Consider the following 42,043-nt stretch of genomic DNA (forward strand, 5'->3'; position numbering starts at 1 on the left):
TCGCATGGCTTTCAACTTCTTGCCACAAGGCTAGGTGGTCCGCCAATGCCTTATTGATGTGACAAACCCGACACTTCAACTGACCGCGGGGGCTGTGGTAGCAGAGGTTGTCCAATCTTGCCTGGTTGAGGTCGCTGAGGTGGACGGTGAAGGCGTGGACGACTCGGCGGTGCAGAACACAGGAGCCGACCGGTGGGGCAGCGGGCACCTCATCCGCTTGGTGAGGGAGAAGTTCGGGATCCGCTGTCTGGCAAGAAGACACTTTTATCTTAACGGGTCCGTGGGGGCTGTCAAGGGCTGTCACCCGAATGGTAACGGGCGCCGTGGTATGGATTTCGATGTGCATTTCGCAGAAAAAGGGGCAATAGGGTTTACGGTCTGCACGCCTCGACGGGTGCAATCACCCCCCTTCGCTAACGGGGGCCTCTTGCTTGGTTACCGGTACCCGCGCGCGGTGAGGTGGTCCAACTATGCCGGACACAATTGGGACGTGGTTTGAAGTTGGCCTTCTTATAGCAGCGGGGGGATAAAATTACTTTAAGCATTCCCCAGCCTTTTGCAGACGTAGCCGCAAGACACTGCTTACCAAAAGGACCGTTTCGCTGAACAGCGGGCCCTACTTTTGCAGCTCCCTCCTCCCGTACCATGACCATCCTCTTGAGCTGCCTGTTGATTGCCAATCTGCTGTGTTTCGTACTGTTCGCCGTAGATAAACGAAAAGCCCAGCGGGGCCAGCGGCGCATCGCTGAACAAACGCTGCACCTGGCCACGCTGCCCGGCGCGGCGCCCGGCGCCTGGGCGGCGATGTGGCTGCTGCGCCACAAAACCCGCAAAGCGGCGTTCTGGGGCGTGACCCTGGGATTGACGCTGCTGCAAGGGGCGGTACTCTACGTCGCGTGGCACTATGTGCAAGCGCAGGTTTAGTGCTCCTTTGCTTTTCGGACCGTTTTCTTGAACTCTGGGCCTGGGTCGCTTCGCACAACCGCTAGGACAGCCCCGTCGCAGTCTATCGGCGGCGCTGCAGGCGGGGCACCAGCGAACCGCTGGCGAAGCTCATATCCCTCAGCAGCGACGGGTATTTTCGCCAGCGCAAGCAGCGCCCTATTGCTTTAGTGCGGTTTCGATGGCGGCCGCGGCGGCCGCGGCGTTGCTCGGGCGCGGAGCGTTGCCGGTCACGATGCGGCCGTCGCGGCCGATGAGGAAGTACGTGGGGTAGCGGAACACCTGGTAGTCAACCCCGGTTTTCTGCTCCTGGTCGCGCAGGTGCACGCTGCCGGGGCCAGTGAGGCGCTCGGCGGCCAGCACCTGCTGCCATTTTTCGGCTTTGTCGCCCATCGCCACGTACACAAACACCACCTCGCGGCCCGCAAATTGCTTCCGCAGCTCCCTGCTGGCCGGCATCTCCTCCATGCACGGCCGGCACCAGGTGCCCCAAAAATCGAGGTACACCACTTGGCCCCGCAGGTCTTGCAGGGCCACGGCCTTGCCCTCGTGGTCGCGCAGGGTGAAGGCCGGTGCCAGCCGGCCGGGGCTGATGAGCAGTTGCTTCTGGAGCAGCACGCGCAGGTCGCGGGCCATGACGGAGTCGCGGTTTTGGGTGCGGAAGGTGGGGTAGGCGGCCAGCACACCGGGCAGGTTGTCGCCCACCGCAAAGCTGAGCAGCTGGAACACGGCCCGGTCGCGCGCGGCCGTGGGGCCAAAGTCGGCGGTGGCGCGCGCGTAGAGGCGGCCGGCCTCGGCCGGGTCGGTGCTGAGGGCACCGGTGGGCACCAAGCGGCTACCGTAGCCGTTCAAAAAGCGCATCACGTTCGTGTTGCCGGCCAGGCCCCGGTCCGCCGACAGGTACTGGTCGAATTTTTTCAGCGGCAACTGGGACAGGAAACCGTAGTAGTCGGCAGGCAGCGCGGCGGCCTGCTTGGCCACGTAGCGGCGGTAGCCCGGGTATTCGAGCAGCGTGATGGCCCACTGCAGGTCGATGTCGAGGGCCGCGTTGCGCTGGAAGTCGGCCGGCAGCGGGTGCGCTTTGGCGTAGGCCGCCAGAAACGCCTGCCGCTGGTGCCGAAACGCGTCGGCCACCCGGCGCAGGTCGCCGGCTGTGGTGGTGGGCGTGAGCTCGGGGCGGGGCGGAGTGCCCGCTGGGCCGTACTCGAACTTCCACAGTGACTGCGCCAGGTAGTTGTTGGCGTCGGCTCCGCGGCCGGTGTAGCGCAGGGTTTCGTCGAAGCGCGGGAAGTCGAGCGCGAGCTGCAGCCGGTCGCCGGGGCTCAGGTAGAGGCCGGTGCGCTGGCCGGCGTAGGAGAACTCGGCCGGGGTGCCGCCCTTCAGGTTTTCGAGCGCCACCGAAAAGGTGCCGTCCGGGCCGAGTTTGGCCTTTGTTGCCTTGGGGCCGTAGTGCCCGGCGTACTCCAGCCGCACCGAGTCGCCGGCCGGGGCGTGGTCGAGGTGCCCGCTGACAACCGCCGGAACCGGCGGGACGCTGGGCGTAAGCGGCGGGGCGAGCAGCAGGCGTAACGCCGCGCCAAAAGCAACAACGGGGAGAGAGAACAGCATGAGCAGAAGGGTCTCGGTAAAAGCAGCGACAAGAAACAACGGGTTTGGGTAGGGAGCCCCCGGCCGGCCGTTTGGTTGCGTCAAGGTTTCGGCTGCGGTGAAACGCCCCCCCGCCTGCTTGAGCAAATGGGATTACAAGCGGAGGGAGTGGGCGTCTAGTTAGCAGCTTCGAAAGCTAGACCGGCAAAGTTTCGCTTCCTGCGCCCATGGTGGGTCAATTCACTCGTCTGAAAAAAGCTTTCCGTAACCCTCCTTTTTTCAAACAGAGAGCGTTTACCTTCGGACCGTTTCATTGAACTGCTAGTTACCCGGCCTTATGGGCGCTTACTCATCAATGTTTTGGGGTGGTCCCGCTTGTCCATAACCACCCCCACCCATTTTGATTTCGGTGAGCAAGGCTTGCACGGGCCACACTAGTTCGTCTTGGTTGCACCAGTAGTTGCGGAAGGTGCCGTACTGTTCATAAGCCGAGAGGTTAAAACCTTCTTCAATGTCGTTGTACCAGATGATGCGCTTGCCCACCACGGCCACGACCCAGAACCCGCCTCCTTCGTCGCCATAGGGCGTTTGCTGCCACTTTTCGGGGAAGATTTGAATCATTTGCCAGAACCGCCACAGTTCCCCTTGCATCTTTTCTTCGGCCGCCAGAATGTGATCGTAGACGGCTTCGAGTGTTATGGCTTCCCACTGCATAAAAGTCATTTATAGTGTAGTTCAGCCGAAAGGTAAACGAACTCTAACCCTCCTTTTTTCAAACAGAGGCGTTTACCCTCGGACCGTTTTAGTGAACATAAGACGACTTCTAGGACAATGATATTCCCCACTCTACAGCAGCTTATACTTGTATCGCTTCCTGGTGACATTGGCTAGATTAGCCGGTCACTAGTCCGCTATCAGCTTGCCCTTCGCATCATATTCGATCATATCGTTTTCCCCGGCTCCAAACTGCCAGTAGGAACTAGAGTCATGCCGCTGCACCATAAATCGGTGATGCCATCGACTATACAAGATGGACACATACACCGGTTGGTGATTGGGGTACAGCGTGAATACGGTATCGTGGCTGCCCATCCGACTGTGTATCGTCACCGGTTTGTTGGGCGCCCAACACTGGGTCGTTTGATACTGCCGACGTTTCCACATCTTCTCATAGATGGGGGTACTATTCACCGTTAAGCTAACGAACTGGCTATCCACATAGGAGCCTCCTATGGAGATGTGAATAGGTACTTCGCCTGGTCGAGGGTGGGAACAAGAAAAACAGCTCAGGCCCATCAGGCCAAGGAGAGAAGCAGGAATAGCTACCTCAAAAAAGGACTTGGATGGTAGGCGCATGATAAGTAGCAGGAAACACAGGATAGTGACTAGCTAAGATTCAACAAAATACAGATAAGCTACTTAGATAGAGCCAAGGGGAATTCTTCCTTCTGTCCCTTTACATAATGCAAGTTCTCAGACCAACCCCGGAATAGTGGTGGTTTTTCGCCCCACGGCCCCTGATGGCTAAACGTGGTACTTTTACGAGGGCCAAGCTCCATTTTGGGTGTTTATGAAACGCATTCCTTGGCCATTTCGCAAACGTTGAATAGCAAGGTGGATATTTACTCAAACGAGCGGTTAACTTCAAAATCAGTTACTACATTTTTACGAAGCGGCGGGTCTCACGAACTTCGCCTACTTGTAGGCGGAGCATATAGACGCCGGCCGGGAGCGCCTCGGAGACGGGTAAGTTGAGAACCTGGGAGGGAGTAGCTTGGACTCCGTAGTGTTCTAGCACGGGCCGGCCCAAATTGTCGAGCAGAGTCAGTTGCCAGCTCCCCTGCGCCGTGCGAGGTAACTGTACGGTGAGGTTGCTAGCTAATGGGTTAGGATAAGCCTGCCAAGCCACAGCAGCAGTGGCAGGTGAGCTAGATAGGACCACGGCCCCACGCTTGAGCACGACGCCGCCGCCGCCAGCTACCCAAATACTAGTGCCATCGGGCGAAGCGGTAATGGAATTGAGGGTCTCAAAAGTGTTAGTGGGCTCGCTACGCCAGTTGGTACCGCCATCAGTAGTGACGAGAATGGTACCCAACTCGCCTGCAATAAGCCCAACCTGGGAGTTGAGAAAGCGCACATCATTGAGGTTGACGGTCGTATTGACGGACATCGGCGTCCAGGTTACACCAGCATCCTGGGTGCGCAGGGCAGTGCCCCTGTCGCCGACAATGACGCCGTGCTGTGCATCAGCGAACCAGACACCATTGAGCCGGGCCGAAGTGGTACTGTTAAGGGCTGTCCAATTGCTGAGGCTGCCGACATTTTTTCGGAGTGTACCACCATCGCCGACGATATAGCAATCTTCCCCAGTGGGGCAGTTACCATCGTGGAGGTTGGCCTGCGTGCCGCTGCGGGACTCAATCCAGAGGACGCCACCCGAGCGCGTAACGCGCAACGAACCCCCATCACCTACCATGATGCCGGTGGTCTCGTCGCGCATGTAGAAGTTATTGAACTTGCCGTATTCGTAGATCGTAAAGGTCTGGCCAAAATTCTCGCTCTGGTAGATGACGCTGGGCTCGCTGGCGGAAGGTGGCAGTTCCCAAATTAGGATGACGCGCCGCGGAATGGGGTTGGCAACGGCTTTGAGGCGGTTGCTGGTACCGGGAGTGTTGAAGTTGGGCAGTTCATCCCAGGTGGTACCCCCGTCGAGGGTCTTGAAAAGCGTGCCACGAGTACCGCAAGCCCAGCCTACACGGGCATCTATAAAATGTATTGATGACAATGAATTACCGCCTGGACCTTGGTTGGTCCATTGAGCCACTGCATTAAAAGAAAAAAGAAGAGACAGCGTTATAAAAAAGATTGGTTTCATTTTTTCTAGAAAACAAGAGCAAAAATTAACAGGAGATAAAACAATCGTTAAATAGCTGATTAATATCAACCTTTTTTGATATTAATTTCAATAAAATATATTATTTATTTTTTAACGGTTATACACATAAGTATATGTTTCATGGCCCGAAGAAGTAATTTCGTCTGTCTCAACTTTCAACTTACTACTACTCAATTCTAAAACGGGCATTATCACTGTTTTTTGAACTGAATTGGTGAAAAATTTAATTGTTAAAGTCTTGCCACTGTAAACATATGTTCCAGTTGCATATACCCGATTTCCATCGGATAGCTGGTATGTACCATCTTTATCATATTGCACGTAGCTGCCTCGCTGGACAGGAGGTGAGTGAGAGTATATCACTTTACCCTGGTTGTCATAACCGGTCACTGACTGTGACTCCATATTCCATTTTGCGGCAATCGTGACAGGTTGAGCCACCTGCGCGTCGCTATCTTTAGAGCAGCCAGCGAGTAGAGTCAAAAATGGTATTAATGCTAAATGAAGTAAGCGTTGTTTCATAAAAGGGTCAGTGATTGAAAGACGTATGACAAGCGTTCAATGCTAACATTGCATTACACAAGTATGGCACGATCATCAAATGTATATATTTAGCGTGTTGTTTGATAATGGGCTTCAAATTTTATTGTATATTGATATAATATGTATTCATAATTACATGTAATGCGCAATTATATTCCAACGACTTTTCGATTAGGGGTAAAGTAAGGCAGTCAGATCGACAGCTGTAAAGATCTGATAATGAGTTTAATAGTTCGAATGATAGTCGATGGTTGAGTGCAGCCGCTAATGATGTAATACAGCATTAGGGCAAACGTTACTTTAGCATCATGGCCCGAACGTACAAAGTCCTTATCTGTCAATGTGCCACTGGGCATGTGATGAACACCAACGCCAAAACGGTTTTCTTGCATCCGCCCGAGGAGGGAGAGGCTGTGATACCCTATCACTACTTTGATTCCTTAGCAGAAGCCGAGCAGTTTGCTTGGCAGCTGCAGAAAGCGGACCCAAGTCTCGAAATGACGCTCTATTCGGGCGATGAGTACCTGCAGATGATTCCCCCCCTGCGGGAGAAGCCACCCACGAAAGCCCCTCCAAAGCGCGGGTTCTGGCGTCTATTTTAACGGTACTGTCCTAAACGCGCGCTGCTCAGTTGAAGGAGGGTATTATACAACATTCTGCTGGGCAACCTGGAGTGCTTGAGTTAACGACGTGTAGCCTTCTACTCGGGCAAGCTTTCGGAGCAGCTCCGGGGGAAGGTTGTGCGGGCCGAGCAAGGTTCCGGCTATTTGGCCCGCTAGCGATGCGTTGGTATCGGTGTCGCCACCCGCTGCAATGATGGCTGCGAGCGTCTCTGTGAGCCCTAAATGCGGCACCTGCGCCGCGCAGAACAAGGCAAATGGCACCGAATCCACCACGTACCCGCTCGTCCCCAACCGGGCCACGTCGGCGATGGAAGTGTGCGCTGGCAAGGCTTGTATTACCAAGAGCCGGTCCCGTAGCCGCGTGTCCGGCAGTTGCGGCACGAGCAGGTCGAGCAAGGGTTCCGCGCCCGTCCATTGCCCGGAGAGGACCGCCCGAATGGCCAGCACCACGGCCAAGGCGCCCACGTACGCGTCCACCTGGCGGTGGGTGATGCGGCAGAAGTCGTGGAGCTCGGCGCGGGTATACTGCGGCCAGAAGGCAAACGGCGCGATGCGCATCGCGGCTCCGTTCCCTGCCGCGTACTCCCCTTCACGCCCCACTTGGCTCCAGTGCCCACCCGCCTGTAACTCCCGCAAGGCTTTTAAGGTGCTCGCCCCCAGCCCCGTCAACCGGCCTTGTGCGAAGGCGGCTACCAAGTGGGCGGCGAGTGTGGCCGGCGCTAGAAGCGGCCCTTGGCACAGGGCAGCCAGCGTCACGACGGTAAGCTGGGTGTCATCTGTAAGCTGCCAAACGGGTTCCCGTCTGGGCGGAGGCTGCAGGTAAAAGGTGGTCCTGTCTGGGCCTTTGGGCAGGTTTTCCGAACCACTGCCCCAGGCATCTCCAATGGCGCCGGCCAGGATACAGCCCGCCAATCGTTCCGGTGTGGTCATAAACAAAGGTTACGAGGAATCCACCCGCCTTTACTGGCGTAAGCAGTTACAAGGAGAGTTCAGCTAAACGGCCGGAATGGCAAAACGTGGGTAAGTTTAGCCGTCCCGATTCTAGCCATTCTATTCGCCAGCAGATGCCCATTTTTCACGTGCCAGAGCAATCAGGTGAGCCGCGGGACAAAGGCGGGTTCCTTTTTCAGGCCCTTGCCTGGGTGCTGTTGCGCGTGGTGCCGAAAGCCAGCCCCGATTATGAGAAGCGCCTTGCCCTGGTCGAATACTGGCTCGTGGAAGTAAACGAAGAAGGGGCTGCCCTGCGCGAAATCGGATTCACTGCCGCGCACCAGCCGGTTCTGTTCGCGCCCACCAACCGCAATTATGGCCTGTGGACGGATTCCGACCGCGTCTTTTCGCCCGAGGAGTTTACTTCCCGAAACGATTTCCCTTTTGATGCGACTTGGAATCGCTTGTATGGCCAGACAAGCGAGGGAGCGCGTTCACTTTAACGGTCCGAAGCTAAACGCGCTCTGTTCAGCTGAAGGAGCCACTAATCAGCCTTCTCTCCCAACGTTTTCGTTGATGTAAGCCGAGATGCGGTCGACATGAATCCATGTCGCTCTTGCGCGAAACACGACGCCCTGGGGCTGGGTGCTGAACGCCACTTGAAAGCCGGTGCCATCGTGAACGATGCTCAAATCGCCGATGCCGTTGCCGCTGGGAATAACGCACTGCTTGATGGAGACTTCGATGAGGTTCAGCGACAAACTCACGGTATTGCACTTCTGCTGCACCCATTTGAGCGGCGCATCTGCCGGGAAATCTTTCAAATCAAAGTGAAGCCGGCACTGGAGGGTGCCGCCACAAAGAATGGAAAGCTCCCCCAACCGCACTTGGGCCAACGAGGGTGCTTGGGTAGGGTAAATACTCGTGATGGTTTTGGGGTTGAGCACGTGCTCAATCCACGTAGAGTCGGTGTTTTCCATGCCTAAAGGCCACAAAGCCTAATCAAAAGTAGAGTTCCTATCGCTTGCAGTGCCAGTCTGCGAAAAGGGTGGCAAGATAGACGCTGCGTTCAGTTGAAAGAGCGTTTCTTTACAGCCTATGCTTCTTCCCTTATTTGGCTTCGTTTTCGGCGTGGTCGCCAGCTCGTTGCTCGGAGCCGCCGTGATTGCGCTACATCCGCGCTGGAAGCTGACCTTCGTAAATATCGCCTATTTTGTCGCTGGTGCCTTTGCCGGAGTCATCGGCTCGTCGCTGCTCTACACGCGGGTGTTTGCCGATGCCAACCACCAGTTGCAGTCCACGGCCGCGGTTCTGGGTTTTCTGGCAACGCTCGGCGCAGGGGCTTTACTAGGAGGTACGCTGGCTGTTTACACGGGCCAGCGCTTAGGCAGCCGGGCGGCTTAATCGCTTAATGGGTAGCAAACCAGCCAAACGGTCCGAATAGAATAACGAACGTTTGGGAAAGCTCCTACTTTTGATTTTCGCCTGCAACGCCCATGTTCAACGCCTTCCTGAATTTGTGCTTCGCCAACTACTACGGGTTTGACAAGGTCGCTCGGGAAGTCAGCGCGTCCACCGCCGAGTACCGCGGCCACTTGATGTGCACCCAACAGGTGCTGTTGCTGACCATTAGTTTGGTCTATGCCGTGGCTCGTGCCTTGCCACACGGGAGCGACTTACACTTCGGGGTAGTGATTGTGGCCTGCCTCGCGGCCGGGGTCGCCAACTATTTCGGGGTGCTGACGTCGGCGCGCTATCCTGCCTTTCGTGCACGGGTGGACGGCCAGCCGTTCGCGCTCAAGTTCGGGCTGGTGCTCTTCTCCTTTGCCACCACGGTGGCGGCCATTCCCGGCTTAATCTGGCTCATGGACCGGTATTATCACCCCGTTTAACTCTCGTTACGGGAGGCCGCCCAAGGACCCTGTCTTGAACATCCCGTTCGCTAGACGTTCAGCAAAACGGTGGCAAGGTAAACAGGGCAATTCAGAATAAGGAGCCTATCTTTCGACACTACTCTCCACCGACATGTCGCCTGTTCTTCTTCTCCTGCGTTTCCGGTGGCTATTGGTGCTGGTTACCTGTTGCGCTTACGCCGGGCCTTGCTCCGCCCAGTCGCCGCAGACCTACACGTTAACCAACCAACGGACCGTAAAAGACGGGAAACAAGAATCCAGCAGCCCTTTGACCGAGGCGTTCTTGACCGTCTTGGAAGAGCAGAAGGTGATTGCCACGCTCTTTCTGAAAAGCGGCCACGGTAAATCCTACCGCATTGACCAAACCCGGCCTGACCTGTCCGGCATGGGCATCACCATGTACATCTGCAACGCGGCAAAGGGCTCCGACAACGAGGTGGATGGGGACGTGATTATTGTCAATCCCGTCAATAAAACGATTGTATTCGCCGTGTTACGGGACAACCCAAAGGGACAGCAGATGAACAACTTTGTGGAGTACCACTACGAATCCGTGGCGTATCAAGACAAATAAGCAGTTCGCTTAGCATGTCTTTCCGCTTACAAGGAGAGTTCAAGAAAACGGTCCGAAGCTAAACGCGCGTTTGCTGTGTGGTTGGTTACTACGCACCTTTTAACTTCGGTCAAAAAGGGCCTCCCATACGGTTTTGGTGCCTCCCTCGTCGTCCACCAAGCAGGTGCGTCGCTTTAGAGTTGCCCGGTCGATGGGAACAAACCCGTATTGCTGTGCCGCTCTAAATACCGCCCTTGCCTCCTCCGTGGCGGGTTGTTCAACGAGGCTCTGTCGGTCCACAATGGAATCAAAGAGCAGAAAAAACTTGCCCACCAGCGACAGTAACAGACAGTGCTCCTCTTGTTGGCGCAAGCTGTAAACCATCGCCGAGTCGTAGTTCAGGTCGGTGGTGTCCGTGATGGTAAAGCGCAACGCCAGTTCTTCTATCAACGGCTTATAGGGCCGCTTATCGTACGTCTTTTGCAGGAAACCGTAGTGCGGAGCCGTGGCCGAACCGTGCGCAACGACAATAGCTTGGTTGATGGTGTCCAAGAGGATTGGTTGCTGCATGGAATCATGGAATGGGACCATGGACTTATTCGGGGTATAAATCCTTCAGGTATAGTAAAACGGTCCGAAGGTAAACGCGCCCCGTACGGGCAAACCAGCGGTCCCGCTGCTCCGACACGGTGCGGTTTAGTCCCGGATTAAGATTAACTCGACCGACCCGTCCGCTAACGAATTGTGCTCGTCTAAATGCAGGTGGCAGCCTAAGGGCGCGGCCTCTTGAGCCAGATTCAGTAAATGGCCCGCCAGAGAAATCAATCCGGCTTGATTGCCGTGGATGCAGACGGCCCCGCCTTTGAGGGTAACGTTGATTTCGAAGCCCCCTAGCCAGTGAACGCGAAGACCGGTTTCTGAGGAATACTCTGGTACGTCGAGGGTGATTTGCATAGCAGCGCGTGGGGAATGGGCGAGGATAGGAAAACGGTCCGAAGCTAAACGCGCTTTGTTCAGAATTACGAGCTATAAGATAGCCCACGCCTTTCTTGCTAGCCGGGTGCTGAAATATAAGAGTGTGCCCCAAAATATAGCGTTGGGAAGCACATACAGAAACACTTGCTCCTTTATGCTGAATGGTGCTCCTAGAAAGAAAAAAATGGCTTTCTCGAACGGCGTGAGCTGATGTCCCCAAGACCAAGCCATGCCAAAGAAGGCCGCGAGCATTACAAGAACAACATACAGCGCCGAGAAAAGCACAATGAAAAGCGCAAATTTCTTCATGGTTGATTCGTTATTAATGTTCTGCCTAGTTCAAGAAAACGGTCGTTTCTTAAATGTTATAGCTCCTCCGCATTGTACCGCTTGGCCCTTTGCCCAGCTGCACGGCCGTCCCTGGTACTTTGCCGGTTTTACCCCCCCATCTCGAAGCCTTTACTCTGCTCCGGTTTCTGCTGTCTGGTCGACGCTATCTGCGGTTTGATTTCATAGCCCTCACGTCTGGCTTTCATATCGTCATACTCATAGACTTGGCCACCCATCGCCCGAACGTTATCGAAGTAGGAGTCAGCAACATGAGCAAAGCTGGGCTGGTACTTCACATAAACGGTCTTCATTCCGTCTCCGCGAGATGGTTCGTCTTGCACGCCCAAATGGGACGCATAGGAGTGGATGCCTCTCCGTAAGGACTTTGCCACTTCGTCGGCCTTCTCCTCCGGGACTACTAAACAGGCGGTTAACTCTGCTGGCTTAGGCTTCCAACGATAAATATCAAAAGCCCGATCCATCAGGGCGAGTTCCTTGGTGGCCACCTTCTGTCGGGCCTGCTCTGCTTGCCGTATTTCGGCCTGTTTCACCTCGTGAGCATATGCGGCTGCACGTGCTTGCCTAGTTTGAAGCTGCTCCTCAACCTGTTCGGATATTTTCCGGCCATTGGGACGTATCTCGGCATAAGTGAACGCTGAACCGTGGGTAGGATGCCGCACTTGGTTGGGGTCGTTCGCAGTGGCATTTTTGAATTTAAACCCTTGTTCTTCAAGACCTTGTAAATATGTTTTGGGGTCTGTGTAATCCCCCTTAGTCAGATGCACTTCAAACGCCCGTTTGGTCTCCAGGCGGTCTTTTTCGCGCTGCTCAGTACCTAGCTTGAGTAAGCTGGCGGGCGCGGGCTTTCCCAAGGCTAGATGTATGGCCAGTTTGGTTTTTTCCAACTCGGCTTGCTTTAACTCGCCCTGGGCCTGCACCATCCCGTGGTAATGCTTCTCTTTTAGCTTCTCTGTGGTCCTCAACTGACTTTGGAGCGCACGGACCTGACTTTTGGCCGAAGCGTTCTCTAAGGCAAGATTTACCGCCTTCTCGGCCCGCTTGTTCGCCTCCTCCACCTGCGCACGCCCCTGCTCACTTACGCTGGCCGTAGTCTTAGCCTCCCACTCTACTGGTTTGAATAGGTCCGCCACACTTGGCCGCTTTACCGGCACGTCCTGGAACGAGCTGGCCGCCCCCATCTTTTCCCCCAGCTCGGTAGCCGTTTTATTCTGCTTGCTATACATGGCGTCCATGGGCTGGTGGACGGCCTGGCTACGCTCTACCCCCCTATCCAATCCGTGCGCGGCCATTGCCTCGTGGTAATCACTCTGATTTATTCGCAGGGCAACCGGATTGATGAGGTCGCGGGCCGAAAGCCGCCCGTCTGATGTGATGGGAACAATAACCACATGACAGTGCGGGGTCGTTTCGTCCTGTTGAAGCTGAAAGGCGATGACGTTTTCCTTGCCGTACTTCTTTTCTACATAAGCCCGGTTATCCTTGACCCACTGACTGTCCGACTGGTCAGCAGCACGGCCCTTCTCGTCGCGCTCAAAAAATTCCGGCGAGGCCGTTAGAATTAGCTCTACGCACCGAATGGAATTACTCCGTCGAATCTTTATTCCCGCCTCGGCAATGCGTTCGGTAGCCAGGTCCCAGTAGCTGCGCTCCTCGGTGTTGATGAACTCGATGTTCGGGTGCCGGGCCTCTTTGTCAACATTGGGTACATCGTACTTGCGGTAGTTATGCGTGGTCGCTTTATTGGCGTGTTTCTCGTCGGTCAATTTGGCGTGACGCAGAATACAAAAAGGCGGCATGAGCACAGGAGTTAGGCAGTGGGGGAAAGGAAGTTTGGCTAGCCCCGGAGGGCGCACGGCATAGGATTTACGGTGATGAGCGAAGCTCAACCGTAAATCCTATGCATCGTGTGTGATGCATATAAAACGAGCTAGCAGAACAAACCCGCCTCAACCCTCGCTTCACCACAAGCTACAACTCTTTCCCAAAGTACCCAACAAGTACCTCCTTCTATTGCCCCCTACCTGCTTAATCGCCTCGCCCCCGATAGCTCACACTACCAATGGTCGTTGGCTTGGACCCTCTCCTTTCTGGCTGCCTTTACCACTTAAAAAAGAGTAGCTAAAATTTACCCTTTTTAACAACCAGCTACCTGTCAGTATCAGCCTCACCCGTTCGTATTCTTGCTCGACCTCCAACTCTAATCCATCTCGACTGCAACTCACCTCAGACCTCTTCGACCTTACTGCCGGCAACTAGGCCAACTGCATAACATAGGCACAAATTTGGTCCTCTTTACTTTTCATACTTCCAGCATAGAATCAGACAGAGTACAATTTTTAAGCAGGTAATTTCCTACTGCTCTTCACTTCTCTACTACCTAATAGCAACCCAGTTTTAGGCTGTTCCAGGTAAGGTGTAGATCCGGTACATAAATCGTTCGGGTGAGGTGTAATCCGTGGTTTAAATCCCTGGTAATAATACACTGTGGAACGGCAATCCATACACCATCATTTTTATATATACCTATCTGATAGCCGTTTATAGCATGAGGTGTAAAAAATGCCGTGCTGAGGTGGAAAGGGTGCTAGGTTCTTCCACTTTAGGCTCCTAGAGCATCTCTCCACGTTCCAAGCCTTCCCACTGCCCTCTTTCCCCCACTGCCAACTTATTCGCACTACTTCCCTAAGTACACGCTCTTTTAGCCCCTCTCAGCCCTCTATCGCCTCTCTTAGCAGCCCAGTGCCATTCCAACTCCGATAGCTCCTCCTGTGTGCTCTTTTAGCCTTCCCTGACCCTCTGCTTCTCACTCTCCAATTGCTGTTGAATATAGCTGTTGCCTTTGGAGAGACTAACTAATAGGCTTCCTTGTAATCCGTTTCTTTTCGAAAAAATAATGTGCGAATTGACGCTCTAAACGAGGATTACGGATTTTAGGATTGCCGAAGACTTATAAAAGCTATTAGTTAGATATTTTTTGGCTCTATTGTTGATACAAAGCGCCCGTTTTATCAAAAAAAGAAGTGAGTCATATATCAGCTACTTCATGTTTCCATAAGTAGCTGATATATGACTCTTTATAGTATATAAGAGGTACTAGTGTTTCAATAATTAGCATAGGCTAATTGTATAAATATCGTAATTAACAGCAGAAAAAGGCAAAAATATATTTAAATAGTGCAATCCCATTTTGTGCTTTTTACGACTGCCCCTTTTTGTTGTCTTTGTTCTATTGCCCTCCTCAACCTTCCCTTTAAATGCTTTTTTACTACCTCATCAACAATCTTGTGAGTATTTTAAGTATTTAAACTGTATTTGCAGTGTTTATAAACCTTTGATTTATAAGTATTTATAGACACTTACTAATAGGTTTTATAAGCTAACTAATAGGTTTTATAAGCTAACTAATAGGTTTTATAAGCCAACTAATAGGTTTTATAAGCCTAACTAATAGGTTTTATAAGTCAACTACTAGTGTCATGCGATTAACCTATTAGTTAGGCGCTATAACAAACGAACGGATTCAATAAGCCAATGGTACCAGGCCTTACTCATCCTTGCCAATAGAAAATATATTTGCCTCTATTACTTTCTGATTTAAGCTGTATGTTTGGTCTCTATCATCACTATAGCTGCTATGGCTGCATCCGATCTTAACATCCCAATTGAAATTAGGCAGCATAACGCGCTGACAACGGCCCGGTACGAAATGACTGCCTGTGAGATGGATATCGTCTTTTCACTACTATCTAAACTCAGTAAGCAGGACAGAGCCGGCACCATCTACGAGATCCGGGTTCAGGAAATGCAGGAACTCACCGGCCGCACCTGGAATTATAAGCAGTTACTCGATTCTACTAAGGCGCTTAACAGCCGGATCTATCAAATTGACAATAGCATAGCGCTGTTGCAAGTCAGCTTACTGGCCTCGGCACTTTATCGCAAGGGAAAGGGCACCATTGAGTTGGAGATCTCCGAACGCATGCGTCCTTACTTGATTGACCTGAAAAGCAACTTCACCTCTTACCGTCTGCAGGCAGCCTTTAGCTTGACGAGCAAGTATGCTAAACGCATTTACCAACTGGCTTCGCAGTGGAAGGACATTGGGGAAACTAAAACCTACTCACTTGATGAGTTCAAGGCCATGCTCAAACTCAAGGACCCCGAGGGTAAGGAGACCGAACAGTACACCCAAATTTCTTCTTTGCAAAAGTATGTGCTCGACGTTGCTGTTAGTCAAATCAATGAACACACCGACCTGCGTATAAAGTACGAACTAATTAAAAAGGGCCGCTCCTATCAGCGCATCAAGTTTTTTGTTAACACCCAAGAACCCAACCAGCTACCCATTCTCTTTGAGTTGAAGGAAGATGATGCTAAGGCGCAACTAGCGCGCAAGCACCTCGAATCCCTGAACATTCAGGAACCTCAGCTGGTGCAGGACATTCTACAGTCAGTAAAGCTCGTGGATGCGCTGTTTGCCTTTATATACAAGCTTAAAACGGATAGGATCAAGCCGGATAAGAACCCGGGGGGACTATTTTTGAGAATGCATGGCCTACGCTGAGCATACTATTGCTTTAAGGTGGTCCAGGGATGTAGATCTTCTTTAGCAGCTAGTTTTCTATTTGCAGACGCCCGACGGTTCCTTAAATTGGCTGCACGGACGCCGCTCTGGTAAAGGCCTGCGCCATCTGTTAGCGCAACTGTATTTTCCAGTGGCTGAGCTTGGCCTCCAATAACCTGTAGCGCATAACCAGCTTAGCCAGCGGATGCCTATGTGCCATCAAGGCCAAAGTTATTTCCGGTTTTAACTCAGTAGTAAAGCGGCGACAAGGGTGTTTCCGGTAAATGGAATTGAGTAAAACAGCCGCCAGTAGCTGTCCAAACCGTAGATACAATTAGAAAGCCGGTTATAACAGATTTGCTATTAATATTGGGTTCGTTTATAAATATCCCCGTATTAGGTACAGCATTGATAAAGTCAGTCTTGCGCATTCATTAGCTGTCAAATTAAGTCGTATCGAAAAGATTAAACGAAACCGAAGTCAAATTATACTAAAATATTTAGTATAATTGCGTAGCTGGTTCAGCCAGTATCGCGCTATGACTACCATCGAATTAATCGACGTGGGTACGCCCATCACCACTCTCTGGCTGCCGGTTTATGCCTCGCTGGTTCCCTGCGGCTTCCCCTCCCCGGCCTCCGATGAGCTGGAGGAGCTTTTCGATCTTAACCGCCTGCTCTTTCGCCACCCTGAGGCTACTTACCTGATTCGCGTGTCGGGCGAGAGCATGCAGGGAGCCGGAATCCACGCCGGCGATCTGCTGGCCGTCGATAAGCACATCGAGGCCGACCACAACCACATCGTGGTGGCCGTAATAGAGGGTGAATGCACCGTCAAGCGTCTGGTACGCCGGGGCGCCAACTGGTGGTTGCAGGCCGAAAACCCCGCCTACCCCGACTACCCTATCACGGAACCCGAGAACCTACGCATCTGGGGCGTAGTCACTCATGTCGTCCACGAACTCATTCCCGGCAAACTCACTGCCTTGCTCCGTAGCGGCGACTAGTTTTCAAGCTGGTAACTCCAGTTCAGCCCCCCCAGAACGAAAGCTGACAGCCATCAGCTACTAGCTCGCCATCCATGTACGGCCTCGTCGACGGCAATAACTTCTACGTCTCCTGCGAACGGGTTTTCCAGCCCCGGCTCGAAGGCCGCCCCGTCGTGGTACTGTCAAACAACGATGGCAATGTCGTGAGTCGCTCCGCCGAAGCCAAGCAGCTCGGCATTCCCATGGGTGCCCCCTTTTTCGAAGTGCGGGACCTGCTACGTCGTCACCAGGGCCACGTGCTCAGCTCCAACTACCCGCTCTATGGCGACATGAGCCGCCGCGTCATGTCCCGCCTCGCTGACCAGGTGCCGGCCGTTGAGGTCTACAGCATCGACGAGGCCTTCCTTGATCTGCACGGCCTGACCACTTTCTGCGGTACACTAGACGCCCGCGCCCGGCGCATTCAGCAGGATGTGCTCCGCTGCACAGGCATTCCGACCTGCGTGGGCATAGCCCCCACCAAAACGCTGGCCAAGGCCGCCAACCGCCTGGCCAAGAAATACCCCGAGCTGCGGGGCATCCTGCGCCTCGATACCGAAACCCGCCGGGAGCGGGCTCTGCGTGCCCTGCCCGTGGAAGACGTCTGGGGTATCGGCCGCCAGTATGCGCTCAAGCTGCACGCCCAGGGGCTGGCCACGGCCTGGGACCTGAGCCAGGTGTCCGAAGCTTGGGCCCGCAAATACCTGGGCGGCGTCGTCGGCTGGCGACTGGTGCAGGAGTTGCGCGGCCAGCCCTGTCAGGACCTCAACCCATCCGAGGACGGCACCCTCGCCCGCCAGAGCATCAGTTGCTCGCGCTCCTTCGGCCAGCGCCTGACGGCCTTCGATGACCTGTGGGGCGCGGTGAGCACGTACCTGAGCCGGGCCGCCGAGAAGCTGCGCGCCCAGGGCGACCAGACCCATATGCTCACCATCTTCCTCAGCCAGGACCGCTACGATACCCGCGTGCCGCCCCCCTACACCCGCTCCACTACCCTGACCCTGCCCGGCGGCCCCACGGCCGATACGCTTCGGCTGCTGGCTTACGGCCGGCGGCTACTGGAGAAGCTCTACGAACCCGGCCGCCGCTACGTTAAAGCCGGCGTGGTGCTCGACGGCCTGGAACCGCCCGGCCGTGGCCAGCAGCTGAGCCTGTTCGCCCCCGCTGATTCTGTCCCCAGCCGGCTCGCCGCCACACCCGAATCCGCCGCCCGAGCCCGGCAGCTCATGCACAGCCTCGATGCCCTCAACCGCCAGTTCGGCCGCGGCACCGTGCGCCCCGCCGCCAGCGTAGCCCCGCCGGCTGCACCCGGCCAGCCCGCTGCGCCCTGGCTCGGCCGTGCTGAACACCGCAGCCCCGCCTACACCACCCGCCTCGAAGACCTGATGGTGGTGGGCTAGCGCTGGCCGCTAGTATGAGATCTACTCCGCCGCCCAGTCTTTCGGGGCTGGTTCTCCAGGTAGTTCTCTGCGGAAATCGATTGCCGGCCCACAGCGAACTAAGCAGCAAGTTACCAGCCAGCTGCTTGCTTTCCCGACTGCGACCAACTGCCTACCTTCACCGGGCGAATGCGAAAGCCCCGCTTTCGTAGCTGCTAAGTCGTATCTCTATGTTTGGCGTTCCAGTGCGTTTATCCTGCCTGCTTATTGTCTGGCTCGTCTTATGCTTGCCCAACCGCACGCAGGCCCAGACCCCAGCCTACCTATGGGCCCAGCCGTTTCTGCGCTCTACCAGCGGTCAGGCGGCCGGAGGGGTAGTCGGCGGGAAGGTAGCAGTCGACCCGGCGGGCAATACGTACTTGGTGGGGAGTTTCTCCGGAGTGGCCCGCTTTGGGGCTTTCTCGCTTACCAGTGCCGGGGCCACCGATGTCTTTGTGGCCAAGCTGGACGGCTCCGGCAACTACCTGTGGGTCAGCTCAGGCGGGGGAAGCAGTGAGGAGCAGGGCGTAAACATTACCCTTGACCCGGCCGGGAATGTGTACGTGGTCGGCAGCTTTCGCAGCCAGCCCGCCACGTTCGGCTCCGCCAGTATCAGCACGGGCAACGGCGACAAGGATATGTTCGTGGCCAAACTCACGGCCCAAGGCAACTGGGAGTGGGCGGTCCGGGCCGGCGGCACGGGTGATGAGATAGGCCAGGGCGTGGCCTGCGACGGTACGCACGTGTTTCTGGCCGGCTACTCCAACAGCGACCGTCCCGTGTTTGGCCCGACAACGCTGCTCAACGCCTCCCCGCCCTCTGGCTTCGTGGTGGCCGCGCAGCTCTCCGCCGCTACCGGCGCTTGGACCTGGGCCACGGGGAGCAGCGGCCCGGGTGGGGGTCAGGCCAGCGGGGGCCAGGCCACGGCCATCGCCTGCGACGGCAGTGGCGGGGCTTACGTAACCGGGAGCTATGGCATCCTGGCCACTTTCGGCAGCACGACGCTGCGGAGCGGCGACTTCAACGATATATTCGTGGCCCGCCTCAGCCCGGCCGGCAACTGGCAGTGGGCCGTGCGAGCCGACGGGACGGATGAAGACCGGGGGCTGGCTATTGCCGTCGATGGAGCCGGAAACCCGTATATCACGGGGTACTTTCTCAGCCCAGTGCTGACCCTAGGTTCCGTAACGCTGACCAATGCCAGCCGCAATGGCGACCTTTTTGTGGCCCGTCTCACGGCCACTGGTGCCTTTGACTGGGCCACCCGGGCCGGCGGCACCGGCGGGGATTCCGGCCAGGGGCTGGTCGTTGACCGGGCCGGTACGGCGTACGTGGCGGGTGTTTTCGGGCCCGGCCCCGCCGCTTTTGGGCCGGTAACGGTAACCCCGGTGGGCGGGCAGGATACCTTTGTGGCGGCCATCAGTGCCACCGGCACTTGGCAATGGGCTCTTGCCGGGGGCAGTCCATCAGACGAAACCTGCCCAGGCGTCGGGGTGGATGCGTTCGGCAATGTCTCCTTCGCCGGCACTTTCGCCAGCCCGGTCAGTCCGGCCCGGTTTGGTCCCTTCACCATCGCCGGCAACCCCGGGAGCACAACCGGCTTCGTGGCCCGCGTGGGCCTGCCCCAGACAGTGCGTATCACGGGCGATTCGCTCCTCTGTAACGCGGGACAGGTCCAGCTGCAGGCCGTTACCTCGGTTGCGCCCACGGCCTACCGCTGGAATACCGGCGCGACTACGGCCACCATTATCGTTTCTCAACCCGGGACCTACAGCGTGCAGGTTACCTTTCCCGGGGGCCAGACGAGTACAGCCACCTTCCACGTAGCATCGTTGAATCCTGCCGTGCAGATTCTCGGCGATACGCTGCTGTGTCCCGGTCAGCCCCTGCAACTGACTGCCACCGCCCCCGGGGCGCTGGACTACCGGTGGAATACGGGGGCCACGACCCCGACGCTTTCCGTTTCCCAGCCCGGTCTCTACACCGTCACGGCCCGGTTTAGCAGTGGCTGCAGTGCCACGGCCAGCCGTTTGGTTCGCTCACCAGGGCTGCAAATTACCGGCGGCGGGCCCTGGTGCCCGGCCAGTCCGCCCACGCTAACGGCCATAGCGCCGGGTGCTACGCGCCTGCGCTGGAATACCGGGGCCACCACTGCCACGCTGCTGGTGCCGGGCCCCGGCACCTATACGCTCACGGCTACCTACGCCAACGGCTGCCAGCTAACGGTCAGCGAGGCCGTCGCAGTGCCAACCACCGTCATTGTGGGCGATTCCGTACTCTGCACCGGAACCGGGGTTCGCCTGACGGCCAATCTGCCGGCCGCTACGGCTTACCGCTGGAACAACGGGGCCACCACGGCCAGTATCACCGTCACCCAGCCGGGACTCTACCGCGTAAGCGCCAGCTACGGCAACGGCTGCACCAGCGAGGCGCAATGGCTGGTTCGTGCGGCAGAGGCCGTGCCCGTCTTTTCGCTGGGCCAGGACACCACCCTCTGCGAGGGCGAGTCGCTGGTGCTCTACGCGCCAACGCTGCCCGGAACGGTCCGCCAGTGGTCGGACGGCTCTACCGGAGCCACACTTTCCGTGCAGTCCCCCGGCACCTATTCGCTCCAGCTTCGCTCTGCCTGCGGGCAGCGCACTGTTAGCCGCCAGATTACTTACCGCAGCTGCCTGTTCATTCCCAACGTCATTACCCCCAATGGCGACGCGCTCAATGAACAATTTGTTGCGAAAGGCTTGCCGACCGGGATATGGCAGCTGCGCATCTATTCCCGTTGGGGGGTACTGGTATTTGAGAGCGCCGATTATCAACACGACTGGGGGCAAAATGCTGTTGCGGGTACCTATTATTACGTTTTCCACCAGGCCGGTTCCCCTCTGAGCTACAAGGGGTGGCTCCAGGTAATCCGGTAGGAGCAGCATTACCCGCCGGCTATACTACCCGCGGCCAGCGTGGCCCCGCCGGGCACCGCAGCCCCGCCTACACCACCCGGTTGGAGGACTTGCTGGTGATGGTTAACTGCCGCTGCAAAAGAGAACCTGAAGCCTACTGCAGCTCCCAAACAAGCCCGTTACCTTTGGTCTATGCACGTCTCCCGTTACGCTCTCGTCGCTTTTCTGGCGTTTACCGCCGCCTGCTCGACTACCCAAGACCCCACCCCGGTCCAGCCTCCCGCAACCCCGCTCCCCGAGCACCTGACCCTCGGCAACCCCAGCGGGGCTACCACCGATAGCAGCCAGCCAACCAACTACCTGCTCAGCAAGTCCCAGTACGCGCTGTCCTATCACCGCGACCGGGGTATTCCCACCTGGGTCAGCTGGCACCTCGACGCCAGCTGGCGCGGCGCCGCTGCCCGCCAAGACGACTTCCGGGCCGACAACACGCTGCCCGCTGACTGGTACCAGGTCCAGTCCACCAGCTACTCGGGCTCCGGTTTTGACCGCGGCCACCAGTGCCCCTCGGCCGACCGCACCAGCACCGTGGCTGACAACTCGGCTACCTTCCTGATGACCAATATGGTCCCCCAGGCCCCGCGTAACAACCAGCAGACCTGGGCTAATCTCGAAAACTACACCCGCACCTTCCTCAGCGCCGACAACGAGGTCTACATCATCTGTGGCGCCTACGGCAAGGGTGGCACCGGCTCCAACGGCTTCCAGACTACCCTCGACCAGGGCCGCGTCACCGTACCCGCTCGCCTCTGGAAAGTCGTGGTCGTGCTGCCCACCGGCGACAACGACGCCACCCGCATTACCACCAACACCCGTGTCATTGCCATTGACACGCCCAACGAGAACACCATCAGCACTGACTGGGGCCAGTACCGCGTCAGCGTCGACGCCATCGAAGCTGCTACTGGCCTCGACCTGCTGTCTGCCGTGCCCATAGCGGTGCAGCAGGTGATAGAGACCGGCGTGGATAGCGGGCCAACGCAGTAGTTTAGCCACCTTCTTCCCTTCCCCTATGCCTACCTCCCCCCTGAGCCGGCTCTTACTGGCCGGCCTGACCCTTACCCTGCTGGCCCCCACCCTTTCGGGTTGCGAACTCTCGTCCTCAGTTCCCCGCGAAATGATGCCGCCGGTAACGCAAACCGGCGCAAACAAAGCCGGTGCCCTGGTCAACGGCGCTACCTGGCTGCCGCTGGCGGGGGTGCTGTTCGGGTCCCCGGCCTACCGGGTCCGCGTCAACCGCACGCCCCAAAGTGGCCGGGGCTTTGAGTTTTCGCTCTCGCTGACGCGCCAGGCCCCGGAAGGCAGCGAGAAGTATTACCCCAAGCCTGATTCCAACATCAGGTTCTTCCTGCCCTCGGTGCTGGCACCGGGCTCGTTTGCCTTAAACGAATCGGTTACGGCTCCCTTTCCGTCTGAGCAGGGCCGCCACGGGGTGCTGACCGACTACACCACCAGCCCCGTTTTTCATTACCCCACCGGCTCCGGCCCGGCCTCGGGCCAGCTGGTGATTACGCGCTTCGACACCGTGGCCCGGGTGGTAGCCGGCACCTTCGAGTTCACGGGCCAGCGCGGCGCGGAGCTTATCAAGGTAACCCAGGGCCGCTTTGATGTAATCTATTAAACCGGCTCTGGCTGGCTTTCCCCTTTTCACCACTTTTAACTTTTCCCTTTGCTGCTTGAATAGTGCGCGTAAGCGGCGGCGGTACTAGCCCCCTCCAGACTCGCCTGGTGTTAACCCAATAGCTACATTGCACAGTTTGAAAGTCAAAAGGCCACCCCTGCAGGGGTGGCCTTTTGACTTTCAAACTGTGCCTTTTTCTTCCTCCTTAAGCTCAGGCAAACAGGTCAACTTACTCGCTATTGCCGGCCTGCCGTCCCTGCCGAATGCGCTGACCATGCTGCTGCTGCTGCTCCCGCACCTGGTCCGGACGTGGTGGCACCGAATCCACCGTAGCAAAAAGCAAATCCAGCGCCTCTTGCAGGGCCTGCTTCTGTGAGTAGTTGTATTCCCCCTTGACGCGGCGGGCGTGTACGTAGTCACGCAGCCGGTCCAGATGCCCTGGGCTTAGAACAAATGTCTGCCGCACACCACTGGGGGATAATTCCTCATTAATAACACTGTATGTAGGATCAGCCTCCCGTTCAGAAGCGATTTTATTACCAGTATTACCGGTATTATCCTGTAATACAGTAGTACTAGTATTACGCTTGGTCTGCTGCTTTTCAGACGGCTTTTTGATAGTAGCGTCATCATCACTAAGGTCGAAAAAGTCACGTTCTGACGTGGGCTTGTCAACCTTGGCTTCGCTGGGCTTAGGTAGGTTCTTGAAGGTCTTGGCCATGAGAAGTCGGTGAATTAGCGGGTAAGAATTTCGGCTACCAATGCCTGATAGTCGGCGGCCCCGGCACTTTGCGGAGCATAAGAGAAAATGTCTTTGCCCAGGTGGGGTGCCTCCCCTAAAGCAATGCTCTCCCGGATAACGGTGTTAAGCACCAAGTCCGGGTATTGCGCCCGGAGTTGTTCGGCCGTATCTCGCCGCAGCACCTTACGCTTGTCGTGCCGGGTAAAGAATATGCCTCCTACTGCCATGCTCGGATTAAGCCGGCGCTGAACCCGGCTCACCAGCTCCAGGACTTTTTCTAGCCCGTCGGTGGCATACAGTTGTGCCTCCAAGGGAATGTAGAGTTGCTGGGCACAGGCATAGGCATTTATGGTGACCAGGCCGAGCGCTGGTGGGCAGTCGAGCAGGATAAAGTCGCAACGCTCACGCAAGGGTTCCAGCAGGTCTTTGAGCAGGAATTCCCGGTCCAGCTCATCTCCCTTCACCTTCTCAAAGCCGGATAAGGCCGGCGACCCGGCGACCAGCGCCAGATTCTTGTCCAGTGAATAGGCCTTGAGCGGGTACTCTCCCAGTAAGGCGCCATAAACGGTTTGCTCCGCATCGCTCAGGCCCAGGCCTTTTGTCAGGTTAGCCTGGGGGTCCAGATCCACCAGTAGCACCCGGTGGCCAGCCCGGGCTAAGCCAGCCCCAATGTTAGCGGTAGAAGTGGTTTTGCCAACCCCGCCCTTTTGGTTTGTAAACGCCAGAATCTTGCTCATGGAGCTAAAGTATGCATAAAAGTATTACCCGTGTTACTTATCGTGTCGATGTTACAAATATTACTAATGTTACCAGTATTACTGCTATGGAGTTGCTTGAGAACAGGGTTAAAGCAGGTTGAAATCGTTACTTTTGGTTGCTACCCGTGCAGCCTGCTTGGCCAGTTTCTCATGACCCCATCCACCCAAGATGCTTACCAAGCCCTCCGGGACTACCTGAACGGGCTCCTGAATCCATCGCTGGCTGACCAGGCGCTGGCCGACGTACCAGCAGCCCTGCGTTCCAGCCTGGAGGCCTTCATGACGGGTAAAACCGAATACCAGGACGAGACCGGTCGGCGCATGATTTACGCGGCCGACCTGGCGGCGTGGGCGGCGGACTTAATCTACGGTACGGGCCTGACCGCACCCTTGCCCCTGGCCACCGTGGACGTGGCCGCGCTGCGGGCCGCCACGCTCCGGCAGGCGGCATGAGCTGGGAGGAGATTGAGCGGCTGACCCAGCAGGTGCAGCAGCTACCGGCCGACCGGCAGCAGACCAGCCAGCAGTTAAGCCACGTCATGGTCTCGGCGCACTCGACCATGATTGAGGGATCCCGCGTGACGGTGCTCGAAGCATTTGACTTTCTGCTCGGGGCAGCCCCCACCCTGGGCCCAGGCAAGCCGCTGGCGGGCTACGACATGCTGGGCGACCACGCCCGGGCCCTGGACCTGGCGTTGCAGCGCGCAGATGCGCGGCAGCTTCCCGGTCCGGCTTTATTGCGCGAGCTGGCGGCGGCCGTGATGAAATCTACTGGCCGGCCCACCAACACGGCCCTGGGCACTGTAGACCCCACCCAAGGCGACCTGCGCCGGGGCAACGTGTTCATCGTTGGAGCCAGCTCCTTCCCCAGCGCCCAGAAGGTGCCCGCCCTGGTGGCCGCGCTCACCGGCGAGCTACGGGAGCGGATGCCAGCGGCCACAACGCTGCGCGAGCAGCTGGAACTGTCCTTTGAGGCCCACCAGCGCTTAGTCAGCATTCATCCCTTCAACGATGGCAACGGGCGCACGTCACGGTTACTCATGAACTACGTGCAGCGCTACCATGACCAACCGCTGACCATCGTGTTCCGCGAGGACCGGCAGGCATACTTTGCGGCGTTGGAAGAAAGCCGCACCGCGGAGGACATCACGCTTTTCTTTGATTTCATGCGGAGCCAACACGGCAAGTCATTGATCTATCAACTATCGGCAACTTCACCTCCAACACCACAACAGAGCTAATATCATACTACTCGTATTACCTGTATTATCTGTATTATCTGTATTATCTGTGTTACCTATATTACTGATATTACTGGATTTTCTATAATTTACATACTTTTCTTAATCTCATTCCTTTACTTACTCTACATACTTTCATTACTCTCCATATCTTCTATTTTCGCTATTGTTTTTCAGTCACACAGTACTTTTATACTTAATAGTTAAGTATCTATCGAGCGAATAGAGCAACTCACTCAGAAGTACATCAGCTAGTAGCCCCGTAATTTCACCGTTGCTAGTGGATAGAAATACTTGCAGCAGAGGCCATACTATCAGTATTACACGTATTATCAATATTACTAGTGTTACCGGTGTTACTTACTATTAGACTGCATAGGGTACATTCTTTCACGGCTGGAGTCTACTGTACTGCCCTATAGGCACTAGTCGGTGCTATGCTCCCATCGGTAATTGGTGTTCTTACCCTTGCCCTGCCTCTGGCGGAGTCAGCCCCGAATTCCGCTATCTTACGGCTTCCTTACCCCTGAGCTGCTTCTACCTTGACGTACCCCGACTTCGCGGCCCGCTGGCGCCACTCCGGCGGCGCCGAGCGCGCCAACTACGGCCTGTTCCTGCAAGACCTCTGCGACCTGCTGGGCGTACCCCGGCCCGACCCCACCACCGACCAGCCTGCCCATGACCAGTACGTGCTGGAGCGCGCCGTCACTTTCAACGACGGGGCCAAGAAGAGCACCGGTCGCATCGACCTGTACAAGCGCGGCTGCTTTATCCTGGAAACCAAACAGGGTACCGACTCGGCCGACGCCCTACAGAAGGCCCAGCAGGCCGACCGCGCCGAACTGGGCCTGGCCGCCGAGAAGCGCCGCAAGGGCCACGCCCTACGCGGTTCCGTGAAGTGGGAGCAGATGATGCAGGCCGCCCGCCAGCAGGCCCTGGGCTACGTGCGCGCCCTGCCGCCCGACGAGCCCCGGCCCCTGTTTGTGCTGGTGGTGGACGTAGGCTACTGCATCGACGTGTACTCGAACTTCGCCGGCGTCGGCGACTCGTTTGTGCCCTTCCCCGACCAGTCCCGGTTCCGGCTGCCGCTTTCTGCCTTAGCCGACGAGGCCACCCGGCAGATGCTGCGCCAAGTATGGCAGGAGCCCCGGGAACTAGACCCCAGTCGCCGCGCCGCCCGCGTCACGCGGGAGCTGGCCGGCTACCTGGCCGGCGTGTCGGCCCAATTGGAGCGGGCCGGGCACGCGCCAGAGGTGGTGGCCCAGTTCCTGATGCGCTGCCTGTTCACGATGTTCTCCGAGGTGCGATTCGTTCATCCTAAATGGAGCCACAAGCCCAGGGACGGATGGCAACGAGTAATGCCATTTTAATGGTATTACTCGCTGACAACTGATTAATCGTGAGGGTGTAAGTCCCTCTCCCTAAATGCAAGGGTAACAGCATCACCCCTACGGTAGCGACTAGCCATCAATCCGTAAAGCGGGGCGAAAAGGCGGTAATGGAAACCCTGATTCCAAATCCCGTCGAGCAGGAGTCTATGGATAGCGAAAGCGAAGGTACGCGTGAACTGTCGTCAACATTGAGTAGCCAACGCAGGGTATTAGGCTATGCCAAAAGGCACGGATTAGGGGCTGGCGGTTTCAGTACGACCAGTATGCATTCCCGATAAACCCGGCAGACAGTACCATCCTACGGACTCGACCAACGATTAATCGGAACGAAGTAACCCCTTGGTGGCTCTCCGTCTACCGCCGGAGCAGGTGCTAACCGCATGCAGTCAAGGGGCAAGATTGCCTAAGAAGCAAATGCCCGACGTAATGGTCGGGATAAGCTGACGTAGGCACGATAGATTGAACTGAATAGGTACAAGTAGCAGTGAATATGTCTAACGCACGTTGCGAACCAACGATGATGGAATGGAGCGAACTGCCCTGGCGCAAGCTGGAGCAAACCGTCTTTAAGCTGCAAAAGCGCATATTCAAAGCCTCGCAACGCGGTGATGGGAGGACAGTACACAAACTCCAAAAAACACTAATGAGGTCTTGGTCGGGCAAATGCCTGGCCGTTCGGCGGGTAACACAGGATAACCAAGGGAAAAAGACGGCGGGCGTTGACGGCGTTAAGTCGCTGCGTCCGGTCGAACGCTTTACCTTGATTGACCAATTGGCACCTACAGACAAAGCAAAACCTACTCGTCGGGTCTGGATTCCCAAACCCGGCACGGAGGAAAAACGACCATTGGGGATTCCCACGATGCATGACCGAGCCGTTCAGGCCCTGGTTAAACAAGTGTTGGAGCCAGAATGGGAAGCCAAGTTTGAACCGAACAGCTACGGTTTCCGACCAGGACGCTCAGCTCATGACGCGATAGGAGCCATTTTTAGCAACGTTTGCCACAAGCCCAAATACGTGCTCGACGCAGACATTGCCAAATGCTTTGACCGCATCAACCACGAGGCATTGTTGACTAAGTTGAACACGTTTCCAACGCTTCGACGGCAAATAAAAGCGTGGCTACAGGCGGGGGTACTAGACGGGCAATCGGTTTTTCCGACTCCCGAAGGCACCCCACAAGGAGGTGTTATTTCTCCGCTGTTAGCTAACGTCGCCCTGCACGGCATGGAAGAATGCATCCGGCAGGCCTTTCCGCCGAGGCGGCTGACGATTCAGGGACAAAAAGTTCGTATCAACCCGCCGCACTTTGTTCGGTACGCGGACGACTTTGTTATCCTGCACGAACGACTGGATGTTATTCAACAGTGTCAACAACGCATTGCACAATGGTTGGAACCCATGGGCTTAGCCTTGAAGCCAAGCAAGACGCGCATCGTACACACCCTGCTGGCCCACGAAGGACCGGCAGGCTTCGACTTTCTGGGATTCACAGTTCGACAATTTCCAACGGGGAAGAGTCAGGCTGCGAAAAACCCGAAAGGCGTTTCGCTTGGCTGCAAAACGTTCATTAGACCTTCGCGGGAAGCTATCAGCCGGCACCAGAAGAAGCTGAAAACCATCGTAACAGCGCACCGGGCACTCCCGCAACGGAAGCTCATCAATGCGCTAAACCCGGTTGTAAGGGGATGGACCAACTACTTCTCAGCCGTCGCTAGCAAGCAATGCTTCTCGCATTTAGGCCACTGGCTGTACGAAAATCTCCAAAACTGGGCACGGCACCGCCACCCTCACCAAGGCCGCCGCTGGGTATCCTTCCGATACTGGCTGGTCGGAGAAGGCAAGGGCTGGCAATTCGCTACCAGAAATGGAGAAGAGGACCGACGCTTGCAACGACACTCGGAAACGCCGATTAGGCGACACGTAAAAGTACAGGCGCAGCGTAGTCCGTACGATGGCGATTGGGTGTATTGGGGTACGCGCATGGGGCGACACCCGGAAGTCAAATATAGAGTCGCGGCTCTACTAAAAAGACAGAAAGGAAAATGTCCTCACTGCCGACTGTTCTTCACGCACGGGGATAAGCTGGAAGTAGACCATAAACTTGCCCGCCGATACGGAGGGCGAGATAATCTGGCAAACCTTCAGCTTCTTCATCGGCACTGCCATAAAACCAAAACGGTCCGAGAGGACCGGAAAGGAGGCGAGGTGTGTTAGTCAATCATCAATCTGTTGAGGAGCCGTGTGAAGCGAAAGTTTCAAGCACGGTTTTGAAGACCAGTCGGTGGGGCGACCTGCCGGCTGAGTTTAATGACGTAGGGCTCATCCCCAAGGCCAGCTTCACGGGCATGTTGCGCACTTACTCCACGCCCGAACTGCGCGAGTTTCTGCCCGATGCCTTGCGCGGCCTCTGGCTCACCATGGACACCGGCGGCTTCTCGCCCGACCTGAAGGCCCGCCTGCGCCGCTTCAACGGCAAGCTCTTCCACGACGCCACGGCCTTGCCCCTCACCGCCGACCAGATGGCCCTGCTACTCAAAGCCGCCGAAGCCGACTGGACCGAGGTGGAGCCCGCCATCTTCGGCACGCTGCTCGAACGCGCCCTCGACCCCAAGGAGCGCCACAGCCTGGGTGCCCACTACACCCCGCGCCGCTACGTGGAGCGCCTCGTGCTGCCCACCGTGCTCGAGCCCCTGCGCCGCGAATGGACCGCCGCCCAGGCCGCCAGCGCCCGCCGCCTCGACGAAAACCAGCCCAAAGAAGCCCGCCAGGAGCTGGTGCGCTTCCTCACCCGCCTCACTTCGCTGCGCATTCTGGACCCGGCCTGCGGCTCCGGCAACTTCCTCTACGTGACGCTAGAGCACCTCAAGCGCCTGGAAGGGGAGGTGCTGGCCGCCATCAACAGTTTCGGCCAGACCGGCCTGCTCGACCTCGGCGGGGGCACCACCGTGAGCCCGCGCCAGCTGCTGGGCCTGGAACTAAACCCGCGTGCGGCCGCCATTGCCGACGTGGTGCTGCGCATCGGCTACCTGCAATGGCACCTGCGCACCCACGGCATCACCCAGCTGGCCGAGCCCCTGCTGGATGAATACCAGAATATCCGCCAGCAGGATGCCGCCCTGCGCCACGACGCGCCCACGCCCCGCCTCGATGCTCACGGCCAGCCCGTGCCCGACGAAACCGCCCGCACGCCTGTGCTGGATTACCCCAACCCCCGGCCCGCCGAGTGGCCCGAAGCCGATTTCATCGTGGGCAACCCGCCGTTTGTGGGGAATAAGCGCATGTATGAATTGCTTGGTGAAGGTTATTCCGATGCGCTACGCAAAGCATACAAAGGCCGTGTTCCAGAATCAGCTGACTTAGTAATGTATTGGTGGGATAATGCTGCTGAGGCTCTGAGAAGCGGTAAGACGGAACAGTTCGGATTTATCACGACCAATTCTCTCACTCAGATTTTTAATCGACGAGTAATGGAAAGGCACATGGAGGCTAATGAAAATTCTGTGTCTCTAATCTTCGCCATTCCCAACCATCCGTGGGTTGATGCTAGCGAAGGTGCTGCCGTTCGTGTAGCAATGACCGTAGCTCAATTGGGTAAAGTACCCGGCACACTTGCAACTGTGGTAAGTGAAGAAACAGTTGATGGTGAAGAAGCACATGATGTAAAGCTTGTTGAAGCATTTGGTGAGATTAATTCTGACCTTTCAACTGGTGCAGATTTAACAAGCGCCAATGCACTAAAATCCAATGCAGGCATAAGCAGCAGAGGTGTTATTCCTGTTGGACAAGGTTTTGTTATTAGCCAGGAAGATGCTTCGCAAATGGGGCTTGGGAGCATTGCTGGCCTAGAAGATTATATCAAGCCTTTCCGAAATGGGAAAGACATTACAGGTAGCTCCCGCGGGTTTATGATTATTGATTTATTCGGCCTTAATGAGCAACAAGTAATTTCTCAATTCCCAACGGTCTACCAACACATTTACACGACTGTCAAGCCACAGCGAGACGAAGTGCGTCGTGAAGCAACTAGGAATCGGTGGTGGATTTTTGCTGAAGCTCGTTCAACCTTTCGGCCTGCGTTACGTGACATCTCACGTTACATCGTAACTCCACAAGTAGCTAAACATCGGCTATTCAGCTTTTTGGGCAGTAATGTTTTGCCTGATGATAAACTCATTGCTATTGCTGCTGATGACGCATATGTATTAGGTGTTCTTTCCAGTAATGCTCATGTTGTTTGGGCATTGGCAGCAGGTGGCAGAATGGGCGTTGGCAATGACCCAGTTTATGATAAAACCCGCTGCTTCGACCCATTCCCCTTCCCCGACGCTACGCCCGCGCAGCAGGCCCGCATCCGCGAGCTGGCCGAACAGCTCGACGCCCACCGCAAGCGCCAGCAGGCCCAGCACCCCAGCCTCACCCTCACCGACCTCTACAACGTGGTGGAGAAGCTGCGCACCAATCAGACCCTCACCGCCAAAGACCAGACCGTGAACCACCAGGGCCTGGCCTCCGTGGTCCTCAGCCTGCACCAGCAATTGGACGCCACCGTGGCCGAAGCCTACGACTGGTCCACTACCTTGCCCGACGCCGAGATTCTAACGCGCCTAGTGCACCTCAACCACGAGCGCACGCGTGAAGAGAAACAGGGCCACGTCCGCTACCTGCGTCCTGCTTACCAGGCCCCTGGCGAACATCAGTCCGCTATGGAGTTGCCGACTGCTATTACAGCAGTTGCTGCTGTGACAACCGCAGCTGCCCAACCTTGGCCGGCTGAGCTGGCGCAACAGATGTTCGCCGTGCGCAGCATCGTGCAGCAGGCCGGCGGTGAGGCCCTGAGCAGCGCTCAGGTCGCGGCCCGGTTCCGGCGCATCAAGGCCGATAAGGTGAAGCCATTACTCGACACGCTGGCTATGATGTCGCTGGTTCGTCATTTGGAACCGGAGGACACCTTTGCAGCGTAATTGTGGACGCATAATTATATAGTTTGGATTTCCTACCAAGAGAAAACAGACGGTTGGAAGTTTTTAATGTTTACCGCATGCACCCATCCACTCTACCCACTTTGGCTGCCATTCGGCAGTTAACCTTTCACATGTTGCGGAGCCGGGCACCCGAGGTGGACCTTGCTACCAGCCGGAAGACCCTAGACCCTGCGGTTTTCGGGATGTTACAGGATGAACTGCTGCGGGTACAGCGGGGTACGTCGCGCGTCTTCGGAACCCTAACGGCGCCGTCAATGCTCCAACTGCTCAAAGCCAGCGCTCCAAGCACTGTGCAGTGGGAACGGGAGGTGAAGTGGGCCAAAGCCGTGCTATCGCGCTACCCGACTGAGCTAAGTCGGTTTATCGGGCTGAAAAATGATTTTTCGGCTGCCTTGCTGACAGGTCACTACGACCGGGCGGCGGCTTGCTTGGAGCGCGTGGAGCAGGAATTTGGGCAGTCCCTGTGGCTCATCAAGCAAAGGATTGCGTTTTTGCAGCTTAGCTCCGGCCTGGAGCCACAAAAGCGCTATGCCCAGCAGATAAAGGAGGCCGTGGGCTTCTCGGGACCGATTGCTTTAGTCGCGCAGTGGGTTAGCACCCGCAACGAAAACACGGTGACCTCGGCCCGCTTTATTGCCGACTTTGAGCAATTGCTCCTGCGAATCGAAGAGCGGGTTGGCGAGGGGTGGACGGACTATCTGCGCTACCACGTGCTCACATCGGAGACCCTCTCCCTGGCGTCCACCGAGCACTTGCTGCGCATCGAATCTACGCGAGCGCTAGTTGACTACTACGAGGCGTTCATCAGCTTTTGCCAAGTAACGATTCTGCAGGGGAGGCCGGCGCGCAAGGCGGCGGCGAGCTATGCAATCTTAAAGTTAATATCCAAAGTAGCGGACCCTCGTCTGCCCGTGCTCCTAACAGCTTTGGGACGGGTGGCGGAAACTGCCGGCTCTTCCGGCGCGCCAATTGCTGCGTACGCCAAGTTCCGGCAGGGGCATTACTGGGCGGCGACGGAGCTAGCCCAGGAGGAACTAAGTAGAACGCCTGGTAACGCCGTTGCCCTGACGATAGCTGCCCTTGGCAAGGCTATGGAAGGGCAGGGGAGTACGGCCGAGGATGAGCTGCGAAATACCGCGTTGCGGTTGGGCAGCCCCGGACCGGTCCTGCAGCAACTCCTCATCAGCCGCATGGAGGCCGTAGTGTTCGCCGGAGCCGCCGCCAGTCAGGAGATTCACGAGTTAAACAAGCTGACGCTTAATTTTGCCTCGCTGGAATGGGCAGTGGCTCCGCTGCTGCTGCTGGCCGATGAAATGTCTTCCCGGGTCGAGACCGGGCAGGCGCTGCCGGCTGTTGGGCTTCACATTCCCCGTTGGCATCCATTACTGCTCGAAGCCCTTGGCAGGGCCTACGCCACGGGGGCTTACACTGAGGCAACGGTTGAGGCGAACGGCGAAGACAGCGGAACCCAGTACGCCTTGGGCTGGGTCGGCATGAGTACCGCCGCGGTGGAAGGGCTGAGCACGGACTCGCACCAACTGTTAGGAGGGCAGCGTAGCTATTTTGCCCAGCGTTATGCAGAAGCCGTGGGCCACGGCCTCGCACTAGGCCAGTCGGTTCACCCATACTTTCGGCGTCGGGGCCATCGCCTGGTGGCTAACAGTTGGTTGGCGGCAGGCGAGATGTCGGAAGCGTGTGCCTTCATGGCACGGGTGTACGTACGCGAACCCCAACTACAATGTATGTTGCCCATTGCCGCGGCCGTAGGCAATCTGCGACCCAGCCAGCCTGAATGGCGCCTGCTGCAAACGTCGTTGGCCCTACCTATTCTGCTTGATGCCTACAACAAGCACGTGAGCCGGACAAACGAAACACTGTGCGGGTACGCATACGAAGACTTCCTCACAGCAAATGGACTAGAGCGTCCTTCCCAACTGCGGCACCAGCGTGAAAACCTGGACCCCGAACAAGTAATTTACTTCCTGCGGTACGTATGCGTAGAACCCGTGATGGACGCATCAACAACCTACCAAAGCTCGCAGGAAGTGGCCGACGAGCGGTTGGCCGTGTGCCGGCTATTGCTAGAGTTTGACCCCGCTAACGCCGAAGAATACCGGTTAGAAATCAAAGACCTTGTTCGCCAGCAAGTCATCAGCAAGCGCAAGCACGAGGTAGAGCAGAGTCGCATTCACGTGGAAGTTCCCAAGCTGCAACTGTGGGCGACTGCACAACTGCAGGAAAGCTATCACCGCTACCTCACGTTTGTGGAAGCAGGCCTTGATGCTGAAAGCCTGGCCCTTCGGGCCGAAGCTACCGCCAAAGCCGAGAAGCTCGACTACGAAGGGTTAGTAGCGATGTCAGTGCCCAACAACGAAACCAGCGCGCTGTTCCGAACACTAGTGCTGGAACTGCGCGATGCCTACACGTCCAGCACAGAGTTTGGACTCAACCGCTACCTGAGTACCCGCATCCGGCATGGCACCCTTGAAACTCAGTTGCGGCGACCCTTAACGGCTCAGCAACTCATTACCCAGCGGGAAAGCGAAAGTGGTCCATACCAGCCTAACACCTACTGGCCGGCGCAGTTGGGTTTGGAACCAATTGAAGATACCCGACTGAATAAGCTCTTGGCGGAATTTTCGGCTTCTTATGACGCCTTGGTTTCGGGTATCCGCACCGATTGGATGCAGGTGCGTCATAACTCGGAACAAGTGGGGCTTTTTGAATTTACCCTGACCGACGGCGAAATAACGTTGCTAGCTGCTCAAATCGAGGCGGATACCACGTTCCGGCAATTTGTGGATATGGTGGTGGAACACCTCGGCCGCCGACTTACTACCAGCCTGAGCATTATTCGAACCCGCCTTCGCACCGAAGCCTGGCCAGCCGCCTGCGAACTGCTGAACGGCTTGCAGCGGAACGCCGAAATGCTCAATCAGCCTTATGTTTTTGGCGACCTATACACTGCCATCAACGTGGCCCGCACGGAAACGCACGCGGTGTTTGAGCGGGTCACGAGTTGGTTTCGGCCCACCCAAGCCGTGGGCGATTCTCCCTACATGCTCGAAGACGTGCTCAGCGTAGCCGAGGCGCTGGTGCAAGAAGTGTCTCCTGCCTTTAAGGCTCCACTGGAAACCAATGGCGAAACAGCAATGATTAAGCTGGTGCACGGCTTCCCTACGCTAGTGGATGTTTTTGTTAACGTTTTCGAAAACGTTGTCCGTCGCTCCGGTCTTGACGTGCCCCAGGCCCGCCTGAAGATTGTGACTAAGGGCATCTCCCCAGCGCTTTCCGTCGTTAGCATCACTAGCACCAATGCCTTGGGTGATTCAATTGACCGCAAGGAGTTGCGCGAACGCCTCGCCAGCAAGCAGCGCGAACTCGAAGAAGGAAAGTACGCCTCTTCAATTGCCACTGAAGGCGGTAGCGGCTTTTTTAAGATTCACCGTAGCTTGCGCGACTTTCGAATATCGGACAAGGAGCCGGAGGCGACGCTTAACTTCGGGATTATGGACGATGAGTTTGAGGTAGAAATACAGCTGCCGCTCTACCTGCAAGCTTCGCTGGCAGCCTCCGATTCTCCCTTCGACCAGGTCCAGGTTTTACGCGACTTAGAGAATGAAAATATTACTCGTTGAAGATGACGAAGAAAAGCGGCAGCAACTCAGCCACTTCGCGCACCACGAGCTGGGGGCCGTCGTGACCGAGGCCCGCTCGCGGCAAAGCGGGGTTAATGCGCTGTTGCGCGAACCCTTTGATTTGATTATTCTCGACATGACTATGCCTACGTATGACGTCACGCCGACCGAGGATGGCGGGCGCCCCCAAGCATATGCGGGCCGCGACATCCTGCAGCAGATGGACCGGCATGGCATCACCACCAAGGCCATAGTGGTGACCCAATTCGACCGTTTTGGGCAAGCTGAGGACGAAATCACGCTGCAGGTTCTCGATGCCCAGCTCGAAGCTGCTTTCCCGGCGACGTACGTGGGGGCCGTGTATTACAACGTTGGCTACGCAGGCTGGCGCGAAGCTTTGCGCGCCGTGGTGCAACAACTGGGGTTTGCCGGTACTGAATAGAATTTATGAACTTTAGTATTCTAATTGTTGAGGATGATACCGACAAGCTCCGTCGCATCCTCACGGCTTTGGAGCAGCTTCCCGATTTCGATTCGGAAGTAGTAGTGACTGAAATCGACGCGCACAGCGCCAAGCAACGTATGTTGGTGCAGGCATTCGACCTGTTGGTACTGGACATCTCCATTCCGCCCCGGAAGTCGGCCGATGTTCAGCCCGAAGGCGGCTTGGCGCTATTGCAGGAAGTACAGGAGCGGGAGCAGTACCACAAGCCGACGCATATCATTGCACTGACGGCCCACGACCACGTACTAGCCGCGGCCAGCGCCCGGCTAGCAGAGAATGCGCTGTTGCTGATTCATTACCAAGTGGATTCAGATGGTTGGCAGCGTCAACTGCGCACGGGCGTGGAGCAGCGCATGGCGGCCAAAAAATCCGCTGGTATCACGCCGCCGAGCCATGAATATGACGTGGCCTTCATTTGCGCGCTGCGCAGCGAGTGCGCGGCCGTTCGCGCCAATGGGTGGGCGTGGTCAGCGCTGGACGTGCCGCACGACGACGGGGTTTATTACCAAGCAGCCTTTACCAAGGCGGACGGCCGCCCGGGCAAAGCGGTGGCGGCAGTAGCGGCCCGAATGGGCTTGCCAGCGGCCGCGGCGGCTACCATGAAGCTCATCATGCGCTTCAAGCCCCGCTACCTGTTCATGACGGGCATCATGGGCGGTGTTGACGGGCGGGTAAAACTGGGCGACCTCGTGGTGGCCAACCCGGTGTGGGACTGGGGCAGCGGTAAATGGATAGGAAGTGGGAGCGATGGCAGCGCCCCCAGTTTTGAGGCCGACCCCTTCCAATTTACCTTAGACTCGTCTTTGGAGCGCATGGCGCTGCGACTGGAAGAAGACGGCGCTGAATTATACCGCATCCGCAAGAGTTTCGGCAACGGAGCCCCGGAATGGGACTTGAAGCTGCGCATCGGCGCTGTGGCGTCAGGCGCGGCGGTACTCGCCGACCAAAGCACGCTGGACCGCATTAAGGAACAACACCGCAAGCTGCTAGGGGTTGAGATGGAAGCTTACGGGGTTTTTTTGGCGGCAGCCGAAGCCCCTCATCCCAAGCCTTTGTGCCTGTGCATAAAAGCCGTGGTCGATTTCGGCAATGGACATAAGGACGACACTTACCAGGCTTACGGAGCTCATGTTAGCGCCAAGGCTGCCCAGTTCTTTGCCGAGAAATACTGTGTGTAGCGCTTTGTTGATCGCTCATATAGAAGCTCGTCTTTGCTAAAGGAATAGGCGAAGCTAATGGGTAAATTAAGGATGCTGCCTGATTTGATTTGCCTCCCAAACGCGCCAGTTTCGCTCGTCATTTCGGTAGCTTAGCGGCCAGGGGCTCACCGAAACAGCATCCCAGTTGGGCAGGATGCAGAAATCCGGTACGGCTTGAGCCGCCGCCGTCAAGGCATGCACAACCAAACTGGCCGTCAGATTGCCTGGTCCGGCGACGGATTGGATGGACTGGCCGGAAGTGGTGGGCTGCAATAGTTGGCTTGTCGCCCGTGCGAGGGCCCGGCCAATAACGGGGTGCCGGGCGGGTGCAATCAGGGGATTATTGTTGACGTAATATATCCAATCATCGGCGTGGCGGCGCTGGCGCATGAATACTTCCGCACTTATCATTTCATCGGTGCGTGTGTCGTAACAAAGCGGCTGTATTTTCAGTTGGCTATCCTGCAGAAAGCATCGGCAGTCAACTCCCTGATAGTGCTCGTCGGCATCCACATAAAACCCGCCGTGATAATACAGGTAGCACAACCGAAAGTAGTCGCATTTCATCGCCGGGTGGATGCACCGCCGGAACGCCTGCACATGGCCCGGCTCACAGGAAGCCGTGATGAATGCGAGAGCCTGCGGCTCGTCGAAAAGACGGCGGCTGAATCCTTGGTGCGTCAGGGGCTCCCAGCTATCGAGGCAATGCTGAACATCAGCCGGCAGGGTAGCTGAATTATCCCAGAATTGAACCAGCACGGGGGGAATGGCTCCTTTCTGGGCAATTGGCTGAGGCGTGGTCGGCGATTGAATCAGCCTCCGCATAGCGGCCGAGCGGAGTTTATCATCTTCTGCAATGGTGGCCGGAGTCAATTGTTGCTTCATCTTTACAGGTGTTTTTTAGCTTGTTGACTATTGCTGAAAGCCATTAAGCTACCAGGCCACTACCAGGCCAAAATTTTCTTTGATGAACCTTCACCTAACGCACGCATTTCGCCGCAAAACCGCCTTTCTACTCAAAATCCTCTGGCGGCGGCTTCGACCGGGAAGGGTACTGCCGAATGTAGGAACATCGCAGGGTTTGGGCGCAGTCTATGTCATCAACCTCGACCGTCAGCCCATGCGCTGGCAGCACATGCTACGCGAGACCAAAAGGCAGCGCGTAACAGGCCGCCGGACCCTGGCCGAGTTCTGCCACCGGCTGCCAGCGATAGACGGCAGACTACTCCGCGCGGCCGAAGTGTCTCCGGCGCAACTTGTGCCCCAATACGCGCTACGTACGCAGTACTATGTCGACCCCGACCCCCGCTTGTTGCCCGCCTTACGTGCTGGCGACCCGTTTATCAGTATGAGCGCACCAGAAGTGGCGGTAGCCCTTTCCCACGTGGCGGCCTGGCAGCGGCTATTGGCAGAGGGACACGCATACGCGCTTGTACTGGAGGATGACGTTTTTTTCGAGCGTGATTTTTCGCGGCTGTTGCCGCGATTGTGGCAGGAGCTGCCCGCCGATGAGCACGGTGCTCCGAGCTTCGACTTCTTATACCTGTCGTACCGCGAAGTGGACCGGGGCGCAGAAACCGTCGCGTTTTCTCCGCACCTGATGCGCCCAGTAAGGGGGCTATGGTGGTTTTCCGGCTATGTGATTTCCCGGGCTGGCGCGGAACAATTGCTGGCCCGACTACCCATCTGCGGTCCTGTTGATTTGTGGATAAACCTGCATTTTTCCAGTCTGCGCGTTTACGCATCGGTACCATCGCTCATTTTCCAGCGTAATGACCTTCCCTCGGACAACGTGTATTCCATCCTGCCCTATTTATCCCAATTGGGCATTCAGGCCGACCAAACACACGCCGAGTTGCAACAGCGCAAAGGTCGCGGGCCCGTGTTCGTGCTAACGGGTTCACCCGTCGACCTCAACTGGCTGGCCGCGGCATTGGGCGTGCTAGGCTACCGCTGCTGCGTAGACGATGGCACCCAATTCACTCCCGATGTACACCGCCAGCTGGCAGCCCGCGAACCGCTATTATTCGACGCATATTTAGGCATTGCCAGCTTGGGTGAGCAGCAAGAATTACTCGCCCAGCTATATCCTGCGGCCGTATTCATCTCGATGGCACCGCTGGCAGCCTCTTCGGCGCGTCCCGCTGCTCATCATTCAACACTACGCCGCGCCCTGGGCCGGCTGCCAGGCCGTGCGGCACACCACGGGCAGCAGGGGAAACACTTGCTATTGCCGACGGAGGAAAAGAGCTGGCAAGCGTTGTGCTGTTTCCTAAAATGCGAAGTGCCGGCTTTTGAGTTACCACAACGCGCCAATATGCCCAACGTGGAGCCATACGCTATCCGCCCCATGCAGCAACAGTTGGTCGGTTTGCGGCGAACAACCTACCCGGAACATGACGTAACACCCTGGATTATTCCGCTGGAACGGCTGGCTGCCCATGGAATCGAATCCATGGCCGCCGTTGGCCGAAGAGTAGGTGAATTTACGCCACTTTTTCATGACGATTTCGCGAGTTTTCACGCTAACCGGTGGCGGTTGCTACAAGACTCGTTCCCGTCTAATTTAGCGGCTTTCACCCCGGATAATTTCCATTCTGGAGAACCGGAGGGTTGCCGTCTTACGCTTTGCAAGCAACGTATGGGTACTCGCCAGTATACCTCCGCTTCGCTGGTAAGTCAGGCATCCTACTTGTACGGGCGGTTTGAGGTGCGCCTGAAGGCAGTACGGCTATCGGGCGTGATTACGGCCTTTTTTCTGCATCGCAACGACCCTTGGCAGGAGTTGGATATGGAATTTCTCGGCCAGGATACCAGCCAGGTGCTGCTCAACGTGTATTTCAACCCCGGTAGCCAAGCCGGGGGGTGGAATTATGGTAACCGGGGAACACCCGTGTTGGTGGAGCTTGGTTTCGACGCGTCGGCCGCTTTCCACACCTACGCCATCGAATGGGAGCCGCACGAAATCCGGTGGTTTGCCGATGGCCAGCTATTGCACGTGCGACCAATATGGGCACCAACGCCCGTGCCCGCTTTGCCCATGCAGTTTTTTATTAATCTTTGGCCTTCTCGGTCGGAAGAGCTAGCCGGCCCGTTCTATGAAGCACAGTTGCCGGCCGAAGCACAAATCGAGGAGGTTTCAATTGCCGCATGGTCGCTTTCGATGAGTGATTAGGTCATTTTTACCAACTGTTTCCCGACTGCCAACTCGGCAGCACGCCATCGGCTGGATTTAGCATCTTACACCTTGTAAAGGAGCTTCTAAGTAAAGCGGACTGCCAGGGCCAGGAGCTTGTCACGTTTTTTAAACGTTCGTTTAAAAAACGTGACAACTACCGAAATAGGGGCGTAGCTTTGCCCCATGTCCCGCTACGTCGCCTACTTCCGCGTGAGCACCGCCCGCCAGGGCCAGTCCGGCCTGGGCCTCGAAGCCCAGCAGGCCGCCGTACTCCGCTTCCTGCCCGCCGAGGCCGTGCGCGTGGCCGATTTCGTCGAGGTGGAGAGCGGCCGCAAGAGCGCGCGGCCCCAGCTGGCGGCCGCCATCGCCCTGGCCCAGCGCGAAGGCGCCGTGCTGCTCGTGGCCAAGCTCGACCGCCTGGCCCGCAGCGTTGCCTTCCTGGCCACCCTGATGGAAAGCCGCGTCCGCTTCCAGGCCGTCGACCTGCCGGCGGCCGACGAGTTCACCCTCCACATTCTGGCCGCCGTCGCCCAGAAGGAAGCCGCCGCCATTTCCAGCCGTACCCGCGACGCGCTGGCGGCCAAGAAGGCGCGGGGGTTTGCCCTGGGCACCCCGGCCAACCTGACCGCCGCGGCGCGGGCCAAGGGATTGGCGGCGCGCCAAGCCAACGCGCGAGCCAACGTCCACAACCGCCAGGCGGCCCAGCTGGCCACCTTGCTGCAGGCCACCGGCAAGAGCTTGCGGGCCATCGCCGAGCAGCTTAATCAGTCGGGGTACTCCACCCGGCGCGGGAAGGCTTTTCACCCCATGGGCGTGCAGCGCCTACTCGCCCATCGGCCGGAGGCTCACGTGGTGGATGCCCCCGCCGGGCGATACATATGAGCATGACCCTCGACGAGTTCCGGGCCCTGTCCGAACACGACCAGACGGCCGCCGTGTACGCTGCGGGCACGTTCGTGGGACAGCGCTGGCAGGAGGTGGACGAGGCCGTGCTCTTGTACCGGATGCCGGGCGACTTCTTCGCCGAACTCACTTATAACACCACGCACCAGCAGGTGCTCTACCCGGACAGCTTTGGTGACGATGAACCAGACAAGCTGGAAGATTATGCGATGTTCGTGCGATTGCCCCGGTGGCTTCCCGAAACGGAACAGTAACTTCCCTTCCGACCAGGAGGCCGTCCAGCTGACAATACGTAAATCGGACAAGCCAGCATTGCTCCGTTGCCAGCAAGGCGAATTGCCCACTGGCTGTCTTCACGTACGGTTGGCCAGGGTCGTCGCCAAAAGCAGCGCGTCCAAACGGTTGCGCCAGGCCATTGCTTCCGTCGGTTCACTTCTTGCCCTTCGGCCGGGCGTTGGGCTTTGTCATCGTACGTTTTTTCGGCCTGGTCCACCGACTATAGTTATCAGACTCAGGGAATCGGTCCAGCCAGTGGGGCAAGGCTTTGTTGACGAGAATGTCCAGCACCCCCTCAAGGCTGAGGTTCGCGGAGGCCAGCCGGTTC

General features: G+C 57.0%; 36 protein-coding genes. 23 read left to right on the top strand and 13 right to left on the bottom strand.

The features are described 5' to 3' along the window. Window positions 1–645 precede the first annotated feature (645 nt). Entirely contained in the window at window positions 646–924 is a 279-nt protein-coding gene (locus tag HW556_RS10960) for a DUF1294 domain-containing protein (RefSeq protein WP_176900067.1), read from the top strand. A gap of 177 nt (window positions 925–1,101) precedes the next feature. Here the strand turns inward: HW556_RS10960 and HW556_RS10965 are convergent, their stop codons facing one another. From HW556_RS10965 to HW556_RS10980, 4 genes are all read right to left on the bottom strand, one after another. After that, on the bottom strand, window positions 1,102–2,550 hold the full coding sequence (locus HW556_RS10965) for a TlpA family protein disulfide reductase (RefSeq protein WP_176900068.1): 1,449 nt from the start codon (window positions 2,548–2,550) through the stop codon (window positions 1,102–1,104). A 324-nt stretch (window positions 2,551–2,874) separates the two neighbouring features. Further along, on the bottom strand, window positions 2,875–3,243 hold the full coding sequence (locus HW556_RS10970) for a hypothetical protein (protein ID WP_218136911.1): 369 nt from the start codon (window positions 3,241–3,243) through the stop codon (window positions 2,875–2,877). A 943-nt stretch (window positions 3,244–4,186) separates the two neighbouring features. After that, on the bottom strand, window positions 4,187–5,314 hold the full coding sequence (locus tag HW556_RS10975; RefSeq protein WP_176900069.1) for a YCF48-related protein: 1,128 nt from the start codon (window positions 5,312–5,314) through the stop codon (window positions 4,187–4,189). A gap of 201 nt (window positions 5,315–5,515) precedes the next feature. Beyond that, entirely contained in the window at window positions 5,516–5,947 is a 432-nt protein-coding gene (locus tag HW556_RS10980; RefSeq protein ID WP_176900070.1) for a lipocalin family protein, read from the bottom strand. Window positions 5,948–6,327: 380 nt separating this feature from the next. On the opposite strand from HW556_RS10980, the gene HW556_RS10985 reads away from it, so the two are divergent. Then, window positions 6,328–6,570, top strand: coding sequence for a hypothetical protein (locus tag HW556_RS10985; RefSeq protein WP_176900071.1), 243 nt, complete (start codon window positions 6,328–6,330; stop codon window positions 6,568–6,570). Window positions 6,571–6,612: 42 nt separating this feature from the next. Here the strand turns inward: HW556_RS10985 and HW556_RS10990 are convergent, their stop codons facing one another. Further along, window positions 6,613–7,521 (bottom strand): ADP-ribosylglycohydrolase family protein, encoded by a 909-nt coding sequence (locus HW556_RS10990; RefSeq protein WP_176900072.1) that lies wholly within the window; start codon window positions 7,519–7,521, stop codon window positions 6,613–6,615. Window positions 7,522–7,655: 134 nt separating this feature from the next. Here HW556_RS10990 and HW556_RS10995 point away from each other — a divergent pair, with 134 nt between their 5' ends. Next, a complete protein-coding gene (locus HW556_RS10995) occupies window positions 7,656–8,024 on the top strand; it encodes a hypothetical protein (protein WP_176900073.1) in 369 nt (122 codons plus the stop codon). Window positions 8,025–8,069: 45 nt separating this feature from the next. On the opposite strand, the gene HW556_RS11000 is transcribed toward HW556_RS10995, so the two are convergent. Further along, window positions 8,070–8,501 carry an Imm50 family immunity protein gene (locus tag HW556_RS11000; protein WP_176900074.1) on the bottom strand — a complete coding sequence of 144 codons (432 nt, stop codon included), beginning with the start codon at window positions 8,499–8,501 and terminating at the stop codon, window positions 8,070–8,072. A gap of 118 nt (window positions 8,502–8,619) precedes the next feature. Here HW556_RS11000 and HW556_RS11005 point away from each other — a divergent pair, with 118 nt between their 5' ends. The 3 genes from HW556_RS11005 to HW556_RS11015 all read left to right on the top strand — a co-directional run bounded on the left by HW556_RS11005 (window position 8,620) and on the right by HW556_RS11015 (window position 10,008). Next, on the top strand, window positions 8,620–8,925 hold the full coding sequence (locus tag HW556_RS11005; RefSeq protein WP_176900075.1) for a hypothetical protein: 306 nt from the start codon (window positions 8,620–8,622) through the stop codon (window positions 8,923–8,925). A gap of 92 nt (window positions 8,926–9,017) precedes the next feature. Then, entirely contained in the window at window positions 9,018–9,413 is a 396-nt protein-coding gene (locus HW556_RS11010; RefSeq protein WP_176900076.1) for a hypothetical protein, read from the top strand. A 304-nt stretch (window positions 9,414–9,717) separates the two neighbouring features. Continuing rightward, entirely contained in the window at window positions 9,718–10,008 is a 291-nt protein-coding gene (locus HW556_RS11015; protein ID WP_176900077.1) for a hypothetical protein, read from the top strand. Between the two features lie 99 nt (window positions 10,009–10,107). Here the strand turns inward: HW556_RS11015 and HW556_RS11020 are convergent, their stop codons facing one another. The 4 genes from HW556_RS11020 to mobV all read right to left on the bottom strand — a co-directional run bounded on the left by HW556_RS11020 (window position 10,108) and on the right by mobV (window position 13,109). Beyond that, window positions 10,108–10,539, bottom strand: coding sequence for a hypothetical protein (locus HW556_RS11020; protein WP_176900078.1), 432 nt, complete (start codon window positions 10,537–10,539; stop codon window positions 10,108–10,110). Between the two features lie 144 nt (window positions 10,540–10,683). Then, entirely contained in the window at window positions 10,684–10,941 is a 258-nt protein-coding gene (locus tag HW556_RS11025; RefSeq protein WP_176900079.1) for an Imm32 family immunity protein, read from the bottom strand. A gap of 72 nt (window positions 10,942–11,013) precedes the next feature. After that, window positions 11,014–11,271: a hypothetical protein gene (locus HW556_RS11030; RefSeq protein WP_176900080.1), complete on the bottom strand. Its 258-nt coding sequence runs from the start codon at window positions 11,269–11,271 to the stop codon at window positions 11,014–11,016. Window positions 11,272–11,399: 128 nt separating this feature from the next. Then, window positions 11,400–13,109, bottom strand: coding sequence for a MobV family relaxase (mobV, locus tag HW556_RS11035; RefSeq protein ID WP_262890000.1), 1,710 nt, complete (start codon window positions 13,107–13,109; stop codon window positions 11,400–11,402). 1,838 nt (window positions 13,110–14,947) lie between these two features. Between mobV and HW556_RS11040 the strand changes: the two genes are divergently transcribed. The 6 genes from HW556_RS11040 (at window position 14,948) to HW556_RS11065 (ending at window position 22,898) form a co-directional block, all read left to right on the top strand. Continuing rightward, a complete protein-coding gene (locus tag HW556_RS11040; protein WP_176900082.1) occupies window positions 14,948–15,877 on the top strand; it encodes a replication initiation protein in 930 nt (309 codons plus the stop codon). A gap of 539 nt (window positions 15,878–16,416) precedes the next feature. Beyond that, the gene (locus HW556_RS11045; RefSeq protein ID WP_176900083.1) at window positions 16,417–16,884 is read left to right on the top strand and encodes a LexA family protein; all 468 of its coding nucleotides are present in this window, start codon (window positions 16,417–16,419) and stop codon (window positions 16,882–16,884) included. 74 nt (window positions 16,885–16,958) lie between these two features. Next, window positions 16,959–18,305, top strand: a complete 1,347-nt coding sequence (locus HW556_RS11050; protein ID WP_176900084.1) for a Y-family DNA polymerase — start codon at window positions 16,959–16,961, stop codon at window positions 18,303–18,305. A gap of 266 nt (window positions 18,306–18,571) precedes the next feature. Next, on the top strand, window positions 18,572–21,238 hold the full coding sequence (locus tag HW556_RS11055; RefSeq protein ID WP_176900085.1) for a T9SS type B sorting domain-containing protein: 2,667 nt from the start codon (window positions 18,572–18,574) through the stop codon (window positions 21,236–21,238). Window positions 21,239–21,409: 171 nt separating this feature from the next. Then, on the top strand, window positions 21,410–22,264 hold the full coding sequence (locus HW556_RS11060; RefSeq protein WP_176900086.1) for a DNA/RNA non-specific endonuclease: 855 nt from the start codon (window positions 21,410–21,412) through the stop codon (window positions 22,262–22,264). 25 nt (window positions 22,265–22,289) lie between these two features. Then, window positions 22,290–22,898: a hypothetical protein gene (locus tag HW556_RS11065; protein ID WP_176900087.1), complete on the top strand. Its 609-nt coding sequence runs from the start codon at window positions 22,290–22,292 to the stop codon at window positions 22,896–22,898. A 229-nt stretch (window positions 22,899–23,127) separates the two neighbouring features. On the opposite strand, the gene HW556_RS11070 is transcribed toward HW556_RS11065, so the two are convergent. Together HW556_RS11070 and HW556_RS11075 are read right to left on the bottom strand one after the other, a co-directional pair. After that, complete coding sequence (locus HW556_RS11070; protein ID WP_176900088.1) at window positions 23,128–23,619, bottom strand: hypothetical protein; 492 nt, start codon at window positions 23,617–23,619, stop codon at window positions 23,128–23,130. A 14-nt stretch (window positions 23,620–23,633) separates the two neighbouring features. Continuing rightward, window positions 23,634–24,377 carry a ParA family protein gene (locus HW556_RS11075; protein ID WP_176900089.1) on the bottom strand — a complete coding sequence of 248 codons (744 nt, stop codon included), beginning with the start codon at window positions 24,375–24,377 and terminating at the stop codon, window positions 23,634–23,636. A gap of 171 nt (window positions 24,378–24,548) precedes the next feature. Between HW556_RS11075 and HW556_RS11080 the strand changes: the two genes are divergently transcribed. The 8 genes from HW556_RS11080 to HW556_RS11115 all read left to right on the top strand — a co-directional run bounded on the left by HW556_RS11080 (window position 24,549) and on the right by HW556_RS11115 (window position 37,337). After that, complete coding sequence (locus tag HW556_RS11080) at window positions 24,549–24,851, top strand: hypothetical protein (RefSeq protein ID WP_176900090.1); 303 nt, start codon at window positions 24,549–24,551, stop codon at window positions 24,849–24,851. Continuing rightward, on the top strand, window positions 24,848–25,639 hold the full coding sequence (locus HW556_RS11085; RefSeq protein ID WP_176900091.1) for a Fic family protein: 792 nt from the start codon (window positions 24,848–24,850) through the stop codon (window positions 25,637–25,639). The genes HW556_RS11080 and HW556_RS11085 overlap by 4 nt, the downstream gene beginning before the upstream one ends. 542 nt (window positions 25,640–26,181) lie before the next feature. Continuing rightward, window positions 26,182–27,009 carry a type IIL restriction-modification enzyme MmeI gene (locus HW556_RS11090; protein WP_246289621.1) on the top strand — a complete coding sequence of 276 codons (828 nt, stop codon included), beginning with the start codon at window positions 26,182–26,184 and terminating at the stop codon, window positions 27,007–27,009. Window positions 27,010–27,520: 511 nt separating this feature from the next. Beyond that, window positions 27,521–29,248, top strand: coding sequence for a group II intron reverse transcriptase/maturase (ltrA, locus tag HW556_RS11095; RefSeq protein WP_176900092.1), 1,728 nt, complete (start codon window positions 27,521–27,523; stop codon window positions 29,246–29,248). A gap of 53 nt (window positions 29,249–29,301) precedes the next feature. Next, complete coding sequence (locus HW556_RS11100) at window positions 29,302–31,995, top strand: class I SAM-dependent DNA methyltransferase (protein ID WP_176900093.1); 2,694 nt, start codon at window positions 29,302–29,304, stop codon at window positions 31,993–31,995. 275 nt (window positions 31,996–32,270) lie between these two features. Next, window positions 32,271–35,654, top strand: a complete 3,384-nt coding sequence (locus HW556_RS11105; RefSeq protein ID WP_176900094.1) for a hypothetical protein — start codon at window positions 32,271–32,273, stop codon at window positions 35,652–35,654. After that, entirely contained in the window at window positions 35,635–36,096 is a 462-nt protein-coding gene (locus HW556_RS11110) for a response regulator transcription factor (protein WP_176900095.1), read from the top strand. Before HW556_RS11105 ends, HW556_RS11110 begins: the two co-directional genes overlap by 20 nt. 5 nt (window positions 36,097–36,101) lie before the next feature. Beyond that, window positions 36,102–37,337, top strand: coding sequence for a phosphorylase family protein (locus HW556_RS11115; protein WP_176900096.1), 1,236 nt, complete (start codon window positions 36,102–36,104; stop codon window positions 37,335–37,337). Between the two features lie 66 nt (window positions 37,338–37,403). On the opposite strand, the gene HW556_RS11120 is transcribed toward HW556_RS11115, so the two are convergent. Beyond that, window positions 37,404–38,243, bottom strand: coding sequence for a glycosyltransferase family 32 protein (locus HW556_RS11120; RefSeq protein WP_176900097.1), 840 nt, complete (start codon window positions 38,241–38,243; stop codon window positions 37,404–37,406). Between the two features lie 82 nt (window positions 38,244–38,325). Here HW556_RS11120 and HW556_RS11125 point away from each other — a divergent pair, with 82 nt between their 5' ends. The 3 genes from HW556_RS11125 to HW556_RS11135 all read left to right on the top strand — a co-directional run bounded on the left by HW556_RS11125 (window position 38,326) and on the right by HW556_RS11135 (window position 41,693). After that, the gene (locus HW556_RS11125; protein ID WP_246289622.1) at window positions 38,326–40,533 is read left to right on the top strand and encodes a family 16 glycosylhydrolase; all 2,208 of its coding nucleotides are present in this window, start codon (window positions 38,326–38,328) and stop codon (window positions 40,531–40,533) included. Between the two features lie 186 nt (window positions 40,534–40,719). Further along, complete coding sequence (locus HW556_RS11130; protein WP_176900099.1) at window positions 40,720–41,418, top strand: recombinase family protein; 699 nt, start codon at window positions 40,720–40,722, stop codon at window positions 41,416–41,418. Between the two features lie 2 nt (window positions 41,419–41,420). Further along, on the top strand, window positions 41,421–41,693 hold the full coding sequence (locus HW556_RS11135; RefSeq protein ID WP_176900100.1) for a hypothetical protein: 273 nt from the start codon (window positions 41,421–41,423) through the stop codon (window positions 41,691–41,693). The last annotated feature ends 350 nt before the right edge of the window (window positions 41,694–42,043 follow it).

This window comes from Hymenobacter terrestris, from assembly GCF_013377905.1.
GTDB classification, from domain to species: domain Bacteria; phylum Bacteroidota; class Bacteroidia; order Cytophagales; family Hymenobacteraceae; genus Hymenobacter; species Hymenobacter terrestris.

What these genes read in the sequence shown, in the direction of transcription:
- HW556_RS10960 (WP_176900067.1), top strand. Translation starts at nt 646, where the DNA reads ATGACCATCCTCTTGAGCTGCCTGTTGATTGCCAATCTGCTGTGTTTC.
- HW556_RS10965 (WP_176900068.1), bottom strand. Translation starts at nt 2,550, where the DNA reads ATGCTGTTCTCTCTCCCCGTTGTTGCTTTTGGCGCGGCGTTACGCCTG.
- HW556_RS10970 (WP_218136911.1), bottom strand. Translation starts at nt 3,243, where the DNA reads ATGCAGTGGGAAGCCATAACACTCGAAGCCGTCTACGATCACATTCTG.
- HW556_RS10980 (WP_176900070.1), bottom strand. Translation starts at nt 5,947, where the DNA reads ATGAAACAACGCTTACTTCATTTAGCATTAATACCATTTTTGACTCTA.
- HW556_RS10985 (WP_176900071.1), top strand. Translation starts at nt 6,328, where the DNA reads ATGAACACCAACGCCAAAACGGTTTTCTTGCATCCGCCCGAGGAGGGA.
- HW556_RS10990 (WP_176900072.1), bottom strand. Translation starts at nt 7,521, where the DNA reads ATGACCACACCGGAACGATTGGCGGGCTGTATCCTGGCCGGCGCCATT.
- HW556_RS10995 (WP_176900073.1), top strand. Translation starts at nt 7,656, where the DNA reads ATGCCCATTTTTCACGTGCCAGAGCAATCAGGTGAGCCGCGGGACAAA.
- HW556_RS11000 (WP_176900074.1), bottom strand. Translation starts at nt 8,501, where the DNA reads ATGGAAAACACCGACTCTACGTGGATTGAGCACGTGCTCAACCCCAAA.
- HW556_RS11005 (WP_176900075.1), top strand. Translation starts at nt 8,620, where the DNA reads ATGCTTCTTCCCTTATTTGGCTTCGTTTTCGGCGTGGTCGCCAGCTCG.
- HW556_RS11010 (WP_176900076.1), top strand. Translation starts at nt 9,018, where the DNA reads ATGTTCAACGCCTTCCTGAATTTGTGCTTCGCCAACTACTACGGGTTT.
- HW556_RS11025 (WP_176900079.1), bottom strand. Translation starts at nt 10,941, where the DNA reads ATGCAAATCACCCTCGACGTACCAGAGTATTCCTCAGAAACCGGTCTT.
- HW556_RS11030 (WP_176900080.1), bottom strand. Translation starts at nt 11,271, where the DNA reads ATGAAGAAATTTGCGCTTTTCATTGTGCTTTTCTCGGCGCTGTATGTT.
- mobV (WP_262890000.1), bottom strand. Translation starts at nt 13,109, where the DNA reads ATGCCGCCTTTTTGTATTCTGCGTCACGCCAAATTGACCGACGAGAAA.
- HW556_RS11040 (WP_176900082.1), top strand. Translation starts at nt 14,948, where the DNA reads ATGGCTGCATCCGATCTTAACATCCCAATTGAAATTAGGCAGCATAAC.
- HW556_RS11045 (WP_176900083.1), top strand. Translation starts at nt 16,417, where the DNA reads ATGACTACCATCGAATTAATCGACGTGGGTACGCCCATCACCACTCTC.
- HW556_RS11050 (WP_176900084.1), top strand. Translation starts at nt 16,959, where the DNA reads ATGTACGGCCTCGTCGACGGCAATAACTTCTACGTCTCCTGCGAACGG.
- HW556_RS11060 (WP_176900086.1), top strand. Translation starts at nt 21,410, where the DNA reads ATGCACGTCTCCCGTTACGCTCTCGTCGCTTTTCTGGCGTTTACCGCC.
- HW556_RS11065 (WP_176900087.1), top strand. Translation starts at nt 22,290, where the DNA reads ATGCCTACCTCCCCCCTGAGCCGGCTCTTACTGGCCGGCCTGACCCTT.
- HW556_RS11070 (WP_176900088.1), bottom strand. Translation starts at nt 23,619, where the DNA reads ATGGCCAAGACCTTCAAGAACCTACCTAAGCCCAGCGAAGCCAAGGTT.
- HW556_RS11075 (WP_176900089.1), bottom strand. Translation starts at nt 24,377, where the DNA reads ATGAGCAAGATTCTGGCGTTTACAAACCAAAAGGGCGGGGTTGGCAAA.
- HW556_RS11080 (WP_176900090.1), top strand. Translation starts at nt 24,549, where the DNA reads ATGACCCCATCCACCCAAGATGCTTACCAAGCCCTCCGGGACTACCTG.
- HW556_RS11085 (WP_176900091.1), top strand. Translation starts at nt 24,848, where the DNA reads ATGAGCTGGGAGGAGATTGAGCGGCTGACCCAGCAGGTGCAGCAGCTA.
- ltrA (WP_176900092.1), top strand. Translation starts at nt 27,521, where the DNA reads ATGTCTAACGCACGTTGCGAACCAACGATGATGGAATGGAGCGAACTG.
- HW556_RS11105 (WP_176900094.1), top strand. Translation starts at nt 32,271, where the DNA reads ATGCTCCAACTGCTCAAAGCCAGCGCTCCAAGCACTGTGCAGTGGGAA.
- HW556_RS11110 (WP_176900095.1), top strand. Translation starts at nt 35,635, where the DNA reads ATGAAAATATTACTCGTTGAAGATGACGAAGAAAAGCGGCAGCAACTC.
- HW556_RS11115 (WP_176900096.1), top strand. Translation starts at nt 36,102, where the DNA reads ATGAACTTTAGTATTCTAATTGTTGAGGATGATACCGACAAGCTCCGT.
- HW556_RS11120 (WP_176900097.1), bottom strand. Translation starts at nt 38,243, where the DNA reads ATGAAGCAACAATTGACTCCGGCCACCATTGCAGAAGATGATAAACTC.
- HW556_RS11125 (WP_246289622.1), top strand. Translation starts at nt 38,326, where the DNA reads ATGAACCTTCACCTAACGCACGCATTTCGCCGCAAAACCGCCTTTCTA.
- HW556_RS11130 (WP_176900099.1), top strand. Translation starts at nt 40,720, where the DNA reads ATGTCCCGCTACGTCGCCTACTTCCGCGTGAGCACCGCCCGCCAGGGC.
- HW556_RS11135 (WP_176900100.1), top strand. Translation starts at nt 41,421, where the DNA reads ATGACCCTCGACGAGTTCCGGGCCCTGTCCGAACACGACCAGACGGCC.